Here is a 54,085-nt window from a genome sequence, read left to right on the forward strand (position 1 = left end):
AGGCCGCCATCGCCGGCTACCTGCGCTGGCGCAACCGCCACAGCCACCCCAAACGCCACTTCGCCGTCAACTCCAAGATCCGCCGACCGGATTACCTACCCAACGTTGCTTGATGCGGCACTAGTACGGCAACGGCAGTCAGGTGAGTGGGTAGCCACGTCGGTTTGTAGTGGCTGAGCGGTGTTTGGTGTTGTCGTCGGCGGTGCCGGCGGGCCCGGATGTGGTCGGCGGCGTCGGCGACACGCAACACCAGCCGTGCTCGCGGGAGCTCACCGCCAGCGAGACAGCCACCACAAGCACGCGTCGAACCGTTCCCGCCACTTCGCCAGCTTCAGATCCAGCCTCACGCCGTGGTGCCACATGAACAGCAGCAGGGTGGCGCCCGCGCCGATCAGGGTCAGCAGGCTCCCGGCCACGATGACCGGAGTGTGCTTGTCACCGGGGTCCAACTCCGCGCGCCGCTCTCCCGGCCACACCCGGATCTGCACCTCGCGTCCCGACTTGATCTCGCGCCCCTGATGGTGCTCGAAGGCCTCCGTCCTGGTCACCCCGTCGGGCCCGGTGTACCGGACATACGCGGTCGAGGCCTCCCGGGCGTCGGTCGAGACGACCCGCCCCGGGAAGAGCCCCGCCGACCGGTGCACGTCCGCGGCCATGGCGACGCCGGTCCACACCACGGCGAGCCCGCCGACCAGCACCACGAGGGGAAGCCACAGCAGGGCCGCCTCGGGCAGCCAGGACCTCGACGACGTCATGCCACCAGCACGCCGGGAAGGCCACGGCGGTTGCCTGGCGCGCCGGAAACGCTCGGCCTGTCTCGTCCGGGCCGGTTCCGGCCCGGTCGTCCGTCGGGACACCCGCTCATGCCGATGAGCGGCTGGCGGTCCACGTTCGCCCAATAAGCTCTCACCCATGACGTCGAGTGACGACACGCCAAGACTGCTCCAGCCGTTGCCCGACCGAACCGTCGACCGCTCAGCTGCGTACGAGGCCCTGCTGCGAAGCCTGCTCGATTTCGTCGGTGTCGAATCTCCGGCAGCCGACGAGCCCGGCGTCCAATCTAACTGGCGTCACCGAGCCCGCCGAGAGATCGGCAAGGCCGTCACGCGCCACGCTATGGAGGCGTCAGAAGCCGCTCCGGTGCCGGAGGAGTGGTTCGCACCCCTACTGCGGGCCGCAGTCCACGAACCGGACCCGAGCCTCAACCGGCAACTCGTCGAACCCCTCGTCGCCGCATACGGCCTCCGTCGTGTCCAACTCGCCCTCATCGCCTACCTTGACGCCGGCTCAGCTCCCGATGCCGCGGGCGCCGCGCGCGCCTGGTACTGGACACACCGTGCTCGCAGTTACCCACGCGGTTCCAACACCCCGGCACCGAGCAGCGTCACCACGCAGGAAGCGCTCAGCGAACTAAGCCGCCGATACCGTCACATCGCCCTACGCCGCTTCATCACTGAAGACGACCTTCACCTGCGTCGATGCATCCTGCCTGGCCTGCCGCTGGATCCGCGGCTGTATCCCGACACGATGCACGACCTGGTGACCCAGGCCGTGCAGATCGCCCGCACCTCTCCCGACGACTACCTCCGGCATCGAGTCGAGATCCAGGTCGCCCTCCGCTCCTGACACACCCGCGGCGCACAGCACGCCCGATACAACGCATTCTCATGCCGCGTTGAGCGCGCCCGGTCGATTACGATCGGGGCCGGCCGCGCCGATCGTGCAGATGGACGAGGTGACGGTGATCCTCTCCGTACCGCAGACCGAGTCCGTAGCCGGCTTGCGGTTGCGCCTATGGCGGCTGGACGGCCTGTCGGCGGCTGGCCACCTCGCTGCCCGACGAAGCCGAAGCTCGGCAGTGGCTGGACGAACAGGGCGCAGGCTGCCGAGTACGCCAGCGCCTGGACTGACGTTCTGGCGCGAGCGCGGGCACCCTCATGATCGAATTCTTCGGAGGGCGTCAGCCGCGGCCGCGCGCGTGACGTACTGTTGGGTGGGATTTTCGACGGGGAGGCGAGCGTGGCGGCAGACGAGGTTGCACGGCTGTGGGATGCGCACGTGCACGCACCCTTCCCCCTTGCTTTACGCGATGCTGAGATCGCCGGCATCGACATGGTCCTGCTCGATGCTTACACCGCGGGTTGCGTCAGTTCATGGTTGTCCAGCGGCGGTCGGCTCGACGCGTGGCGACGCACGGCAATCGCGTCCTGCTTGGCAGAGCTCAACACCGTGCTGCCGTTGCTCACCGATCCGACGCAGGCCGCGTACTACCGCCGGCTTCGCGATCTCGCTTGCTGTATCTGCGCTGAGTCGACCACTGCGAACGAATGTCCCTGAACCGCGCGGCCGGATGAACCAGGCGCTCGGTCCACAGGGACGGCAGGGACATCCGGATTCTCGGCGCCGATGATCACGCGCGGTTGTGGTTACCTGCCCGGCGCTGATGATGAGCTGGCGTGTCGTCGTCGGGCCAGCTCATATCCTCATCTTCCAACGTGGGGATCACCGGTGACAGAAAGTGGTCTGCGTGCTCGGTGACCGTGCCGCGGACCAGCCGGAAGACACGGAAGTCCAGCGTGTGCTCTGGGTCTTCGTCGTCGTGGACGTACAGCAGCCCGTACGACCCCGGGGCGAGCTGCCCGACCTTGGCGAACAAATCGACTACCGCTTCACCATGCTGCCCGCGGTGATTCGGGTTCCCACCGAGGTGGAGGTGGTACGTGCCATTCATCGGCCGAAGATCCATCAGTGCGTAGTCAGTGAACTCCTCAGCCAGAGCCTGGATCTCGCCGAGACGGAGTGGCGGTTCGTCGTCAAGCGCTTCAGCAGTCGGGCGAAGCGTTATCCACCCGTGGTACTCGAACATGGCAAGAGTTTAGGACGTCAGGCGGGCCCGCCTGCACATCGGCCGGACCCGATCCTGCCGCCCAGTGTCAAGTAGCCGCGAAAAGCGGTCGCCGAGCAAGTCGATAGCCTGCTTACGAGGAGTTCGCAGTCGCCGATGACGAGGCCTGGCTTTCCGTGTTCGGTATCCCCCGCAAGCCGAGGAAGCGTCCGGTGAGAAGTGGGTGCGGGAGGTGCGGATACCCGTCTCCGCGACCGAGGAACTCCACGTCTCCTGGGACGTGGTCGAGCGCAGTGTCCGCCTCCGGTGGAAACAGGCGTCAAGGATCATCGTCGACGTCTACCGCGAGCAAACGACCCGTCTCACGGTGGACAACCACAACAACGAGCCTCTCGTCCTGGTGGAGTACCACGCAGGAGGATGTAGCGGCCGGACAGTCGTACGAACCTGGCCGAATCTCACCGTGAAGGACACGTTCCTGCGGACGTGACCACCTGCTCCCGAACGTCCGCTCATGCCGATGTGCGGACGCCGACACCCGCCACCGGCACGGGAACGGCGCCTTGCGGTGGTCCTCGAAGAGCGTCTTGACTGCTGGCCGAGCCGGCGCCTGCTGACCTGCGGAGACGCGGCAGAGCGCAGCGGTATACACGTGAGGTATACACCTCCGGTATAGTGATCGCCGAGCCCGGACTCCGGGTCAAGGAGGGACAGGAACATGTCGGTTTCGCATACCCTGCTCGCGTTGCTCGAATCCGGTCCGCGGCATGGCTACGACCTGAAACGGGCCTACGACGAGCAGTTCGGCCAGGACCGCCCGCTTGCTTACGGCCAGGTCTATTCGACGTTGTCACGGCTGCTGCGCAACGGCATGGTCGAGGTGGCGGGCGTCGAGAGCGGCGAAGGACCGGACCGGAAGCGCTACACCATCACCGACGCGGGGGTCACGGACGTCGAGACGTGGCTGCGCACTCCGGAAAGCCCGCAGCCGTACCTGCAGAACACGCTCTACACGAAGGTGGTGCTGGCGCTGCTGTCCGGGCGCAGCGCCTCCGACGTGCTCGACGTCCAGCGCGGCGAGCACCTCAACGTGATGCGGGCGCTCACCAAACGCAAGAACGGGGGCGACCTCGCCGATCAGCTGATCTGCGATCACGCGCTCTTCCACCTCGAGGCGGACCTGCGGTGGCTGGAACTTACCGCCGCGCGCCTCGGCGAACTCGAGAAGGCGGTGCGCTGATGACCGGAACGCCATTGCTCGTCGGCAAGGGACTGTCCAAGTCGTTCGGGCCGACGCGGGCGCTCGACGGGGCGGCGCTGTCCGTCTCGGCGGGGGAGGTGCTCGCGATCATGGGCTCGTCCGGGTCGGGGAAGTCGACGTTGCTGCACTGCCTCGCCGGCATCCTCCGGCCGGACGCGGGCACCATCGACTACCGTGGCGCCGACCTCGCCGGGATGGACGACAAGGGACGCAGTGCGTTGCGGCGCACCGACTTCGGTTTCGTGTTCCAGTTCGGCCAGCTCGTGCCCGAGCTGTCCTGCCTCGAGAACGTCGCCCTCCCGCTGCGGCTGACCGGGAGCAGGCGGAAGGCCGCCGAGGCCAAGGCGACCGGCTGGCTCGCCCGGCTGGAGGTCGACGACCTGGCGCACCGGCGGCCCGGCGACGTGTCCGGCGGGCAGGCGCAGCGGGTCGCGGTGGCGCGGGCGCTGGTGACCGGGCCGAAGGTGGTCTTCGCCGACGAGCCGACCGGCGCGCTCGACTCGCTCAACGGCGAAAAGGTCATGCGGATGCTCACCGAGGCGGCACGGGAAACGCACGCCGCGGTGGTGCTGGTGACCCACGAGCCGCGCGTGGCGGCCTATTCGGATCGGGAGATCATGGTGGTCGACGGGCGCACGGTCGACCGGGAGCTGGTCGCATGATGCGGGATCTGGCGCTGGGACTCCGGCTGGCCGTCGGGGGCGGCCGGATGTCCGGCGCGGCGCTGCTGCGCCTCGCGATGACCGCGTTCGGGATCGCGCTCGCGGTCACCGTGCTGCTGTCCGCGGCCGCGGTGCAGCACCTGGTCGGCGCGCAGGCCGAGCGCAAGGCGGCGATCGCGCAGGTCACCCAGCCTCGCGCGGGCGTCGCCCCGCTGCTGGTCTACAACTGGTACGCCTCGGCCGGCGACGACTTCGCCAAGATCACCGCGGTCACGGCAACCGGAGCGAACTCGCCGGTGCCGCCGGGGCTCAGCAGGGTGCCCGCGCCGGGCGAGCTCGCCGTGTCGCCGGAGCTCGCCGCGAAGCTGGCCTCGCCGGGCGGCAGTTCGCTGAAAGCGCAGCTGCCGGGGCACGTGGTCGGCCTGATCTCGCGGGAAGGCGTCGCCGGCGCGGGCGACCTCAGCGCGTACTACGGGGTGCCGGCCGCGCAGATCGAGGCCGAGGCCGACGGCCGCAAGGTCTATGCGTTCGGCCTGCCCTACACCGGGCTCGGGCTGTCGGCGGCGATGCTGGCCGTCATCCTGCCGATCGCGGCGGTGTTGCTGCTGCCGTTGCTGATCTTCGTGACCACCGCGTCGCGGATGGGTGCGGCGCAACGGGAACGGCGGCTCGCCGCGCTGCGGCTGATCGGCCTGGACGCACGGCAGGTCAAACGGGTCGCGGCGGCCGAATCGCTGGTCGGGGCCGCACTCGGGCTCGCGGCCGGGATCGGGTTCTTCGCCGTGCTGCGCACGTTCGTCGCCGGCATCCTGCCGTTCGGCCTGCGGATATTCCCGGAGGACCTCGTTCCGTCCTGGCCGCTCGTCGCGGTGATCGTGCTGCTGGTACCCGGGCTGGCGGTCGGCTCGGCGCTGTTCGGGCTGCGCCGCACGATCGTGGAACCGCTCGGCGTGGTCCGCCAGGGCAAGCCGGTGCGCCGGCGGATGTGGTGGCGCTGGGTGCTCACCGCGATCGGTGTGCTGTTCCTGGCCGCGACCTTGGCTTTCGACCGCGGGAAAGGCAACACGGCCGTCGCGCTGGCGCTCTCGGTGGGCAGCGTGTTCCTGCTCGTGGGCGTCGCGGCCCTGCTTCCCTGGCTGGTCGAGCGGCTCGTCGAGCGCCTGCACGGCGGTCCGCCGTCGTGGCAGCTCGCGATCCGGCGGCTGCAGCTGGACAGCGGGACCGCCAGCCGCGTGGTGTCCGGCCTGGTCGTCGTGCTGGCCGGCACGATCCTGATCCAGGGCGTGATCACCTCGCTCGCGAGCGGTGACGACCGGCAGGCCACTCCGGACGGCGTGGCCGCCGTCCCGGTGCGGGTCGACACCACCGCCGCGCACGAGGCCGAGGTCGGCAGGCTGGTGTCGGCCGTGCCCGGGGTGACCGGCATGCACCCGGCCCGGTACCTGACGTTCCGGGCGGGAGAGGAGCGGGACTACGGCGTCGTCGGCGATTGCGTGGCGCTCAGGGCGCGGGCGAACATCGGCGCCTGCTCCGATGGCGACGTGTTCTCCCTCGTGCCGGCCCGGGGCGGCACGGCGCCGGCCGGCAAGCTGCAGCTGCAGGGCTACTCCCGCAGCGGGGAAGTGAACGGTCTGGAGTGGACGGTCCCGGCCGGAGTCAAGGTCGTGCAGGCGGCCGACGCGGCGGGCGACAGCCTGCTGGTCACGCCCGGCGCGCTCGGCGGCCTCGCCCTTCCGGACTCGTCGGTCGCGGTCTACGTGTCCGGTACCGGCGACGTGCAGGCGCTGACCGACGACGTCGCGAGGGCGATCAACCCGCTCGCGTGGAACGCCTCGGCAGGCAAGAGCGACTACCTCGACGATTTCCGCACCCGCGACCGGCAGATGGTGGAGAGCTTCCGCTCGGTGCTGATCACCGCGTCGCTGTTCGTGCTCGCGGTGGCCGCGATGAGCCTGCTGATGCTGTCGATCGAGCAGATCAGCGAACGGCGGCGGCCGCTCGCGGCACTGTCGGCGGCCGGCGTGCCGGTCGGGGTGCTGGCTCGCGGAGCGCTGTGGCAGACCGGGATCCCGGTGGTGGTCGGCGTGGCGCTGGCGGTCGCGGCGGGGCTGGGGCTGACCGCGCCGATACTGCGGCTCGCAGACCGGCCGATGATCATCGACCTCCCGGTGCTGCTCGCACTGGCGGGCGCCACGGTGGCGGCGGTCCTGCTGGTGACCGGTCTGACGATGCCGTTGCTGCGCCAAGTGACCCGATTGGACACGCTGCGCTCGGAATGAGCCGGCCGGCAGGAGCCTTCACGGCTCTCTTCGTGGCAGTGGGCCCACCGGTACCGGCACGGGCGCCGTCCGCGCCGGACGGTGCCGGTGGGCTTCCCCTGTCCGCGGCGTTCGACGAGCTGGGGCGCCGGGCGGACATCGAACGAAGGATCCATGACGAGGTCGACACCGTGTTTCCGGGACGTCCGGCGGTCGAGGAAGACCTCCCCGATCTGCCGGCATCTACGGGAGACAGACCCCGCGCCGGCCTGGGGGCCTACCGCGCGAGGAGCACGAGGCCGTCGAAGGCCGGGATCCGGACGAGGCCGCGCACCCGGCGCCCGTCGACGGTCACCATCCCCATCGGCGCCCGCACCCGCACGGCAACATTCGTGGGGTTGACTGCCGCCCACCCGCGGGTGAACCGCCGGGTCCACGCCCCGGACCGCTCGCGCACCGCCGCCGTCCGCGGCACGCCCAGCCGGAGGTCCTGGTACCGCGACCAGCCCGGCCGGCTGTAGTCCTCCGTCGACGAGGTCGCCCAGCACGTCCGCCGGCCCGCCAGCAACGCCGCGGCCGCGTACCCCACCCGTTGCTGCCCTTCTTCCGCGCTGCGGGTCATCAGCAGCTGCCACGGGCGGCCGGATGCCGCGCCCGCGCGCATTTCGCGCCACTCCGTGCCCTTGAACGTCACCAGTCCGTTGTCGGTGCGCAGCGCGAAGTTCTCCTCCATCCCGCCGCCGAACCGGCTGTGCCGGCGCCACCGCTGCGCCGCCAGGTGCGACTCGCTGATGTTGGGGACCAGGACCTTTCCCGCGCGCCGCAACGCCGGCCCCGCGGTCTTGAGCAGCGACTGCAGGCCCCGGCGCAGGAGCCGGTCCGTGCCGGCCTGGTCGGCGGTGTGAGCCAGTACGGCGTCGGAGTACCAGTGCAGCGTGTGGAAGTCGTTGTCGGCCAGCACCCCGTCCCAGCCCTCGGCGACAACTTCGGCGGTGACCGCCGCCGTCCAGGCGCGCTGATAGCCCGGGAACCACACCGCCATCTGCCAGTGCTGCGGGTAGTCCGCCCACTCGATGCGCCGGCCGGCGGTGTCGACCGCGAACCACTCGGGATGCGTGCGCTGCACCGCTTGGTACCCCAGGCCGGTCGGCAGCCGGTGGGCATCGACGCCGTCGTCCACCGTGCCGGGATAGTTACGGGTGCTGGACAGATCCTTGTACACCAGCACCTTGATCCGCGGGTTGAGCCGGTGCAGTTCCCGCAGCGCGGCGGTCTCCCAGGCGTTGAGCACGACGACCTCGTAGTGCCTGGCCGCGAACCGGACGTCCGCCGCCGTCGGCGGCGCCCCGATGCCGTACCACCACGAGCACACCCGCCCCGGCCTTGCCGTCGCACCGGCACTATCGGCTGGGCATACCCATGCCAGCAGCGTCGCCGCGATGACGAGGGCCACAAGGCCGCTCCGGCCCGCAAAACGCCCAGCAAAAGTCGACATACAGCCACCTCGCAGAGCGGTCGGACGACGGCCGAAGCCAGCCTAACCGCGACCGCGGCAAAGCTTCTGTCACCTTTCGAGTGATCGCGGCAGCCTGCCACCGCCGACTCCGCCCTCGCATGGTCGGCGAAACAATCTCCGGGCGTTGCCGGTGAATGGCTTGTCGGTTGCTGCCCACTGACCGGGAAGCGGCGTAGCCGTTCCGCCGAGAGGCGGCATTCCTCGCCTCGCATCGAATTCGTGCTGCCGCCCACTGCTCGACAAACGACGGACTATTGTTCTGGGTAGGACTCACCTGGGCTGGTTGTCATTGCCTCGTCGCCGCAGTGTCGTTCTTTCGCCGAATCGTAAAGGAGTTGCTTGGCCCTTGGGCTAAGCCGGTTATTGTCGTCGCGCTCATCGGTTTGCTCAGCGCGATAATGTCGAGGCCGATCGCCCGCCCGCTCGGTCCGACGCGGCGGGCGGCGAGCAGGACGTCCAGCCCGCCGCCAGAGCCGAGGTCGGGCACGTCTCGCCGGGCTGGAGCTCTGCGACGGCGAGCCGGTTGCACGGGCATCTCGTTGACAACCTAAGCTAATGACACTAGCTTAACTGGAAACATCGTTAGCTAGCGGAGGTCATCATGACCGAGTACCTGAGAATTGCCGGGAAGGCCATCGCCTACGACGTGAGCGGCGAGGGACCCCTGGTGGTGCTCGCGAACGGAATGGGTGACAGCCGCCACTCCTACCGGTTCATCTGCCCGGCGCTGGTAGCCGCCGGCTACCAGGTCGCCAACGTCGACGTCCGCGGCACCGGGGACTCCGATCCGGCGTGGGACGGCTACAGCCGCACTGACATCGCCGGTGACCTGATCGCCGTCGTGCGTCACCTCGGTGGTCCGGCCGTGATCATGGGCCAGTCGATCAGCGGCGGCGCCGCGACGATCGCCGCCGCCACGGCACCCGATCTGATCGCCGGGCTCATCGAATTGGCCCCGTTCACCCGGAAGCAGTCGGCCAGCTTGAGCGGGCTGGTCCGGGTGAAGCGGTACCGGGCCGGGTCCACCCAGCTGGGCCTGACCACGGCCCTGGGAAGCCTCTCGGCGTGGAAGAAGTACCTCGACCTGGCGTACCCGAGCAAACCCGCCGACTGGGACGCCGAACTGAGCCGGATCGAGACCAAGCTGAGCGAACCGGGCCGGATGGCGGCCCTGCAAGCCATGTGCAAGACCTCACCGGCCGACGCCGGCGCGCAGTTGCCCCACGTCCGGTGCCCCGTCTTGATCATTGAAGGCAGCCTCGATCCCGACTGGGCCGACCCCCGCGCCGAGGCCGAGAAGATCATCGCCGACCTGCCGGCCGGCCTCGGCGAGTTCGCCGTCATCGAGGGCGCCGGCCACTACCCGCACGCCCAGACCCCGGACGAGGTCCTCGCACTGGCCCTGCCCTTCCTCGCCAGGACCCTGACCCATGCCTAGGGCCGGCCTCGACGCGGCCTCGGTCACCGTGGCCGGCGCCGCCCTGGCCGACGAGGTCGGCTTCTCCGGGCTCAGCATGGGTCTGCTCGCCGAACGACTCGGGGTCAAGACGCCCTCTCTCTACAAGCACGTCACCAACCAGGCCGACCTCACCCATCGGATCGCCGTCCTGGCTCTGAACGAGTTCGCCGATGCCATCCGCGACGCTATTCAGGGTCGAAGCGGCCGGGACGCCCTGGTCGCCGGTGCGCACGCGATGCGAACGTACGTGCTGGACCATCCGGGCCGGTACGCGGCCGGCAACGTGGCGCGCGTCCACGGGCCGGACGACCCGCTCATCCCGGCCGTCCAGCGGGTGCTCGCCTCCTGGGCGGCCATGCTGCACGGATACCGGCTGGATCCGGACCAGGAGATCCACGCCCTGCGGATGCTCCGCAGCACCCTGCACGGATTCGCGACCTTGCAAGCCGGCGGTGGTTTCAAGATCGACGCCGATGTCGATGACAGCTTCACCTGGTTGCTCGACTTCATCGATCACGGCCTCATGATCCACCGGCACGATCCACCGCCCGCCCGCTGACGACCTCGGAGATGATCGCCCGCTGAAGAGAGAAAGATGCCCGCCTCGATCCCGTTCCTGCGCATATATGCATCCACGGGAGCCTCGCCCGACGGCCACCCTTACGACACAGCCGGCGATCCGTCGGCGTCCCCGAGCGCCGCTGTTCGTTCTGCTTGAACCGAAAATTGGACTTCGACCATGACCCACGGCACCATCCCCGCTCCCGGCCACGACGCCATCCGCGGCGGGCTTCGCTTCCTGGCCGAACTCATCGCCTGGGTCGCCGCCCCCGTGGCGTTGTGGCCACATTCGATCCCTGCGGCCATCGCAGCGGTCGTTCTCCTGATCGGTCCACCCGCCATCTTCGCAACCCCGGGCGACCGCCCAGGCGGCGACGGCCTGATCGCGGCCCCGGGCATTGTCACGATCCTTTCGGTCCTGGCGCACCTGGTCGCTGCCACAGCGGCCGCATGGGCGATCTGGCCATGGTGGGTCGCTCTCGTGGTCACAGCACTGTGCGTCGTGGTCGTCGGTACCGAACAATCCCGCTGGCGCTCCCTCATCAGGACAGGCCGCGGCCAGCGCGCCACCCAGCATTGAGGACGTGGCCACCGCGTCGGCGCCGGAAGCGAGACCAAGTCCAGATGTGGTCGGCGGCGTCGGTGACACGCAGTATGAGCTTGGTGAGCAGGCGCCGGATCTCCGGTGGCGTGAACTGATCATGCCCGGCTCGCCGGGACCGGTTCTCCCTTTACCGCAAGGGATCGAGACACTGCGAGCCAGGCATGGGCGAGCATCGACAGGGTGATGTGGGCATGCCATGCCCGCCACGACCGGACCTGATACTGATCGAGTCGGTTTCGTTGTCGGCCTGCTGGAAGCATTCTTCGATCCGCCGGCGGGTCCCGGCGGTCCAGGCCAGGTCCGGCAGTGTGGACCGGCGGGGTCCGTAGCTGCGCGAAGCGCAGCAGCTCTTCGGCGGGCGACGTGCGCGAAGTCGGGATCCTCTGCCCTTCGGGCGCGGTGCGGATCGTCGAGGACGGAACCGCACCGCGGGGCCGTCGTCACCCGGCGTCGGCGGCCCCCTTGATCGCCGGGTCGCCGGCGACCTCTTCCGGCGGCGTGCGCTTGCGGCGGGGGAGGAGCAGGGCGGGCGCCACGGCCAGGACGACGAACGCCGCCGTCCACCAGAAGGTCCCGGCGAACGCGAGGTCCGGCGCGCCCGGGTGCGCCGCGGTCTGGCGGGCCAGCAGCAGCGCGATCACCGAGGTGCCGAACGAGCCACCGATCTGGAGCAGGATCCGGGTGGTCCCGCTCGCGTCGGGGATCTGCGCGGGTTGCAGGCCTGCGAAGGCCGCCGCCAGGACGCCGATGCTGGCGGCGCTCACGCCCGCCCCGAACACCAGCAGGCAGGCGCCGATGACCACTAGGTTGGTGTGCGCGCCGAACTGCGTGAAGACGGCGACGGGCAACGTGGCCAGCACGACGCCGGCGAGCACCACGGGCCGCGGCCCGATCCGGTCGGTGAGACCGCCGACGGACCGCCGCGCCAGCAGCGCGCCGATGCCCTGGGGGACCAGCAGCAGCCCGGCCTGCAGCGCCGAAAGGCCCCGCACCTGCTGGAGGTAGAGCGGCACCAGCAGGGTGGCGCCGAACAAGGTCAGGCCGGACAGGAACATCAGCGCGGACGCAGCACCGAAGGACCGCACCGCGAGCGGCCTGATGTCGATGATCGGCTGACGGCTGGTGCGCAGCGCGTGCGTGACGAAGGCGGCCAGCAGCACCAGCCCGAGCACGAGCGGCACGGTCACGGCCGGCTCGAGGCTGTGCAGGGTGCTGAAGCGCGAGAGGGAGTAGAGGACCGCCGCGAGCCCGGGGGACAGCAGGACGAGCCCGAGCACGTCCAGGCGGACGTTGCTGCGCTGCCCGGTGTCGTCGAGGCCGGTGTCGTCGAGGCCGCGCCCGGCGAGGACCAGCCCGACCAGGCAGATCGGGATGTTGATCAGGAAGATCCACCGCCAGCTCGTGGTGCCGACGATCAGGCCGCCGAGCACCGGGCCGACGATGGGCGCGATGACGGCGGGCATGCTGACCGCCGCCATCAGCCTGCCCATCTGCCTGCCGCCCGCGGCCTGCACGACGAGGGTCTGCAGCACCGGGATCATCACGCCGCTGGCGACGCCCTGCAGGACGCGGAAGGCGATCAGGCTGCTGATGTCCCAGGCCGCGCCCGCGAGCGCGGAACTGACCAGGAACAGAGCCAGCGAAACCAGCCAGGCTCGCTTGCCGCCGATCCGGATGACGGCCCAGCCCGCGAGCGGGATCGCCATGCCCATGGCGAGCAGGTAACCGGTGGTGATCCACTGGACGGTGGACACCGTCGTCGTCAGGTCGTGCGCCAGCGTGTTCAGCGCGACGTTGACGATGGTCGTGTCCAGCAGGGGCGCCATCGCGCCGATCATGAGGATCGCGATCAGCTTCCGCAGCGCGGGGTCGAGCCGATCGGGTTTGTTCTTCGTCATGTGGTGGCGGAACTCCCTTTTGGCGGGCGGGAACGCCCCCTCGCGCCGCCCTGCTGGACAGACCTTCGGCGGGTTACGGCATGAGCGACTCGGCGAACTGCTCGAGCACGCCGGCGATCTGCGCCCCGCGCAGGATGTTGGTGTAGTCCGTGTAGTGCACGATCTTGCCGCGGCGGACCCGGATGATCCCGACCGAAGACGGCAGGACGAACGGGTCGCCGCCGGCGACGACCTTGCCCTCGATGGTGAACTGCGCGGTCGCCAGCTCGTGGTCGGCACCCGGGTAGACCTGCACCGAGACCTTTTGGAACTCGAGCAGGTTCTTCACCGGGTGCTCGGCGCCGAGCACCTTGCTGATGGTTTCGAAGCCCTCCAGCCGCGACGGCTGCCCCTCGAGGACGAACGGCGTCTCGTAGACGGCGTCTTCGGCGAACTGGGCGATGAACCGGCTGTCGTCGCCGGTCTCCATGGCCTCGCGCAGCACCTCGATCACTTCGCAGGTGGTCGCCACGGTCTTCTCACTTGCCTCGGTCACGAAACTCTCCTGAATGGCTGAGCCGCCGGTGGTAGTCTGCAATTAACTGGAAGATGTCCTCCGGTTGGTACGATATGGAGAAGTCTCTCCGGATGTCAACCCGGCCGGGTGAGGTGGTGTGCTCATGGGCAAGGTGGCAGCGGACCCGAAGCGGGCCGACGCGCGGCGCAACCGCGCGCGCCTGCTGGAGGCCGCGGCGGATCTGCTCGCCGCGCAAGGTGTCGCGGTGTCTTTCGACGAGATCGCGCGGCGGGCCGGCGTCGGGGTGGGCACGGTGTACCGGCACTTCCCGGCCCGGGAGGAGCTGTTCCGCACGGTCGTCGACTCCGGCCTGCGGCAGCTGGCCGAGGAGGCCAACGCGCTGGCCGGCGCCGAGGACGCCGGCGACGCGTTCTTCCGGTTCTTCTACCTGATGGTCGACCAGACGGTGATCAACAAGGCGTTGTGCGAGGCGTTCGACCCCCAAGGCGCGGCGGAGCTGCTGCCCGACCGCGACGCCGACCGGTCGTTCGAGGCCGCGCTGGGCGCGCTGCTGGCCCGGGCCAAGGCGGCCGGCCGGGTGCGCGCCGACCTGGACGTGGCCGAGGTCCGCATGCTGGTGGTCGCTTCGGTGATGGTGGCCCGCAGCCAGCACGGCTTCTCCTGGCGGATGGTCGCGCTGATCGCCGGCGCGTTGCGCCCGGACGACGGCCGGGCCCCGGTGCCGGCGCCCGATGTCACGAAACTGACGGTGCTGCCGGCCGGACGTCACGAAACTCGACCGGTGGCCGAGCCGCGTAACGAAACGGCGGAACCGGCCGGCGGCCCCCGGTGCACGGTGTGCGGGACGCCCATCGAGGCCGGCGGTACCGGGCGACCGGCCCGGTACTGCGGGGCCACCTGCCGCCAGCGCGCCCACCGCAGCCGGGCGAAGACGGGTTGACCGCCGGGGTGCCGGTGCGGCCGGGGTGCGTGCGGCTGTTACCACACGGGCGACGTGGCGAGACGCGACACCGACGGCTACATCACCTACGTCAGCCGCACCGACGACGTGTTCAAAGCGAGCGACTACAAGATCAGCCCACGAACCGTCGAAAGAGGCAAGCTGTCGAACCACTACTGCTGCGTTGGGAACCGGTACACGTCGGCCAAGGTCAGGTAGTCCTGGAAGTGCCGGTCCCACCGGGTCGGGTGGTGCCTGCCGCGGGGGAGCGCATCACTGTGAGGGTCGCGGGACCGACTCGCAGGATTCCGTCATCGAGAGGGGCGCAGCGCACGCCGCCGTGTCCGCGGAGAGCGCGGAATGCGCCGGGCGCCAGCGCCACGTCCATCCAGGCGCACGGGTAGGCCGGGCGGTAGGCCTGGAACCGGACCTCGCCCGTCCCGGAGTCGAGGCCGAAGACGGCTCCGGTCCCGCTACGCGGTGCGGCCAGCTCGTCGACGGGAAACCCGCGCACGACGATGTTGCGTCGCGGCAGGTGCGGGCCCGGCACCGCGGTGAGGCCGAGGTCCTGCGCCAGAACGTCGAGTGATTCGGCGGCGAAGAGGGTGACAGCGGCTCGGCGGTGGGCTGGCTGGTTGAAGTACCGATCACCGACGAGCCCGAGCCCGGCGCGCACGGTCACCTCGTCGCGCTCGACGGGTTCCGGGCCGGGCCGCGGGCCGTCCGCGGGACGGCCTTCGAAGGCGTGTGCGGAGGAGACCAGCAGCGCCACGATCTGTACCGGGGCCGAGATCGTGTCGGGCCGGGTCGGCATGGGTTCTCCTCGATCGGGCCGGCGCGCGAACTCCGAGTTCGCGCGCCGGCGTCCTCACTGGCCTTCGGTGTCGCTGGTGAACAGGATGCGGTAGTTGCCGTAGCCCGCGTCTTCCAGGTCGTCGAGGTGGATGAACCGCAGCGACGCGGAGTTGATGCAGTAGCGCATTCCGCCCTTGTCGAGCGGGCCGTCGTCGAAGACGTGGCCGAGGTGGCTGTCCCCGTGCAGTGAGCGGACCTCTGCCCGGATCATGCCGTGGCTGAAGTCTTCCCGCTCGACGACGTTCGACTTGACGATCGGCTTGGTGAAGCTCGGCCACCCGGACCGGCTGTCGTACTTGTCGACCGAGGCGAACAGCGGCTCGCCGGACACGACGTCGACGTAGATGCCCGGCTCGTGGTTGTCCCAGTACGCGTTCGCGAACGGACGTTCCGTGCCGTCCTGCTGGGTCACGCGGTACTGCTCTGGATCCAGCTGGGACACGGCTTCCGGACTCTTGTGGTACTTGGCCTGCTGAGGCACAGCTCTCCCTTCCCCGCCTTGCGGCGCGAAGCTGGGGCACCAGGTGAAACGCACCTGGACGTGCAGATGTGCAGACGCGCGGCGTACCCGCGCTATTCCGCTGGGCGGCCGGTCGACGCGGGCGCGTTCTTCTTTCTTAAGGTTTGAGAGCAGGGCCACACTTGTAGCAGCCGTCTGACCGCAGGCCGGCTCGCTCGGCGGGTAGCTCCGCAGTCAAGCCGCGCGGCTCAGTGAGCATCAAGCAACTCCCGGAGTGGCGGCGGGAATACGCAGACCAGGGCGAAATCGGCCCCTCGGCATCGACTGTCCGCAACGGTAGGCGGGGAAACCGGGACCACCGTGGTACCGCGGGAGCTGATCCGGGACGCCGTGTAGTACCGCGGTACGACGCCGGGCGCTCAGACGTCGCGGCGGGTGACGCACGCCGCCGCGGCCGTGATCGTGACGGTCAGGTAGGTCAGGCAGACCAGTGCCGCGAAGCTCGCCGACGGCCATTCGGGGTCGTGGAAGGTGGTCCAGGTCAGGCCTTCCGCGGCGACGCCGGGTGCCCAGCGGGAGAGGGCGGTGGAGCCGTCGGCGGAGACGGCCTTGAGCAGCGTGACGGCGAGGAACAGCAGCCCGGCGGTGAGAGCGGTCGCTCCGGCCGTGTGCCGGACAATCATGCCGATCGCGGCACCGAGCAGGGCGACGGTGAAGACGTAGAACCCTTGACCCAGAACGGCGCGCAGGACGTTCGGGTCGCCGAGGCCGACGTCGAGATGCTTGCCGGCCAGGGCGGCCTGCCCGGCGCCGAAGGTGAGGAAGGCGAGCAGTTCCCCGGCCGCGAACGCGATTGCGCCGATGACGAACAGCTTGGCGGCCACGACCCGGCCGCGCCGAGGGGTGGCGGCGAAGGTGGCGCGGATCGTGCCCGTGCCGTATTCCGCGGTGACGGCGAGGACACCGAGCAGGCCGAAGGCGAACTGGGCCAGCTGGAAGCCGGTGAAGGTCCCGAACACGGGGTCGAACTCCGCGCGTGCCCGTGGTCCCCAGGTGTCCCAGCCGCGGACCGCGGAGCGCGCTTGGAACACGGCGAGCGACAGCGTCGCGGCGGCGGCGACGGCCAGGAGCAAGGGCGTCGAGCGCAGTGAGCGGAGTTTCGTCCACTCGGCGGCCACCGGGCCGCGGCCGGGCGGGAACGGGCTCATCGGGCGTCCTCTCGCGGGGCTTGGGTGCGGTATTGCCGCTCGGGATCGGTGATCCGGCGGAAGACGTCCTCGAGCGAGGGGGCGCGCGGAGTCAGTTCGAGCAGCGGGATGCGGTGTGCGGCGGCGATGGCGGCGATGTCGCCCGGGGTGAGCCCGGCGACGGCGAGGCCGTGGTCCGCCTCGGCGGTGACGGTGGCCCCGCGGCCGGTGAGCAACGACGCGAGCGGCGTGTCCACCGCCGTCCGGACGAGCACGTCACCGCCCCCGGACCGGACCAGTTCGGCCATGCCGGAGTCCGACAGCAGCCGGCCCCGGCCGAGGATCAGGACGTGGTCGGCGGTCAGCTGGAGTTCGCTGATCAGGTGGCTGGAGATCAGCACGGTGCGGCCTTCGGCGGCCAGCGACCGGACGAGACCGCGGATCCAGTGCACGCCGTCGGGGTCGAGGCCGTTGACGGGTTCGTCGAAGATGAGGATCCCGGGGTCGCCGAGCAGTGCCGCGGCGATGCCCAGCCGTTGTTTCATCCCGAGTGAGAAGCTCTTCACCCGCCGGTGCCCGACGTCGGCGAGCCCGGTGATCCGGAGCACTTCGCCGACGCGGCCGGCGGGGATGTCGTTGGTCTGGGCGAGCCAGCGGAGGTGGTCTCGCGCGCGGCGGCCGCCGTGGACGGCGGTGGCGTCGAGCAGGGCGCCGACCTGCCGCAGTGGCCGGTCGAGCGTCCGGTACGGCCGGCCGTCGACCAGGACCCGGCCGCCGGTCGGCGCGTCCAGGCCGAGGATCAGCCGGATGGTGGTCGACTTGCCGGCTCCGTTGGGCCCGAGGAACCCGGTCACGCGGCCGGGTCGGACGCGGAAGGTCAGGTGGTCGACGGCTTTACGCCGGCCGTAGCTCTTGGTCAGTTCGTCGGCTTCGATCATCGGTCCTCCTGGTTCGTGCTGCCGGTCCACCGTGCCCGGCCGGCGCAGGTCCGGTCATCGCCGCGCGGGCGTGGGCCACGCGGGGTATGCCCGGCGGCATAGGCCAGGTGACCGATGCGCACCCGCCGGCCGCCTGGCTACGGTCGGGCGATGACCACCGACGTGCGCCCTCCGCTGTTCACGCGGCTGAGGGCGGGGTACTGGATCGCCTTCGACGGCATCGCCGCCGTCGTCGTCGCGGCTGTGTGGTCCGCCCCGCTGGTGACCGGCAGTGGAGACGGGCCGCCGGACGCGCGGTTCCACGCCGCGGCGGGGTTGCTCGGGGCGACGGCCTTGGCCGGTCCGCTGGCCGTGCGGCGGTGGCGGCCACTGTGGGCGTTCGCACTCGCATTACCGGCCTTCGGGCTGTCGCTGGCGACCTCGGTCGTGCCGGTGGTCCCGCTCGCGTCGGTGCCGATGGCCGCGGTGGCGTATTCCCTGGCGGCCCGGGGACCGCGCCGGGTCGCGTACGCCGCGCTCGGAGCGGTCGTGGTGCTGGTGTCGCTGGCGACGAGTGTCTGGAATGGACAGTGGGCTTGGCCCGGCGTCACGGTGCTGCTGCCCGGTGCGGTGGTGGTCCTCGGCTGGTCAAGCGGCGTCATGGTCGCCCAGCGCCGGGCGTACGCCGATGCCCTGCGCCGGGACTTCGACAACCGGGTGCACCGCGCCGTGACCGGCGAGCGGCTGCAGATCGCCCGGGAACTGCATGACGTCGTCGCGCACAGCATGAGCGTGATCACGATCCAGGCGGACATGGGACGGCTCGTGCTCGACCGCAAGCCCGCCGTCGCCGGCGCGGCGCTCGGCGTCATCGAAACCACCGGCCGGGCGGCCCTGACCGAACTGCGCCGGATGCTGGGCGTGCTCCGCGAGGACGACCGCGACCGCGGCGCACTGGCCCCGGCTCCTGGGCTGGCCGGGCTGGACGGCCTCGTCGCCCGGATCGCGGCGGCCGGGGTCGAGGTGGAGGTCGTGGTTCGCGGCACGCCGCGGGCGCTGGCGGCGGGTGTCGATCTGTCCGCCTACCGGATCGTGCAGGAGGCGCTGACCAACGTCGTCAAGCACGCGGGCGTCCCAGGCTGCCGGCTGACGATCGGGTACGAGGACGACGCCGTGCTCCTCGTGATCAGCGACTGCGGCCGCGGCGGTCCGCCGGAGCCGGGCGGGCACGGGCTGGTCGGCATGCGCGAACGTGCCCTGCTCTGCGAAGGCGAGTTCGACGCGGGCCCGGTGCCGGGCGGCGGATTCGCGGTCACCGCCCGGCTGCCGGACCGGGACGGTCGATGATCCGGGTGCTCATTGCCGACGACCAGGCGCTCGTGCGGGCCGGGTTCCGCGAGATCGTCGGCTCGGCCGACGATCTCGCGGTGGCCGGGGAAGCCGCGACGGGCGCCGAGGCGGTCCGGCTGGCGACCCGGTCGCGGCCGGACGTCGTGGTGATGGACATCCGGATGCCGGAGATGGACGGCATCGAGGCGACCCGCAGGATCACCGCCACGGTGCCGGGCAGCCGGGTGCTGGTGCTCACGACGTTCGACCTCGACGAGTACGTGTTCGCGGCGCTGCGAGCCGGCGCCGCTGGATTCCTGCTCAAGGACACGCCGTCGGCGGCCCTGCTTGAAGCGATCCGCACGGTCGCGGGAGGCGACGCGTTGCTCGCGCCGGGTGTGACGCGCCGGTTGATCGCCGAGTTCGTCACGCGTTCCGAACCGCCGCTTCGGTCACGGGCCGGGCTGCCGGCCGCGATCACGGCACGGGAGGGCGAGGTGCTCGTCCTGGTCGCCGAAGGGTTGTCGAACGCGGAGATCGGGCAGCGGCTGCACATCACCGCCGGAACCGCCAAGACCCACGTCGCCCACCTGCTGCTCAAGCTCGCCGCCCGCGACCGCGTGCAGCTGGTGATCACGGCCTACCAAGCCGGTCTGGTCACGCCTTGACCCGTTCAGGATGCCGACGGCCCGGCCCCGGCCACCGACCGGACGCCGCTACCGGCGACCACCGCTGCCGGCCCGCCAGTCCTCGATCGCCGCGGCCCATTCCTTGTTGTGGGTGGACTCCATGAACTCCTTGCGGTCGATCAACAGGTACAGCTCACCCACGGGCGTGTTCGTGCCGAGGATGAGTGGTTTGCCCGAGTCCGTCAAACCGCCGAGGAACCGCCCGTACAGGTCGGTGTACTCGCGCCGCAGGCTCGTCACTTCACCAGGCTGCAGCACCAGCGCGCCTTCGTCCTATCCGGACAGCACCAGCGAACCGCCGGTCAACTCGATCGTCCCCCGCCTGCGGAACAGCGCCTTCTGACTGACCACGCCCGCTGCCTTGTCAGCGACCTTGTTGGTGTGCAGCTCCGCGGCACTGGCTCCCAGGTAAGTCCCCCGCTTCGGTTCCATGCCGTGAAGCCTCGTGCACGGTCGGGTCCGGCCGCACCGGCCGAAGGGCGACGGTCGCAGCTACTTTGGTCGATGTTTCGCGATGCGGCCCGAACCACCTGGTGGTCAGGAGATTTCGAAGGCCTGACCGTAGACGTGCCAGCGCAGGGGAGTGGCGAGGTCGAAGTTGCCTTGCCGGAGCCAGACGCGTTGGGCGGTGTCGATGCGGCTGGTGTCGTCGTGGGCCGCTTCTTTCTTCATTTCGATGACCCGTTCGTCGAGGAACGCGTCGAGGTAGGCGGTCTCGTCGCCGCCTTGGGCCGGCGTGCCGGTGCGCGCGATCGCGCGTGATCGGATCGATTGCAGCCCCTCGTAACCGTGCACGACTGCGGCGTCGTAGTAGGCGAACTGGCCCAATGCGCGCAGACCATCCTGTTCGGCCAGGGAGACGGCGGGGTTGAAGTAGCTTCGGTCTCTTTCGTCTTCCTGCACGTCGCGGAAGGTCTGGTCGCTGGCGGCCTGGCGCCAGGCGTCGGGGAAGCCGGGATCAAGGCCCTCGTGGGAGTCTGTGCCGTCGACGGCGCGCAAGGCAGGCAGGTAAGGCGCGAGGACGTTGCCGGGCGACCGTTCGGTGTAGCGCTGGACGACTTCGAGCATGTCGTGTGTGCCTGAGGTGAAGCCGATGATGCCGGCGGTGTAGCCGCGGCCGTCGTGGATGTCTTCGATGTAGCCGAACTGCGCGCGCCAGTCGAGCGAGGAGTTTTCGGCGCTCGAGACGATCTGCATGGCGTGGTCCTTCTGGACCGGGTCGTCGAGGCTGGTACCGGCGAAGGCCGGTGAGGCGACGGCACTCATCAGCGCCGCGGCCACCGCGATGACGGCGTAACGGGATGACCTTTTCATGAAGCCCTCCGAGGTCGGCGTTGCCCGGGAGTTCAGCAGTGGTCGCGCTCATTTGTCAAGAGTCTTTACGAAGCTTGACCGGTCAGCTGTCCGGCGGTGGTAGCCGCTTGCCGTTGGCGTCGACCTGTCGCTGCGGGACGTGCGGCATTCTTCTCGAAGAACTGCTGTCCGCGGACACCGTCGCTGCTTGTCCAAATTGGACAACCTTTCGGCGGCGACCTGTTCCCGGGCGCGAGGCTCGTGCTGACGCTTGGGATCGCGCGCTGCGCGTCGATGTCGCCAGGACGAGGAATTCGAGGCTCAGCCGCACCCGAGCTTGAGGACCTCGTCGAACGCGGCACGTGACTCGCTGACGAGGTCGGCGGCGGTGCGGGCACGGCGTCGGGCCGTTTCGTAGCAGGCGAGCGTGATCTGCGCGGCGAACACGGCGATGGTTTGCGAGGTGCCGCGGCTTCTCAGCATCTCGCTGAGGTTCGACGCGAGCTGCTGGGTCTTGAGGGCGTCACGTGCGCGCAGCTCGAGGTGCTTTTCGACCAGATCGGCGTGGCGGTCGTAGGCGTCCGGGTCTTCCGCTACCTGGGCGCACAGACTCAGGACGGTCGGGCGCAGCTGTTCAATGGCCTCCCGGCAGTCGTGTGCGGCGCCGACGGTGTCGTCCGCGCTCGCCTGGGCGATCGTGTCGAGCAGCGCTTGCTCCTTGGCGAAGACGACCTCGGTCTTGTCGCCGAAATAGCGGAAGAAAGTCGTGCGGCCGACCTCGGCGCGCGCGGCGATGTCGCTCACGGACACCGCGTCGTACCCATGCAGTGCGAAGAGCTCGTCGGCGGCGTCGATGATGCGCTGCTGCGCGCGCAGCTGCTTGCGCTGGATGAGGGAGTCGGGTGTCCGTTCGGGTGTCACCGAACCATCATAGGCTCTCGCGGATCTCAGGCTCATCTGGAACCGAGTCTACTATGGTACTGAGTACCACTCAGGGAGATGATGCAGTCTCCGCCGGGAAAGGACGCGATCGTGACCGAAGACAACTCTGTCGCTGCTGTACTTCCTCATGGTGTGCCGTTCCTGACGGGGAGGGACACGGCCCCGGCGTACTGGGCCTTCGGTGCTCTCTGGGTCGTCTTGGCGGACTCCGGGCAGACGGGGGGAGCGTTCTCGGTGATGGAGCAGTGGATGCCGTCGGATGGCGGCCCGCCGCCGCACGTTCACCCGATCGACGAATGGTTCAACGTCCTCGAAGGCGCCATCGAATTCCGCGTCGAAGACGAGCCGCCGATGCGGGCGACGGCGGGGGATTCGGTGTGGATTCCGCGTGGAACGGTGCACAGCTTCACCACGCAGAGCGCTGCGCACGTGTTGAACGGCTACACGCCGGGTGGCTTCGAGCAGGTCATCATGGGGCTGGGCACTCCTGCGGGGCGCCGCGAACTGCCGCCGGCGGATCTCGGGTTCGAGCCTCGCGCCGCGGCGCAGTTGATGGACAACTTCTGGTCGGCGAGCGCCGAAACGGGCTGGGCCAAGAAGTGGACCCAGTGAGCGAGTAGAGGCCATGTCCGGCAACGTCTGACGCGCCACCCGAACGACCTCTGACGTGCCTCGCCGCTCATCGCTACGCTGGAGAGGCGACTGGACTTCTCCCCGTCAGCTCTCGAGCACCAGCTCGGGAGCCCCGGGGAAACCCGGGGTCGATGGTCCACGAGAGTGGGCCACAACCACGGAGAAGTCCATGGCACATCGGAAGTCCCACCGGGAGAAGAAGACGACGAGGATGCGGGTCGCGGCAGGAGTCAGCCCGTTCGTCATCGCCCTGACGCTGGTCGAGCAGGTCGTGAACCTGATCCACCAGCTGAAGGATCTCTGGTGATGGGTCCTCGGACCCCCCTTGCCGGGGGCCTCAACGCTCCGATGTGCCACCGCTCCGACCTCAGTTCCCCGGGATCTCCATGGTCCGGGGCGTAGGCGTCGGCGAGATTGCCGGCGGGGACATCATTGCGCTGCGGCGGTGCGCGGCGGCAACGTCGTCCAGCCGACCATCCGTACGCCAGTCACCCCGTACCGCGGTTCGGTGTTGCCGTCCCGATGATCAGCGGGTGCACCACCGACGGCATCCCCCGCCACCGCGCTGTGCTCATGTCCTCGATTTCGAACCGCTGCTTGAGCAGCGCGACGGTGTCGCGGTCGCACCGGCAGCCCTGCGCGAACGCCGCCCACGGCCCCGCCAGCCGCGTCTGCCTGCGCGCCAGCTTCGGGTCCTCGGCGCGCACGTGCTCGCAGAACAGCAGCCGCCCGCCGGGGCGCAACACCCGCGTCAGCTCGGCCAGCGCACGGTCGACGTCGGGCACCGTGCAGAGGACCAGCGTCGACACGACCGTGTCGACGCTGGCGTCCGCCATCGGCAACGCGTCGGCCGGGGCCTGCACCAGCCGCATCCCCATGCGGCCCGCCACGCGTTTTTCGAGTCGCCGGTACATCGCCGGGACGGGCTCGGTCAGCACGACCTCCGCCGCCGCGGGGTAGTGCACGACGTTGAGCCCGGTTCCCGCCCCGATCTCGACCACCCGGCCGTGCGCACGCCGGAGCAGTTCCCCGCGCCGGCCCGCCAGGCCGAGCCGCTCCCCGCGGCGCAGGAACCGTTCGTACAGTGCCGCCCCGAGCCGATCCCGGAGCCCGTCCCGTGACCCCACGCTGTCCCCTCCGGACATCGCTCCTCCTCCACATCGCCGATGCGACGCAGCACATCACCCCCGGCCGCCCGCCGCATCACCCGCCCGTGCCATTCGGTTGACTGGCCGAAATGGGCCACCTGGGTCCGGGCAACGGCCTACGCTCGGGGAATGCCGGGACAAGACCAGGTCGTGCGGTTCACGGCTGGGCCGAACGATCGCACCTTCGCCTGGGCGGCCTTCGGCGCCGGACCGCCGCTGGTCGTCGGCGGCTGGTGGTGCGGGCACCTCGAACTGGACTGGCAGAACCCGTTGTTCCGCCGGTTCGCCGGCCTGCTCGGCGACCGGTTCACCCTCGTCCGCTACGACCGGCCCGGCGTCGGCCTGTCCGACGCCGGGCCGCTGGTCACTTCGCTCGCCGGAGAAGTCGCCACGTTGAGCGCCGTCGTCGACGCGGTGGGGGAGAAGGTGAGCCTGTTCGGCGGTTCGTCCGGGGGGTGCGCCGCGATGGCGTACGCGGCGGCCCACCCCGACCGCGTGGAGCGGCTCGTCCTCTACGGCAGCTACGCCCGCGGCGCCGAAATCGCGACGGCCGAAGCCCGCGATTCCCTGCTGGCGGTCCTCGGACGGCACTGGGGCGTGGGGTCCCGGGTGCTCGCCGACCTGTTCCTGCCGACCGCGACCCCGGCGGAACGCGACGAGTTCGTCCGCTTCCAGCGCGCGAGCCTCACCGCGGAGGAAGCGGCGCGTTCGCTCGCGGCGGTGTACGCGTTCGACGTCCGGGACCAGCTGGGCGCGATCGAGGTGCCGACGCTCGTCCTGCACCGCCGCGAAGACCGCGCGATCCCGTTCGCGCTGGGCCGGGACGTCGCCGCCCGCATCCCGGGCGCGGGCTTCGTCCCGCTCGACGGCACCGACCACCTGCCCTGGCGCGGCGACGTGACCGGGCTCGTCCACGCCGTGCGGGAGTTCCTCGGCGCCGGCCGGCCCGCCCGCCAGGCCGGTTTGCCGCACCCCGAGCTCTCCGAACGCGAACTCGACGTGCTGCGCTTGGTCGCGGAAGGGCTGAGTGACAGGGAGATCGCGCGCCGGCTCGGGATCAGCGCCCACACCGCGCACCGCCACGTGTCGAACATCCGCGGCAAGCTCGGCGTGTCGTCGCGAGCGGCGGCCGCCGCCCATGCCGCCACCGCCGGGCTGCTCTGACTCGGTCCGGGGGCGAACGGCGCACGAGCACTCCGCCGAAGCTCATCCGCAATCGGCCGGGCGATCGGCTGGCTACCGGGTGACCGGCGACCTGTCGATCACGAGCACGACCAAGCCGGTCACCCCGGACATCGCCGTCTCGGCGGTCAGGCGCTCCGGCTGACACCGACCCGGTCCAGGTAGTCCCGCACGGCAGTCCCGCTCGCGCCGGGTGCGCGCAGCGCGAGGTAGCCATCGGGCCGCACCAGGACAAGGGTGTCTTCGGTGACGCCGTACGCGGTCCGCGCGTGCCCCTCGACGTCCACCAGATCGGCACCGCTGCCCGGCGCGCCGACCGCCACCGGCTTGATGAGTCCACGGTGGGCGGTACCGACGTCCCGCAGTGGACCGGCGCAGGACTCGCCGAAGCCGAGCAGGGTGAACTGCGGGCCGCGGAAGGCGTCGAACAGCCGCCGTGGCGTACCGGAGCTGTCCACGCAGGGCGCGTCGGGCGCACGATCACCGGCGCGCGGTCCGTTCCCGGCGTCGCCGCCGACGGACAGCGAGCCGGCCCGGTAGCCGAGGCCGAGCTGCCGGCCGTCCGGGGGCGCGCCGTCCGCGATGTCCGTGCTGCCACCGTTGACGAGCCGCTCCGCGACCCTGCGCAGGCCCTCGGCACTCACGCCGAGCGTCCACGAGGCGACCGGGAGCCGCTCCTCCTCGTAGCTGTCCAGCAGCGACTGCCGCGCGCCGGAACACACCATGGCGAGCTTCCAGCCGAGGTTGTACGCGTCCTGGATGCCGGTGTTCATGCCGAGGCCGCCGGCCGGCGGATGCACGTGCGCCGCGTCGCCGGCCAGCACCACCCGGCCCACCCGGAACCGGTCGGCCATCCGCACGTTCACCCGGTACGTGGACAGCCAGCTTGCCTTCGAGAGCCGGATGTCGTGCTCGCCGGCGAGATCGTCCACGATCCGCCGGAAGTACGGCAGCGAGGGTTCGGGGAGGCTGCCCTCCGCGCCGAAGCCGCTGAACGGTACGGTCTGCAGTTGCCAGGACCGCTCGTGGCGGAACGGGCACAGGGCCAGGAATCCGCGCCGGCGGACGGTCCACTGGTACCAGGCGTCCGGTTCGAGCCCGTCGAGCTCGACGTCCCCGAGCAGCATGGCCTGCGCCCCGCTCTCGCCCTCGAACCGCACGCCGAGTGCCTTGCGCACGGTGCTGCGGCCGCCGTCGCAGCCGACCAGGTAGCGCGCCGCCACCCGCTCGCCGGTATCCAGCACCGCATGCACACCGTTCGCGGACTGGCTGAACCCGGCGAGGCCTGCGGCCAGTTCCACCCGCACGCCGTGCTCGGCGAGCCGCGCGCGCAGGATCCGCTCGATCCGCCACTGCGGGATCAGCAGCCCGCCGTCGTAGGGCCGATCCGGTGTGGGTGCCCGCTGGGCGTGCGGGTCGGCCTCGGCCACCAGTTCGCCGTCGAGGTACCGCCGGTGTGGCAGGTGCCGGAACCCGTAGTGCAGCACCTCGTGGGCGACACCGAGGTCGTCCAGCACCTCCTGGGTGCGTGCGGTGAGCCCCTTGCCGCGCGAACCGGGGAAGTGCTCGCCGGCTCGGTCGACGATGCGCACGTCGACGCCCCGGCGGGCCAGCTCGATGGCCAGCGTGAGCCCGGTGGGTCCGGCGCCCGCGATCAGGACGTCGGTCACCGGTCCCCGTCCTGACGCACTGCCGGCGCGGTATGCATGCTCGCCATCACACCCTCCCTGATCCCGTGCTGTCACCGAGGCGATCGGCGGTGACGCTAGCCGGTTCCCGGGCCGGGTGTCCTCGTGCCGGAGGTGGAGATCGGGGGTGGATACCGGCCGGGGAAATCTCCACCGCGGTCTCCTACCGCGAACCGACGACACACCCGGGCGGTGTTCGTAGCGTCGTCATCGACGGATATGCCGTCGCGATAGTGACCATCGAAGGAGCACCACCCATGTTGATCGGATCCCTGCTGACTGCCACTGGCCTGTTGTCCGGTGTGCCGATCGCGGTGTGGCTGCCCGTGGCTGTCCTCGCCGTGGTGGGCGTGGTGGCTCTCAAGATGCGGCGGCGCCGACGGCGTTGACCACCGCGATGGTTTCCCACCCTGCTCGAGTTGGTCAGTGACATCGTTGCCCTACGGCGGATGCGGATATGGAGCGACGACGGTGGTGGTGACGGGGCACTGGGGGCCACGGCGGTGGTGGCCGGTGCGGCTGGGTGCAAGCCTGGCCGGACTCGGCGGCATCGTCTACGGCATCAACGCCCGTACACCGGGATGGGGTCTTCACGGTCAGGCACTGGCCGTGCTGGTCTGCGTCGTGGTCGCATGCCTGAGCTGGCTGGTCAGGGCCGTCACCGTATATCTCGGCAACCAGCACCGCACCCTCACCACGACCGCCCCCAGCGGGGCGCTGGTGACCGCGGGTGGCCTGCTCATGAGCATCGCCCCCATGCCCCCGGCGCTGGCCCTGGCCGCTATGGGCGCGTTCACCGCAGCCGTAGAGCTGACCCCCGCACTGGCCACGACCCTGACCGCCGCCGGCGTCCTCGTCGCGGCCGTCGGCACCGCGACGATCAACCACCAATGGGTGGCCTTCGCCGGCTACTCCGGCGGACTCGTGGCGATCACCCTCGCGGGAGCCAACCGCCGCCAGTACAAGCAACGTCTCGTCCAGGCCGAGCAGCTGCTCACCCAAACCCGCATCGCCGCCGCCGCCGACACGCGGGCCGCCGCACTGGACGAACGCACCCGCATCGCCCGCGACATCCACGACGTGCTCGCGCACTCCCTCGGCGCAGTGGCCGTGCAACTCGACGCCGCCGACGCACTCCTCGAGGCCGGCACCGACACACCGCGAGCCCGACACCACGTCCAACGCGCCCGACACCTGACCGTGGACGGTCTCACCGAAGCCCGCCGTGCCATCAGCGCGCTGCGCAACGACGCCCCACCGCTCGGCGACCAACTCTCCGCGTTGGTCGCCGAGCACCACAACGACGCCGCCACGCTCACCATCTTCGGCGAGCCTCGCCCGCTACCCGCGAACGTCGCCCTCACCATCTACCGCACCGCGCAGGAAGGCCTCAGCAACGCGCGCAAACACGCCCCCGGCGAGCCGGTGACCCTGCACGTGCACTACCACCACGACAACGTCGCAGTCACCATCATCAACCCCACCAGCACCACCGCCGACGGGAGCACACTCGGCGCCACCGGGGGCAGTTACGGGCTACCCGGGCTGGCCGAGCGTGCCACCCTGCTCGGGGGCACCCTCATCGCAGGACAAGAGGCAACCAACTGGAGCCTGCGGTTGTGGCTGCCAACATGACCATTCCTGACCACCCGACGCTGCGCGTCGTCGTCGCCGACGACCAGGCCGCCGTCCGCGAGGGTCTCGTCACCCTGCTCGACCTCCTCCCCGACATCGCCGTGGTCGGCGCCGCCGCCGACGGCGACCACGCCCTCACCCTCGTCGGACAACACGCCCCCGACGTGGTGCTCATGGACCTGCGCATGCCCGGCGTCGACGGCATCGAAGCCACCCGGCGCATCCATGAGCACCACCCCGCCACGAAAATCGTCGTGCTGACCACCTACAGCGACGACACTTCCATCCTCGACGCCCTGCGCGCCGGCGCACTGGGCTACCTCACCAAGGACGCCGGCCGCGACCACATCGCCCAAGCCATCCGCACCGCCGCCGCCGGGCAAGCCGTCCTCGATCCCACCGTCCACGCCCGCCTGCTCGCCGCGACCGCACACCCGCCGGCCCGCCAGGACACGCCACCGTCAACACCACCGGCCGGGCTCACCACCCGCGAAACCGAAGTCCTCACCCAACTCGCCGCCGGACACTCCAACGCCGAAATCGCCCGGCAGCTCTTCGTCAGCGAAACGACCATCAAAACCCACATCAACCACATCTACGCCAAAATCGGCGCCGCCGACCGCGCCCAAGCCGTGCGCTACGCCTACCAGCACCACCTCACCCGGCCATAACCCATCAGGCACGTCCCGTGCGTCCGAACACCAGCCTCAGTTTCTTCGAGTGAGCCGCGGAAACCTGCAGTCCACAAAGGACTAAAAGCATCGCCCGGATCAACCGGCCGGTCCGCGCACCCGCGGCCCGCTGCCCGGCCGGGTGATCCGGGTTGGGCCGTTCGTGCCCTCCGAAGTGGCCACAGCGAGCGGCGTGAACGGTCTGTGAGAGCTTCGGTCAGCCAATGAGGTCTGGCGCCGACCCGTCCGGGTTGTGCGTGGCCGGTGCTGTTCCCTTGCCTCCCGCCGACCTGCCACGATCCGAACAGGTCGTCTTCTGCCGATCCGGATCGACGAGGTCCTGGCCGGATGCCGAGACAGTTCCCGAACGCTCCGGAGGTTGCCATGAGCTTGCAGCGCGTGATCACCGATGACCGCGACCTGCAGATAGCCCCGCTGTTCGCCCAGCGGATCGACGAGGACGTCGTCCCCAAAGGACGGCTCGCCGAAAACCCGATGCCCGCGGGTGTCGCGGCCGGCATCGTGCGGTCCCGGCTCCTGCTCGACGGGCGGGCGGCACTGAACCTGGCCACGTTCTGCACCACCGCCGCCGAGCCGGAACTGGAGCAGATCTACGCCGAGACAGCGTCGATCAACCTCATGAACCGCGAGGAGTACCCCGCGAGCTCCCACATCGAGCAGGAGTGCATCAACGCGCTCGCGGACCTGTGGCACGACGACGACGGCTCGTTCGTCGGCTGCTCCACGAGCGGGAGCTCCGAGGCGGCCATGCTCGCCGGCCTCGCGATGCTGCGCCGCTGGCGGGAACGAGGCGGTACCGGGCGGCCCAACATGGTGTTCGGCACCCACGTCCACGTCTGCTGGCCGAAGTTCTGCAACTTCTGGGACGTCGAAGCGCGGATGGTGCCGCTCGCGCCGGGCCGCACGACCCTGGACCCGGCGCTGACCGCGGACGCGGTCGACGAGAACACGATCGGCGTGGTCGCGGTGCTGGGCAGCACGCAGGACGGGCGCTACGACCCGGTGGCCGGCATCGCGGCCGCCCTCGACGGTGTGGCCGCCCGCCGGGGCATCGACGTCCCGCTGCACGTCGACGCCGCGAGCGGCGGTTTCGTCGCGCCGTTCCTCGACGTCGACTTCGCCTGGGACTTCGCGCTGCCCCGGGTGGTGTCGATCAACGCGTCCGGCCACAAGTTCGGCCTGGTCTACCCCGGCTCGGGCTGGTGCCTGTGGCGCGACCCCGAATACCTGCCGAAGTCGCTGATCTTCGACTGCAACGTGCTCGGCGGCCACCACCCGACGTTCACGCTGAACTTCTCCCGGCCGGCTTCCGGCGTGATTGCCCAGTACTACCAGTTCCTGCGCAACGGGCTCGCCGGCTACCAGCTGATCGCGCAGCGGTGCCAGGAGGTCGCGCGGCAGGTCGCGGCGGGCATCCGGGCCATCGCCCCTTACGAGGTCCTCGCCGACGGCGAGGACCTGCCGGTGGTGGCGTTCCGCCTGCGCGACCCGGAAGAGGTGGGCTTCACCGTGTACCACCTGTCCGAAGCGCTCAAGGGTGACGGCTGGCACGTGCCCGCCTACAGCCTGCCGCCGGACCTGGAGCACGTGGACGTGATCCGTGTGGTGTGCCGGCAGGGCTTCACCCTCGACCTCGCGGAGCGGTTCCTCGAAAGCCTCCTCAAGCACACCGAACGGCTGGCGAGCCACCCGTTCCCCCTGCCCGAGGTGGCGACCGCGCTGACGTTCCAGGATTGACGCGGTGGTCGCCGTCGCCGAACTCGAGGCCGATCCGTACCCGGTGTACGCACGGCTGCGCCGGAGTGAGCCGGTGAGCCGGTTACCCGAGCTCGGCCAGTGGCTGGTGACCGGCTGGGACGATGTCCACCGGGTCCTCACCGACGTGGCGCGGTTCACGACCGAGCAGCCGGGCTCGCCGATGCTCGAGGTGTGCGGCGGAACTCCGTTGCTGCTGCGGGAAGGCGAGTCCCACCGGGACGTGCGAGAGGCGGTGCAGTCCGGCCTCGGCGCCGAGCGGGTTTCCGCCTTCGTCGACGAGGTCGCCCGGCCGGTCGCGTGCCGGGTCGCCGGCGAACTGTTCCCCGCCGGGCGGGCCGATCTCGCCGCGGGCTACTTCGAACCGGTCGCGGTGAGGGCCGTGTCCACATTGCTCGGACTCGGCCCGGGCAGCGGCGCGGAAACGCTGCGACGCTGGGGCAATCTGCTGACCGGGGTGGCGAACGACTTCGGCCGCGACCCGGCGGCACGGGCGGCCGCGACCGCGGATCTGGCCGCCGACACCGCCTTGACCGCCGTCGTCCGGCAGCTTCGCGCCGAGCCGGACGGGTCGGTGCTCTCCGGCCTGCTGCACGCCCACCGGGCGCCCGGCGACCCGCGGCCCGACGCCGACGTGGTGCCGGTGCTCAAGCACCTTGCGCTCAGCGTCGTCGAGCCGGGGTGGCTCGCGGGCTGGACGCTCGCGGCGTTGTGGTCGGCGCCCGCCCAGCTCGCCGAGGTCCGCGCCGATCACGCGCTGCTCGGCGGGGCGGTGGCCGAGGCGCTGCGGTGGAGTGGTCCGGTCGGCGTGCTGGGCAGGCGCACGAGGTGTGCCACGACGCTGGGCGGCCACGAGATCCCGGCGGGTAGCATGATCGCGGCCGCCGTCGCCTCGGCCAACCGCGACGAGGCGGTGTTCACCGAACCGGACCGGTTCGACGTGCGTCGCGAGGTCCGCAGCCACCTCGGCTTCGGGACCGGACTGCACCACTGCCCGGCGTTCCTGCTGGTTGCCGCTCTGGCCCGCACCGCGCTGGAGGTCCTGTTCGAGCGCCTGCCCGGCGTACGCCCGGCCCCCGGCTGGCAAGCGGCACCCCACGGCTGGAAACTGCGGCTGCCGGGGCCGCTCGACGCGGTGTGGGAGGCGAGGCCTGGTCCGGTGCCGTGAGATCGCAGTGGTGGGAACAGCCGCAGCTCCCGGCGGAGCGGCTCAACGAGTCCGTCGCACCCGACCCGGTCGGGGCTTTCGAGACGTCGGCCGCTGGTCGAAGATTTCGCTACCCTCCCGTGACGCGCGGCCTCACGCAATGACTTCTCCAATGACTCCTCCAATGACTTCTCGGGGTCACGGGTTCCCCGACGCAGGGGACGTGGGAGAACGGCGGCGCAGGTGTGACTGCGCGAGGTGCGGCGGCACGTAGCCCACGTCGATGGGACCCAGGTCGGTGCCGGGCGAAACGACCTCGTCGATGCGGTCGAGGAGATCGTCCCCGACCGGTGTGCCGGCTCCCCTGAGCAGGTCCTCCAGCTGTTCTTCGGTGCGTGGCCCGATGATCGCCGAGCTGACCGCCGGGTGGGCCGTGACGAAGGCCAGGGCGAGGTGCCGCAGGGGAAGGCCGGCCTGGTCGGCGAGGGAGGTGAGGGTGGCGACGGCGTCGAGCTTGCGGGGGTCGGTCATGTGCTTCGGCGCCCAGTGCAGGCGGCCGGCCGAGGCGGTTTCCGTGCGGTAGCGGCCGGTGAGCAGGCCCATCGACAACGGGCTCCAGACCAGCACACCGAGTCCGTGGCGTTGGCACACCGGGAGGATCTCGGCTTCGGCGCCGCGGTTGAGGATCGAGTAGTGCAGCTGCTCGGACCGGAACCGGGCCAGCCCACGGCGTTCGGCCACCCAGTGGGCTTCGACGATCTCCGAGGCCGGCAGGTTGGAGTGCCCGAAGGCGCGGATCTTGCCCGCGCGCAGCAGGTCGGTCAGCGCACTCAGCGGCTCCTCGATGTCGGTGTCCGGCTCGGGGTGGTGGAGCTGGTAGAGATCGATGTGGTCGACACCGAGGCGGCGCAGGGACCCCTCGACGGCGGCGGTGATCCAGCGGCGGGAATTGCCGCCCCGGTTCGGGCCGGAGCCCATCCGGCCGTTGCCCTTGGTGGCGAGGACGACGTCGTCGTGGCGGCCGCGCAGGGCTTTTCCGAGGATGCGCTCGCTTTCGCCGTCGCCGCCGTAGACATCGGCGGTGTCGATGGTGGTGATGCCGTGGTCGAGGGCGCGGTGGACGATGCGGACGCAGGCGTCGGTGTCGGGGTTGCCGTACGGCCCGAACATCATGGTGCCGAGGGTGAACGTGCTGACCTGGATGCCGGTGCGGCCCAGGGAACGGGTTTGCAAAGTGGTCTCCGGACGTCGGGAGCGGTGGATCAGCCCTGGTGTTCGGTTGGTGCGGCCGAAGGATTCCGGCGCCGCGAACCACGATCGCAGCAGTAACGGTCAGGGAACGTCCGCTACTGCTTCCGCCATCCGCGGTTTGAATCGGAGACAGCGGTCGAGTTTGCCCGGCTGCAGGGCGGGGGAGTGGGCAAGCGGCCGCCGGCCGCCGTCCTCGCGCACGCCGGCGGCAGGCCGGGCGGTTTTCCTCCACCGTGCACCTCGCCGCGACCCGGCGCTACCGGACGGGACGTTTTCCAGGTCGGCGTGCTTCACCCGTTCGGCATACGCCCGATATTCGGTCGCGGTGGGAACATGGCGCCAGGACTACTGGGGCAGGGGATCTGATGACGAAGGAACGAAAAGCCGTGCGATGGTTGGCGGCCGCGGGCCTGGGTGCCGCGCTGACCGTCTCTGTTCCCGCCCAGGCGGCCACGGTGCGTCCGGCCGACGCCGTCGTGCCACACCTCAGTTGCAGCAGTGGCGGGCTTATCTTCCTGTGTTCGGTGAGTCCGACCGGTGGTACCGCACCGTATGTCGAGTCCTGGAACGGCGGTTCGTTCGCAACCCAGACGTTTTTCGGCGGACGGTGCTTCACCTACACCTTGGTCGTGACAGTCGCGGTCCGCGACAGCATCGGAAACACCGGCTCAACCCAGCAGACCCTCATCTGCAACTTTCTCTGAGCCGAACCGGCCGCAAGGCTGCGAAAGGCGCTGCACCGAGGAGGTTCACCGTGGCCGGGGCGGCATGTCGCGCCGGCCATCGTGCGCATGCGCCCCGGGCCGGACCCGCCCCATGCCCGCCCGTTCCCCGGTTCATATCCGGCCGGCCGCAACGCGTGGGTGCGTTTCCCGTCGGCCGGTTGAGCAGCTCGGCAGGAACGGAACTCGACCGCCCCTTGCGGATGATCTACGGATCTGCGCGCCGAAAGGCGATCGATCATCGAATTCGCGAAGTGGTGGCGTGCGTCGAGGCACCTCGACCGCGACGCTGGACCGGCGGGCCAGACCGAGTCGTGATCTCTTCCGCCGAACCGAGTACTGTTCGGGCACCAAACGGACTCGAGGAAGTGGAGCGATGTCGGAACGACCGCCCGCACAGCATCGGGAAGAACGCGAGTCAGTCGGCCGGGCGGTAATCGGGGTGCTGATCACGGCGGTCGTCGTCGCCGGGATCTGGACCGGCGTTTCCCTGTCGGTTTCCGGTGGTCAGGGGATCGTCGTCGCCGTGGCGGGCGCGTTCACCGGGATCGTCGCCTGCGTCGCCGTCTTCTTCGCGCTGCGCCGGAACGACCAGGTCGCGCACGCCGAAGCGCAGGCACGGGCCGCGCTCGAGGAGGCCGGGCGGGCGCGGGAATCGGCCCGGGCCGGCGGTGGGGAACTGGCCCGGCTGCTCGACCACACGGTGCCCGACGTGGTCCGCCGGGTCCGGGGCGGCGCACCCGCGGACGGCGTACTCGCCGAAGTCCCGCGGCCCGCCGACGAACTGCACCAGCGCATCCTGCGGGTCCTGGTCGACGAGATCGCCGTCGGCGAGCGCCGCCGGGCCGCCGCCACGGCCGCCTGCGCGAACGCCGCCGGACGGCTGCAGGCGCTGGCCACCAGCACGCTGGGAGACCTGCGCGAAATGGAGAACAAGGCTTCCGACGCGATGCTCGGGGACCTCCTCAAGGTGGACCACAGCACCGCGCAGGCGGGCCGGCTCGCCGACAGCATCGCCGTGCTGACCGGCGCGCGGTCGGGCCGCCGCTGGACGAAGCCGATCCGGATGGAAAGCATCCTGCGTGGTGCGCTCGGCCGGATCGGGGCGTACCAGCGGGTCCGGGTGCACTCCGCGAGCGGGGTCGCCGTCGTCGGGTACGCCGCCGAAGACGTCATGCACGCGCTCGCCGAGCTCATGGACAACGCGACGAAGTTCTCGGCGCCGTCGGAGGAAGTCCACGTCTACGTCGAGGACCTGCACAACGGCGCGGTGATCACCATCGAGGACGGCGGCCTGGGGATGAAGGCTCAGGCCCTCGTCCGCGCCGAACGCGCGGTGTCCCTCGACCAGCCGCTCGACCTGACCTCGATGTCGGGGACGCGGCTCGGGCTCGCCGTCGTGGGCTGCCTGGCGCGCAAGCACCAGCTGCACGTCTTCTTCCGGCCGTCCTCCCGGGGCGGGATCGGCGTGGTCATGCGCATTCCGACGCAATTGATCACGCAGCCGCGGCCGGAGCCGTTGCCCGAGGCGGAAGAGCTGGCCGTGGACGTCGCGTGGCCCGGGGCCGCCGACACGAGCCACGAGATCGCCGGCGACCTGACCGAGCCGTCCGAGCTGCCGAAGCGCTCGCGCGGGCAGACGCTGACCGCCGCGTCGCGCCGGCCGCCGTCGCCCACGCCGAGCACCGCCCGGGCCGACCGGGACACCGGATCCCGGTTCGGCGCCTTCCAGCAGCGGCGCAGCAGTGGCGCCGCTCCGTCGCGCCACGCCGCGTCCCCGGGGGACACCGGCGAAGACGCCTGACCGTCGCTGCGCCCCGCCCACCCGCACCCCGCCAGATTGGAGCGAGGGGACCCGCCACCCCGGGCCCCGGAGTCGATGACTGATTCGGACAAGAGCCTCGAATGGCTTCTCGAAAACCTCGTCGCCAACACGGCCGGCGCCTGTCACGCCCTCGTGCTGTCCCGGGACGGCCTGAAGCTCTGCCACACCCAGGGCCTGACCGTCGACCGCGCCGACCAGCTGGCCGCGATCGCCGCCGGCGTCCAGGCGCTGGCGCACGGTGCCTCGGTCGAGTTCGGCGACGGCACCGGTGGCGTGCGGAACTCGATGACCGAATTCCACGGCGGCATCCTCTTCATCGTGGAGGCCGGGGTCGGCTCGCACCTGGCGGTGATCGCCACCGAAGACGCCGACGTCGGCCTGATCGGGCACAACATGGACGAGCTGGTGGAGCAGATCGGGTCGGTCTTCACCGCCCCGCCGCGCTTCGCGGCGGCCGACACCCCGGCTTCGTGACGCGCTCGGCGCTCGAGGGAGAAGACCCGGACCGGCTCTACACGGTCACGGGCGGGCGCAGCAGCGCGGACGACATCGACCTCGATCTCGTGACGCTGATCGTCAGCGAGTCGGACCCGTCGCCGGGCATGCAGTCCGAGCACGTCCGCATCCTCGGACTGGCCGCGAGACCGACGTCGGTCGTGGAGCTGTCGTCCGACCTGAAGCTGCCGGTGAGCGTGGTCAAGATCCTGCTCGCGGACCTGCTGGCCACGGGCAAGGTGTCCGCCCGCCATCCGTCGTCGGCCCAGGCCGCGGGACGGACCTCCGACTCGGAATTCCTCAAGAAGGTGCTCGTTGGACTCCGCAATCTCTGAACAACACGAACGGCTGCCCCTGGCCGACACCGCGGCCGACGGCCTGAAGATCGTCATCGTCGGCGGCTTCGGCGTCGGCAAGACGACCATGGTCCGGTCGGTCAGCGAGATCCGGCCGCTGAGCACCGAAGAGACGATGACCCAGGCCGGGATCGGCGTCGACCACACCCGCGGGGTGCAGGCCAAGACGACGACCACGGTGGCGTTCGACTTCGGCCGGATCAGCCTCGACGAACAGCTGGTGCTCTACCTGTTCGGCGCGCCCGGCCAGGAACGGTTCTGGTTCCTCTGGGACAGCCTCTTCGCCGGCACCCTCGGCGCCGTCGTGCTGGTGGACGCCCGGCGGCTGGCCGATTCGTGGTACGCGATCGACCGGCTCGAACACCACGGGACGCCGTTCATCGTGGCGCGCAACAACTTCGGCCCGCCGAAGCACAGCCTCGACGACGTCCGCGCGGCGCTCGACCTGGACGGCGAGGTGCCGCTCGTCGACTGCGACGCCCGCGACCGGGACTCGGCCAAGCAGGTGCTGATCTCGCTCGTCGACCACCTCTACACGCTGTCCAAAGTCCGGGAGGGCGCATCGTGACCGGTTACCAGACCAGCACCCCGGCGGCGGAGGCGATTCCCGCCGCGGACCGGGTCCGGTTGTACGGACCCGAGTTCCAGAAGGATCCCGCCGCGCTGTACTCCCGGATCCGGCGGCAGTACGGCGGGGTCGTCCCGGTGCTGCTCGACGGCGACATCCCCGCGTGGCTGCTGACCGGCTACCGCGAGATCCACCAGGTGTGCCAGGACTCGCAGCTGTTCGCCCGGGACACCCGCCGGTGGAACCAGTGGGCGAACGTCCCCGAAGACTGGCCGCTGCTGCCCTACGTCATGCACAACCCGTCGGTGATGTTCACCGAGGCCGGGGAGCACCGGCGGCGGGCCGGCGCGATCGGCGACGCCCTCTCCGCGGTCGACCAGTTCGACCTCGGCGCGCACTGCGAGCGGATCGCGGACCGGCTGATCGACGGGTTCGCGGGCACCGGCGAAGCCGACCTGATTTCCCGGTTCGCCCAGCAGGCGCCGCTACTGGCGGTCGCGAAGATGTACGGCATGCCCGACTCGGAGGCGCCCGCGCTGGTCCGGGACGTCGCCCTGTCCCTGGACGTCGGCCCCGAGGCGCTGCCGGCGTACGTGCGGGTGCAGGAGGCGATGGCACGGCTGGTGGCAGTCAAGCGCCAGCAGCCGGGCGCGGACGTGCCCACGGCCATGATGCAGCACCCGGCGGGCCTGACCGACGACGAGGTCGTCCAGGACCTGCTCGTGGTGACCGCCGCGGCGCAGCAGCCGACGGCGAACTGGATCGGCAACACCATCCGGCTGATGCTCACCGACAGCCGGTTCGCGATGACGCTCGCCGGGGGCCGGGGCAGTGTCGGCCAAGCACTCAACGAGGTGCTGTGGCACGACACGCCCACGCAGAACTTCATCGGCCGCTTCGCCACGCGCGACACCGTGCTCAGCGGCGTCCGCGTCCGCCAGGGCGACCTGGTGGTGCTCGGGCTGGCCGCCGGGAACGCCGACCCGCACGCTCGTCCCGACGCGGCGGCCGGCGCACTGGGCAACCACGCGCACATGTCCTTCGGCCACGGCGAGCACGGCTGCCCGTACCCGGCACCGGAGGTGGCCGAAGTCATCGCCCGCACCACCGTCGAGGTCCTGCTGGACCGCTTGCCGGACCTCGAGCTCGCCGTTCCCGCCGAGGACCTGGTGTGGCGGCCGTCGGTGTGGATGCGGGGGCTGGAGAGCCTGCCCGTGGTCTTCACCCCGGTCCACGTGTCCGGACCGGGGACGTGGTGACCGCTTCGGCGGCTACGCCGGGGTGAACCTCACCCGCAGCGACGCGGGTCCCCGGGTGAACACGCCCTGTTCGCCCGGCACCGTTGCCTCGGCGAGCCGCAGGTCCGGCATGGCGTCGAGCAGCTGGTTGACGCCGACCTCGATCTCGGTCTTCGCCAGCAGCGCGCCGACGCAGAAGTGCCGGCCCAGCGCGAAGGACAGGTGGCTCGCCGCCGCGGAGAACGCGGTCTCGGTCGGCAGGTCGGTGCGGAAGATGTCGAAGGCGCCGGGGTTCGCGAACCGTCGCGGGTCCCGGTTCGCGGCCCCGATCAGGCACGTGACCGTGCTGCCGGCGGGGATCGTCTCCCCGCCGATCTCGACGTCCTCCGCCGGCTGCCGCATGATCATGTGCACCGGCGGGGTGTGCCGCAGGGTTTCGGCGAACGCCTTCGGGATCAGGCTGCGGTCCGCGCGCACGGCGTCGAGCTGCTCGGGGTGGTCCAGCAGGTTCCGGAACAAGCCGGCGATCGCCTTGTCGGTCGTTTCGCCACCGGCGGCGAGCAGCAGGCTGCAGAAGGCCTTGATGTCCTCGTCGCTCATGCTGGTGCCGTCGACCTCGGCCGCGCAGAGCGCCGAAAGCAGGTCGTCGCCGGGATTTTCGCGGCGGTCCCGGATGATCGGGATCATGTACGCGGCGAGCTCGTCGTGGGTCCGCAGGCCCGCCGCGGTGATGTCCGGGTCCTGGCTGAGGTTGCCGAGGAAGGCGATGATCGCGCTGTACCACCGCTGGAACCGGGCGTGGTCGCTCTGGTCGAGGCCGAGCATGTCGACGATGACGTTGATCGGGAAGTGCCGGGCGTAGTCGGTGACGAGGTCGGCCGCCCCCCGGCCGCGGAAGACGTCGATGAGCTGGGCGGAATTCCGTTCGATCACCGGCAGGAACTTCTGCTCCAGCTCGTGGCCCCGGAACGCCGGCGCCACGAGCGCGCGGCGGACCGCGTGCTCCCGGCCGCTCATCTGGAGGATCGTCCGGCCGTGCACCGGTTCCAGCTGCCAGCCGTAGTTGTCGGTGGTGAACATGCTTTCCTTGAAGGCGCGGGAGACGTCGTCGTAGCGCGAAATGATGTAACTCTGCATGCCTTCGTGCCAGAACACCGGCGAGTGCTCGAGCATGACGTCGTATGCGGTATACGGATCGGCGGCGAACTCCGGAGACAGGAGGTCCGGTGCGTGCCCTGCTGAAGTCACAAGATTCCTTTGCCTCGACGGTCGGGCCGCCAGGCTAGCCGGGATGGTCGTCATGGCGAAAGAGTTCGTGGCGTCGCCACCGCGCATGCACGTGAGGTTGCGTGAGCAGGAGCACGAGCGACGCCGGTGTGATCCCAGCCCCCCGGTCACTCGGTGCCGCCTGGCCCGCCCGCTTGCTGACATCGTTGAGGGCATGGGGAACCGGATTCCCGTGCTCGTCGGAATGGATCCACCTGAGCGTTCGGCCGCGATCGAGGTGCTGCGATTCGCGCGTTGCCGGTTGTGGACTTGCGCGAAGTGGGTGTGATGTTTCCCAGGTGGCGTAAGCGCTTTCTTGAGTGGTACTCGTCGTCCGCGTCCTGCAGGGGCTCGGCTGGCTGGTCGGGTTCGCCCTGCCGGACGAGCGGGACTTCGTCAAGCGGGTGATCGCGGTCGGCGGCCGACCGTACCCGGGAGCGCGCTGTCGTGGGATCGAGCTGACGAGTGTCACTCGATCCGGTACGTAGCGAGGCGCTGATCACGGTGATGGTGATACTGGACTGGTGGACGGGGATGCGGAGCTGGTCCGAGTTGCGGCGCTTCGTGCGCTGGACCTGCTGGACACCCCGAGAGAGGAACGGTTCGACCGCATCACCCGGCTGGCTCAGCACACTTTCGGTGTGCCGATCGCGCTGGTTTCCCTGGTGGAGCTGGACCGGCAGTGGTTCAAGTCATGCGTCGGGCTCGACGACCGGGAAACCCCGCGCAGCGCGTCGTTCTGTGCGCGGGCCATCGAGCGCGACGATCTGCTGGAGATTCCGGACGCTCGCCTTGATCCGCGTTTCGCCGACAATCCGATGGTGACCGGCCCGCCCCACATCCGGTTCTATGCCGGGCAGCCGGTGGGTACGCCGTCCGGGCACAAGATCGGGACGCTGTGCGTGATCGACCGGCAGCCGCGGCAGCTGACCTCGGCCGAGCGCGACCGGCTGCGTGACCTGGCGCACTGGGTGGAGCTGGAGGTCGCCGTCGTGCAGGCCCGGCGGGAGGCACGCAACGCCCGCGAAGTGCGGGAGGAGCTCGTGTCGCTGGTCAGCCACGAGCTGCGGACGCCGTTGACGTCCATTCACGGGTCGCTGGAGCTGGTCGCTTCCGGCCGGTTCGGTGAACTCGGCGAGCGCGCCGCCCGGCTGGTGGCGATCGCGGCGAAGAACACCGACCGGCTGATCCGGCTGTCGAACGAGGTGCTCGACTTGACCCGGTTGCAGGGCGGCGGTTTGCGCCTGCGGTTGTCCGACGTGGACATCGCGGAGGTACTGGAGGGCGCGGTGGACAGTGTCGAAGGTGCGGCGGAGCGGGTAGGCGTGCGTATCGAGCGCGCGGGCGGCGCGGGGCTGGTCCGCGGTGACGCCGACCGGCTGGTCCAGGTGTTCACGAACCTGCTCGCCAACGCGGCGGCGGTGGCCCCGGAGGGCACGACTGTCACGGTCGCCGCTCGTCGCGACGACGCGTGGGTCGAGGTGTCGGTCCGCGACCGCGGACCGGGCATCCCTCCGGAGGAAGAAGAGCGCATCTTCGAACCGTTCGCCCAGGCGGGCCTGGCCACCGGGGGAGCCGGCCTGGGCCTGGCGATCACCCGCGGGATCGTGCACGCCCACGGCGGCACGGTCCGCGCCGGCGCGGCCGACGGCGGCGGCAGCGTTTTCACGGTGCGGCTGCCCGCAACGGGCCCGCAGGAGGAGCGCACGTGGTGGTGACCCGGGCCGAAGGCGCGGCGATCGGGGTGACTGCGGCTCAGGCGTCCCAGCGCAGCAGCCTCGCCAGTGTGAGCCCGATGCTCAGCGGGTCGAACGGTTTCGCGAGCACGGCGAGCGCCCCCAGGTCCAGCAGGCCGGCCGTGTCCGCTGCCGCGGTCAGGAGGACCACCGGCAGCGCCGCGTTGGCTGCCTCGAGTTCGCGGAGGGTGCGGCGGCCGTCGTAGCCCGGCATCTCCACGTCGAGCACGACCGCGTCCACTCCGCCGTGCCCGCAGCGGCGCACCGCTTCCCGGCCATCGGACGCGGTTTCGATCCGCCAGTCCGGGACCACGCTCAGCGCCAGGCCCAGCACCTCCCGCACGTCCGGGTCGTCGTCCACCACCAGCACCGTGCGCGTCACCGGGCGCCCCGGTCGATCCGGTAGCCGATGCCGCGCACCGTCGCGATGAACCCCGGTGCGCCTGCCGCGGCGAGCTTGCGGCGCAGGTTTGACAGGTGTACGTCGACGGCGTGGTCGTCGGCCCGCCAGCTCTCACCCCATGCCCGGCGGCGCAGCGCGTCGCGGCTGCTCACCGCGCGGACGTTCTCGGTGAGCGCGTCGAGCAGGTCGAACTCGATCCGGGTCAGCTCGACGTGCTCGCCGCCCACCGTCACGTCGCGGGCTTCGACGTCGATGCGCACCGGCCCGACGACGCGGCCCGAAGCCGGTTCCGGAGTGCCGCGAGACCGCGGGCGGCGCAGCATCGCCTGGATCCGGGCGACCAGCTCGCGCGGGGAGAACGGCTTGGTCAGGTAGTCGTCGGCGCCGCTGGCCAGCCCGACGAGCTTGTCGACCTCGTCGGACTTCGCGGTCAGCATGACGACGTAGGCTTGGGAGAAGCTGCGCAGCCGGCGGCACACTTCGAGGCCGTCCGGGCCGGGGATGTTCAGGTCGAGCACGACCACGTCCGGGTCCCACGCCTGTAGTTCGGCCAGCGCGTGGTCGCCGTCGGCTGCGGTGCGCACGTCGAAGCAGGCGTCGTCCAGGGCGAGCACGACGACCTCCCGGATGCTGTCGGTGTCCTCCACCACCAGGACCTTGGCCATGATCGCCATTGTGACCGGCGGCGGACAGGTCGGCAGCCTCACCGCCGGTCCCACAACGCCCGCTTCGCCGCGACGAGCAGGCACAGCCCGGCGAACACGATCACCCCGGCGCGCACCCCGCCGTACTGGCCGAGCAGCGCCACCCGCCCGATCCACGGCACGTGCCCGACCACGACGGGCACCGTCGAGGACGTGATGCGCAGGCGCTGCGGGTCGGCCGTGGCGTTGTTGTCGCCCTTCGTCCGCACCAGCGGCTCGGCTCGAGTTCGATCGACCTCGACGATGCGGTGGGCGTACCGCTCGCCGGGCGCGTCCGGGCGCGGCAGTACGACGACGTCGCCGGCGAGTACCGACCGGGCATCCACCTGACGGGTGATGAGCAGGTCCCCGGGGGCGAAGCCGGGTTCCATGCTCGGCGACAGCACCGGCGCGAACCCGATCCGCAGCACGAAGACCGCCACGGCCCCGGCGACGGCGAGTACTGCCACCACGCCGAGCAGTACTCCTGGGAGCCGGCGCGGCGAGCGGCGTGGGCGGTGCCGTCCGGGAGCGGGCGCGGTGGTGACCATGGGTGGGCTCCTACGAGTTGGAAGTCGTGGCTGTGCGGATCTGCGCGCGGGAGACCGAGACCGAGACGGTCGCGGTGGTGAGCCCGGGGAGCCCGGTCTGGACGAGCCGCAGGCTCAGCTGCTCGCCCACCGCGAGTGGACGAGCAGCGGCAGTGGCGCCCGCCGTCGAATCGGTGAGCGCGACGACCGTGCCGGCGCACTTGTCGGCCACCCAGGTGCCGCCCACACAGGCGTCGAGCCGGACGCTGGTGGCCACGCCGCTCTCGGTGACCGTGTAGGTCTCACCGGTCAGCGCCACGGTGCCGGTGTTGCGCACCGACGCGTAACGCGGTGTCGCGTCGAGCAGTCCCCAGGAAACACTGAGCGGTTTGCCGGTCTGAAGCGCGCCCCAGCCGTCGGCCAGCACGGCCGACCACGTAACCGTGGTCGCGGTGATCGCGGTGCCGGCCGTGGCGAGACCGGCCGCGCCGGCCGTGACGGGCACCGCGGCCAGCGCGGCGGCCGTCGCGGTGACGGCGGCCGCCCGGAGGGACCAGGACCGGCGCACGGCTCAGGAGTTGGTGGTCGTGGCCGAGCGCTGGGTCTCGGCGAAGGTGTAGGTCAGGTTCGCGGTCAGGCCCTGGATCGTCGCCGCGGGCAGGGTGCCGTTGACCGTGCTCTCGTTCTGATCCGGCAGCTGCACGGAGACCTGCAGGTGCGCGACCGAACTCGCGGCCACCGCGCCGGCGATCAGGGACTGGGCGCTGCTCAGGCCGCTCAGCGCGGTCGGCTGCAGCAGTGTCGAGGCGGTGCCGCTGCCGCAGGCGCCGGTCGAGGTGTTCCAGGCAGCCGGGCACTGCCTGACGGTGACCCGCAGAGCCTTGGTCGAGGCACCGTCGGTGACGAGCGCGCCCGAGCCGGTGGCAGCGACCTGCATGGTCAGCGCCTGGGCGTCGAGGCTGCCACCGCTGGTCAGGTCGACGTAGCGGTTGACCACGTCCCCGGGAGCCAGGTTGCCGACCGCCTGGTCGAATCCGGCACCGTTGGCCGCCAGGGTCAGCTTGAGGGTGCCGCTGCTGATCGTCTCGGGTGTCACGTTCGCGGCGGTCGCCGTCAGCGTCGCCCAGACGCCGGCACCCATGGCGACGAGAACGGACCCGCCGACGGCGGCGAGGGCAACGGGACGCCAGGCGGAACGGCGGCGAGTGGGAAGGGCGTGGTTGGCCATGGAAGTCCTTGTCCAGCGGGCACCACCCGGCGTGGTGCGCTGAAGTCATGGTCGGACCCGGACCTCTGGCCGCCCTCCGCCGTTCCTCAAGACCGCCTCAAGATTCCCGCGCCGTGCCGTCACTCACTCTCCGCACCCCCGGGCGGCCACTCTGACCACTTGGTGTTCGCCGCCGGATGCCGTCGTCCGGAACGCAGGCTCGCACCCTTACGCTGCTTTCACTGCCTAAGCCGGCGCTTGGGTCCCGGACGAGATTTTCCCTGCTGTTCTGCCCCGGATGCCGATCTCAGCATCCCGTGCGGAGGTATTCGTTCAGGGTCCAGCCGGCCCTGCCGTCGGCGGTGCGGACGTAAGACCAGAAACCGGAGTCCTGGTGGTGGTCCAGGGTGACCACGTCGCCGCGGCGGAGCTGGCCGATCGTGTGGCCGTGGCCTCCGGGCTGGTCGCGCAAGGTGGCCGACTCCGCGCACTCGGACCTGGTCACCGACGCCGACGAGTCGGGGGTGGGCCGCAGCAACACGTAGAGGCCGGCCGCCGCCAGCACCACCAGCAGAGTGATGCCGGCCGCGATCCACCGGCGGCGGGGCGTTCCGGCACTCGCGACGCGGCGGCCTTCGGCAGCGTCGTTGAGCGCGGCGGCAAAGGCGGGTACGTCGGCGTAACGCTGGGCGGGGTCCTTGGCCATGGCTCGCCGGACGACTGCGTCGAACGCTGCTGGGGCACCGTACCGACTCGGCGCAGGCGGTGGCTCGGTGGCGACGGCCAGCGCGAGTTCGGTCAGCGTCCGTTGCGGGTACGGGCGGCGACCGGTGAGGGCCGCGTAGAGCAGGCCGCCCAGCGCGTAGACGTCGGACCGGGGCGTTGCCTGTTCTCCGCGCCACTGCTCGGGGGCCATGTAGGTGACCGTGCCGGCCATTTCGGCCGGTTCGTCGGCGGTCAGGTCGAGGCTGTGCAGCCACTCGTCTTGGGCGAGTGAGCCGGTTCCGAGGGTGGCGTCGACCGTGGCGACGGCGGCGGCGAGACCGAAGTCGGTGACGTGGGCGCGCAGCCCGTCGGGCGGCCCGGTGAGCAGGACGTTCGCCGGTTTGAGGTCGCAGTGGACGATCCCGGCGGCGTGCAGCGCCGCGACCGCGTCCGCCACCTGCCGGACCACCGCGACGGCCGTCGCGGGGTCGAGTGGCCCGTCGTCGAGCCGGCGCTGCAGGTCGGGGCCGTCGATCCGGTCCATGGCCAGCCAGGCGCCGGTTTCCGATTCGACGTCGAGGATGCGCACCACGCCGGGGTGGTCGATCGCGCGGGCGCGGTCCGCTTCCTCCCGCAGGCGTGTGCCGTGGCCGGGCTGTGCCGTCAGTTCCGGGCGCAGCACCTTGAGGGCGACGTCGTGGCCGTCCGCCAGCCGCGTGGCCGCGTACACCACTCCGGTGCCGCCTCGGCCGAGTTCGGGACCGAGCCGGTAGCCGGTGATCACGGGGTGCGGCGATGCGGGCACGGGGAAAGGTTATCCGTTCGGCACGGTTTCGTCCGTGCGTTCGCCGTTCGCCTTCCTGACCAGCTGCGCGAGCGCGGGCAGGACGTCGGCGAGCCGGGTTCGGAAGGTGGCCGGGGCGCTGTCGCCGGCCAGCGCGGCGAGCACGGCGCGGGCGAGGCGGCCGTCGTCGTCGGCCAGGGTCGCTTCGACCGCCGGCGCCAGTTCCTGCACCGCGGCGACGGCCTGGGCGAGCAGCTGCGGCCGCGGCCGGTCTTCCAGCAGCAGCGCGAGCAGCCGCAGTGCGCGCCGGGCGAGCCGGGCGGCGAGCTCGGGCCCGAGCGGAGCGGCCGCGCCGTCGTCGCGCCGGGCGCGCAGCCGGTCGATCCACGGCTCGATGGCCGCGCCCTCCCAGATCGGCCCGGACGACAGCTCGGCGGTCGGTTCCGGGATGTCGTGACTGCGGCGGCGGCGCCACACGGTCACGAGCTGGCGGCTGAGGCCGAGCGCGTCCGCGATCTCGGCCAGGCCGTAGTACGCCCGCCGCGGCACTGGATCCTGCTGCATCACGAGATCAATGTAGTCCGAGAAGGCGTCACTTGCTATTTGCGATGACACGGCCTACCGTCGAGAGTGTCATTCAAGATAACGCGGAGGGATTGTTAAGATGACACAGCGAAGGATTCTCGGCGGCGTGGCCGTCGCCGTGTCGGCGCTCGGCCTCGCGGTCGCGGCGCCGGCCGCGTCGGCCGAGGCGATCACCGAGCCGGTGACCGTGCACTGCGACGTCGCGCACTACTACGCCAACTACGACCAGGCCAACGACAAGTTCTACGGCGAGCAGGCCGACTCCGTCCCGCGCGGCGGCACCATGAACCGCCGCATCAAGAGCCCGTTCGAAGGCCAGCGCGGCGTCGTGGTCTTCCACGTCGACCAGTGGTACTTCACCACCCGCGCCTGCCTGGACTGACCGGAAGGAACTCCTCATGAACCGCAGGATCAAGATCGCGGCCGCGGTGCTGGCGACCGGGCTGGCCACCGCGCTGAGCACCGCACCGGCCGCGCAGGCCAGCGAAGACGTCCTCTACGTCTGCCACGCCCAGGACACCTACGTCCGCGCCCAGCCGGTCGGGGAGATCGTCGGCACGATCTTCCACAGCCAGACCTTCCACCGGCTCGAGCCGACCACGCCCGGTGGCTGGATCAAGGGGTACGCCCCGGCCGTGCTCGACGGGCCGGCCGCGCAGCAGCACGGCCGCATCGACGGGTACGTCGACCACGACTACGTCTGCACGGGACCGCAGGACTGATGCGCGCCGCAGTCCTCACCACCGCGCTCGCCGCCGCGCTGGTCACCGCGGCCACGCCCGCGTCGGCGGCGGACGACGAGACCCACTACACCACCTCGGCGACCCTGACCCAGGCGTCCTGCACCATCTACGAGAACTACCCCAAGACCGGCGTGCCCGACCGCCACTGGGTCAAGGACCGCACCACCGCCGACGGCACCCCCTATCACCTCGGGGTGCGCTACACCGTCAACGATTACGCGCTCGTGTTGGACTACTCCCGGTCCGACGCGGCCATCCACTGGGGATTCACGCCCTCGAGCTGCCTGGACCCGGGCTACGCCGAGGACACCCACGGCGCCCGCATCCCGGAGCTGCACGGCCTGGACAGCCACGACGCCGTGGTGCCCATCCCGTTCCAGCCGGCGCACGACGGCGACTCCGTGGCCACGATTCACGCCACCAGTTCCGGTTCCCTGCGCAGCGCTCCGCAGTCGTTCGTGATCGGCAACGTCCGCGACGGCGACGAATTCCGCATCACCACGGCCCACTGCGGAACGCACGCCCCATCCGCCTGGATCCTCGGCTACGCCCCGAGTTCCGGACGGTGGGGCTACCTCGAGGCGATGCACCTGTCCGCCTGCACCTGACCGCTCGGCCCGTGCCGGCAGAAGCTTGACCGGCACGGGCCGCTTGGCACGCCCACGCCCAACTGTCAAGGCCGGATCACCCGTCTGCCGGCCAGGACCGGGTGGCTAGGGTTTCCGCCCGGCCGCCCGGCGCAGTCCGGCCTTGAGCTTGCGCCCGACGAACAACGCCGGCCACGCCGCCGCGATCCCGGCACCGAGCGGGAGCCCGCTCTGCCACGCCGGCGCACCGAGCGCCACCGGCTGCGCCGACTCCTGCGGGTTGTGGTCGGTGATGCCACCCCAGCGACTCGGCGGCAGGACGATGATCCGCGCCTTGCCGATGATGTTGTCCACCGGGACCGCGCCGTTCACGCCGCCACCACCCTGGAACCGGGAGTCCTCGGAATTGTTGCGGTTGTCGCCCATGACCCACACCGTCCCGGCCGGGACCTTGACCGGCGCGAAGGGCTTCTCCGCCTGGTCGGACGCGTCTTCCCAGTGGACGTACGGCTCGTCGAGCGCCTTGCCGTCCACCACCACGCGGTTCTCGTCGCAGCACCGGACGGTCTGGCCCCCCACGGCGATCACCCGCTTGACGAAGTCCCGCTCGTCCGGCGGAGCGAATCCCACCAGCGAGCCGAGACCACGCAGGGCATGGACGACGACGTTGCTCGACTCCTGCGGCGGGATCTCGTTGTTCACCCACGCCGGCGGGCCCTTGAACACGATCACGTCGCCCGGGGAGGGCTCGGTGAAGTCGTAGGTGACCCGGTCGACCAGGATCCGGTCTCCGGTGCACCCGGGACATCCGTGCAGGGTGGCCTCCATGGAGCCCGAAGGGATCATGAAGACCTTCGCGAGGAATGTCTGGATCAGGATCGTGAGCACCAGGGCGATCACGAGCAGGATCGGCAGTTCCTTCCAGAACGACCGTTTCTTGGCGGGCTTGGCTCGCCGCCGGGATCCCCCGCGCTCCTCGGAGCGGGACAGCCGGGGCTTGTCCTCCTCGGAGCGGTCGGGGTCATCCTCGGGAGCGTTCCGGGAAACGGGTTCCGCCACGTCCCCAGGCTACCGGTAACCGGGTGGTGACAGAGTTGGCCGGAGCCGTCTCGCCGTTCCCTTCACAGATCGACGGCTGCTCGTCCAGCTTCTACATCGACGCGCCCGGCTGGTTTTGGTGCTATCGCAGGCCGCCATGTCGTCGTGTGTCAGCTAGTGGGGTCCGCCCCTGGTCCGGTCGCGGCGTAACGGGCGGCGATGGTGCGGACGGCCTCGTCGACCACCTGCGCGACGCGTTCGGCGCTCACCTCCCAGCCCGGCACCAGGAGCGCCGGCCAGAAGACGTAGTTGGCGATCATGCCCAGGAACTGGGTGGCGGCGAGGTTCACGTCCTGCTCGTCAACAACGCGGGCGTGCAGAAGCCTGGGCGGCACGGCGCACTACGCGCCGTACGTCGCCAGCAGGTGGGCCGTACGAGGCCTCACCCGAACGGCCGCAGTCGAATCGGCCGCGACCACATCCGGGTGAACACCATCCATCCCGGCGTGATCTCGACGCCGTTCATCCACGAACCGGCAGCCGGCGCGGTTGCGGCCATCGCCGAGTTCTACTCACCCGAGCCGTTCGCCATTCCCCGGCTCGGGGAGCCGGCCGACGTCACCCGGCTTCTCCTGTTCCTCAGCTCATCGTGCCCGGTGCGGCCGTCAGGGCGGGTCCGCGTAACCCAGCAGCGACTCGTAGCGCTGGCCCTCGCAGTCGGCCTGGGTGGTGACGAAGTGGTGGTTGCCGGTGTAACAGCGGTAGAGCGGGACCTGGCCGGTGGTGGTCTGCTGGGGATAGGCATAGCCCTGCAAGCCCAGGACAAGGGTGTTCTCGCAGCCGCTCTCCGGAGAGACGAAGTAGTCTTTAGTGCCGTTCTTGCAACCGTACAATGGTTTCGTCGCTGTCGCTGTGGGTGCTTCGACCAGCCGCCCGAGGGTGCTCTCGACGTGGAACGAGCCGGTGTCGACCCAGCCGGTGGTGACCTCGTGGACTTTCAGGCCGGTGCTGTAGTAGCGCACGAGCGGCCTGGTCGTCGGGCTCGCTGTCCACAGTGACCAGACGATGTCCCACTTGGAGGTGTCCGCGCCGGTCGCCGCCTGTGCGGGTGAGGCGTCTGCGGCCGGACGAGGCACCGAGGTGGAGGCGTACACCTCGATCTGCGGGTAGGCGGGCACGTTCACCGTGCCGTTGGGGTCACGCAGCAAGCCGGGGATGAAGTTCGACTCGTAGCCGGTCAGGTTCGTGTCTACTGTGGTCAGTTCTTGCCAGGTGCCGGTGAACAGGGCGGCGTTGCCGATGCGGTAGAGCGTGTACCCGTACTGGCCGCGCTCCACCACACCGCCGGTCGTGGCTGGTGTCCGTACTGGCTTGTTGTAGACCGCGTACCACTGGTTCGCCGTTCGGTCGTAGGCGATGTCGCCCCACGTGCTGTTCGGGGGCAAGCCGTTGGCGCTGAGCTGTGCGGCCGCAGCGAAGTGCACGCCGTCGGTGGACTTCACCAGGTAGTGACCGGCCTCGTTCTCGTAGAACAGCCAGATGCCCGAACCGCCGTCGGAGTTGTACGGCGCCGGTTCGGCGATGCCGTATCCGCCGTCGCCGGTCGGCGAGACGATCGGGTTCGGGTACTTCTTCCACGTAGTTCCGTCGGTGGAGAACGCCACCCCGACGTGGTTGTTGATGCCCGGCGGGGTGTTCGTCCCCACGTAGTACATGGCGTAGCTGTAGGCGATCCCGTCGCCGAGAGGGTTGCGGAACGTTCCCTGCACGACCGCGGCATTGCACGTGTAGAGCGAGTCCCAGGCGCCCGGCGTCTCGGCGAGGACCGTGCGGGGGCCGTCCTTCGCCCCGGTGGACAGGTCGATCGACTCGTACTGGATGGTGTCACTGTTTTGCGACGGGTTCTGCGGGTTCTGGCCTTTGCCGCACCACCAGAACTTCTGCACGTTGCCGCTCTGGATGACGCTCGGAGAGTAATCGTAGACGCCCGACCTGCCGACCACCGGTGCGCCGACTGTCACTGCTGCCCCCGCGTCGGCCGGTACGGCGACGGCCGCGGCAAGCGCGATCACGAGCAGGGCAATGCGCCGCAATCGACCGGTCACTGACCGCACCTTCCGCCAGAGCGCGTCCTTCGCAGGCTCGCGCGACCCCTCGGCGACCGTAACCGACGCGGCGGTATCCGCTTGACCGCCAACAGAGTGACGGAAAAAACGTTGCTACACGCCGACATCCCGCCGATCGCCGCCGCCCGGCTGGACGACCCCGAGCCCGACCACACCCTCCGCTTGCTCGGCGTCCGCGGCGTCGGCGGCGTCGAGCGCGGCGCCGCGACGGCCGGCCGGAGCGAACATCTTCCGGTGAGGTTTTGTGTGGAACTCTTTCGTTCCGGTGGCGCATCGTGGTAATGCCTGAGTCGGACTGATTCTGCCACGGGAACCAGGGGGACGAATGACGTTCACGGACCGGCCGCCGGGAGATTCCCCGGCCGCGGAACCCGTTCCCGGCGAGTGGTCGCCGGCGCTGGACACGGTGATCACGACGGCGGTGGTGACGGCCGCCGTCGTGCCGTTCGTCCAGACGCTGGTCAAGAAGGCCGCCGAGGATTCCTACGACGCGGTGCGGTCACTGCTCAAGCGCGCGTTCCGCGACGCTCGGGGCAAGAAGGGCGCCGCCGCAGACCCGGCCAAGCAGCTGCTGATCGTCAAGGGCGACGACCCCGGCGTCCAGGCGGTCCTGTACGCCAAGCCGGACATGCCCGACTCGGCGATCGCGGCCCTCGCCGAGCTGGATCTCGACGCGATCACGCGCACGGGCCGGACGCCGGACAAGCTCCAGATCTTCTGGAACGAGTCCTCGAACCAGTGGCAAATCGACTCGAAGTAGCGGACTGGAGTCACCATGATGGTAGGCGCCATTTCCGTCGAGTGCTTCCACTGCGTCGACTTCCGCGTGGTGAACAGCACGAAGGCGACCGGCGAGTACCTGAAGTCCGTCGCGGGGACGATTTGCCCGTTGTGCGGCACCCGCACGGAGACGTTCATGCTGGTCGTCGACTCCGAGGACTACCGGAAGATCGGCGACGGCGTCGGAACGTGGAACCGCGGCGAAGAGCCGGCGGCGGGGTTCAGCGGGTTCACCGACCGAGCGGACTCGGGTCCTCGCGGTACCTCGGCGGCCGCGGAGCGGCTCCGGGGGCAGCTCCGCGAGCAGGCCGATCGGCGCAGGAAGGCGACGTGCCAGGCGATCACGGACTTCGCCGCGGCCGGGGTGGCCCTGTCCGTGGGCCGGGAAGCGAAAGCGGCCGGGCAGCTCGCCGAGGCGCGGCGAGCGTTCGAGGCGTGCGCGGGCACCGGCAAGCCGGAGGCTTTCGCGGCCGGCTTCCACCTCGGCGAGCTGGCCGAGGCGGACCGGGACCTCGCCGCCGCTGCCCGGTGGTACCGGCTGGCGGCCGGCACGGCCGACGCGTCACTGCGGGCCGCGGCGACGCTCTACCTCGGTACGGTCCTGCGGACGAGCGGTGACCTGGACGGGGCGACGGCGGCTTTCCAGCGCTGTGTCGACTGCGGCGTCGCCCCGATGCAGGGTATGGCTGCCTTCCGGCTCGGTGCCGCGCGGCACGACCGGAACGACCGCGAAGGCGCACGCGAAGCCTACGAGTTCACGCTGGACCTCGACGACGAGCTGAGTTCGCCGGACGCGGCGATGAACCTCGGCGCGTTGGAGGAGGAGAACGGGGACTGGAACCGGGCCAGGTCGCTTTGGGAATACGCCCACGAGCGCGGTCAGGCGGAGACGAGCCTGCTGGCGGCGTTCAACCTCGGGCGGTACTGGCAACACCAGGGGAACAACCGGAAGGCGCGGAAGTTCTTCAAGGTCGCGGTCCGGTCGGAGGATCCGAGCGTGGCGGCCCGCGCCAAGGCCTACCTGAGCCCCGGTGGCCGATGACTTCGCCGATCGAACGGGAGTACCGCGCGCTGCTGGAGAGCCGGGGGCTGGGCCACCTGCTCGAGCCGCCGGATCCCGCATCCGTCCGGGAGTTCGCCGAAGGGCTCAGCGAGGCCGAACGGGAGTTCCTGGCGATCGACGTCGAGGAACTGCGTCGCGACGGCTACCGCATCCCCGCCCGGCACCGGTTCGGAGAGGAGGACGCCAGGATCCGGAAGACGCTGGCGGCAAGCGGCTTCGACCTCCCCGGTCCGGTGTACGTTGGTGAATACCCGCACCACGAATTCAACGCACACGCCACGGCGGCCGGAAGTGGCACGCTGATCCTGGTCAACACCGGCCTCGTGACGCTGCTCGACCGGGCGGGCATCGCCATCGGTGCCTCCACCCGCCCGTTCACCAGGCGGGAAGGCGGGGAGATCAGCATCGCCGACGTCACGACGGAAGAGCAGCAACGGCACGAGTCCGCCGTCACGATGCTCGCCAAGTCGGTCGTCACGTACCTGTCGGCCAACGAGGTCCCGCTCCCGGCGCGGCCCCGCATGCCGTTCGGTAACCAGGAGTTCCTCGGCTACTTGATCGTGAGCGCTGCGAAGTACTTCGTCGTCGCTCACGAGTTCGGCCATCTGCTGGCCGGTCACGTGCACGAGGCCGCCGAGCCCCGGGTGATCGCGGGCTGGAGCGCGGGAAGCCTGCACCGCGAGTACGAGGCGGACGAGCTGGCGATGCTGCTGTTGCTGCGCGGGCTGGACGAGTCGGCCCCCTTCCACGAGAAGGCGCTGACGGTCGCCGGCCCGTTCGTGTTCCTTGCGCTCGACCACCTCGTCGACCGCGTCCAGCAGGAGCTGTACGAGCTGCCCGAGGGGATGACGACACGAACGCACCCGCCATCGGACAAGCGGGGAGCGGCGCTGCGCGCGGTCGTCACGGAGCTGGCCGACCCGAATCTCCTCCAGTTCGCGGACGGCTACGTGAGCTGGCTGTCGGCCCAGGAGGACAAGATCGTCGCCACCGCCCGCAGGCTCCTGGACCACCCGTAGCCGGTGGTCTTGGTGAGGCCATCGCGTCGACGGGCTGACCGGCTGTGGATCACTCAAGCCGACCTCGTTCTGACGACGGTCTCGTCCTCGTGCGCCACGCCGGCATGGGCGTGCGTCCTGCCGAAGGTCGACCAGCGGCATGACCGGTGTGGCACGGTTGTAGGTCCTTGTTGCGTGTACTGCCTGTCCTCGGGATCGACCTGTCACCCACTGGCCCTCGAGCGGGCCGGCCTCCGTATCGGATAGTCTCGCGCCGTGCATCGCAGCCGGCTGTTCGGGATTTTCATCGACACGCCTGCCGC

General features: G+C 70.5%; 63 protein-coding genes and 1 pseudogene (1 of these 64 cut by a window edge). 36 read left to right on the forward strand and 28 right to left on the reverse strand.

The features are described 5' to 3' along the window. Positions 1 to 269: 269 nt before the first annotated feature. Positions 270 to 755 (reverse strand): hypothetical protein, encoded by a 486-nt coding sequence (locus ACLJOU_RS45080; protein ID WP_410575439.1) that lies wholly within the window; start codon positions 753 to 755, stop codon positions 270 to 272. Between the two features lie 157 nt (positions 756 to 912). Between ACLJOU_RS45080 and ACLJOU_RS45085 the strand changes: the two genes are divergently transcribed. Both ACLJOU_RS45085 and ACLJOU_RS45090 read left to right on the forward strand, forming a co-directional pair. Further along, positions 913 to 1,626, forward strand: a complete 714-nt coding sequence (locus tag ACLJOU_RS45085; RefSeq protein WP_410575440.1) for a hypothetical protein — start codon at positions 913 to 915, stop codon at positions 1,624 to 1,626. A gap of 393 nt (positions 1,627 to 2,019) precedes the next feature. Continuing rightward, entirely contained in the window at positions 2,020 to 2,337 is a 318-nt protein-coding gene (locus ACLJOU_RS45090; RefSeq protein WP_410575441.1) for a hypothetical protein, read from the forward strand. A 73-nt stretch (positions 2,338 to 2,410) separates the two neighbouring features. Here ACLJOU_RS45090 and ACLJOU_RS45095 read toward each other — a convergent pair whose 3' ends face one another. Next, positions 2,411 to 2,866 (reverse strand): Imm7 family immunity protein, encoded by a 456-nt coding sequence (locus tag ACLJOU_RS45095; RefSeq protein WP_410575442.1) that lies wholly within the window; start codon positions 2,864 to 2,866, stop codon positions 2,411 to 2,413. Positions 2,867 to 3,077: 211 nt separating this feature from the next. Here ACLJOU_RS45095 and ACLJOU_RS45100 point away from each other — a divergent pair, with 211 nt between their 5' ends. From ACLJOU_RS45100 to ACLJOU_RS45115, 4 genes are all read left to right on the forward strand, one after another. Beyond that, positions 3,078 to 3,335: a hypothetical protein gene (locus ACLJOU_RS45100; protein ID WP_410575443.1), complete on the forward strand. Its 258-nt coding sequence runs from the start codon at positions 3,078 to 3,080 to the stop codon at positions 3,333 to 3,335. Between the two features lie 228 nt (positions 3,336 to 3,563). Continuing rightward, positions 3,564 to 4,085 carry a PadR family transcriptional regulator gene (locus ACLJOU_RS45105; protein ID WP_410575444.1) on the forward strand — a complete coding sequence of 174 codons (522 nt, stop codon included), beginning with the start codon at positions 3,564 to 3,566 and terminating at the stop codon, positions 4,083 to 4,085. After that, complete coding sequence (locus ACLJOU_RS45110) at positions 4,085 to 4,768, forward strand: ABC transporter ATP-binding protein (protein WP_410575445.1); 684 nt, start codon at positions 4,085 to 4,087, stop codon at positions 4,766 to 4,768. Before ACLJOU_RS45105 ends, ACLJOU_RS45110 begins: the two co-directional genes overlap by 1 nt. Then, a complete protein-coding gene (locus ACLJOU_RS45115; protein WP_410575446.1) occupies positions 4,765 to 7,047 on the forward strand; it encodes an FtsX-like permease family protein in 2,283 nt (760 codons plus the stop codon). The genes ACLJOU_RS45110 and ACLJOU_RS45115 overlap by 4 nt, the downstream gene beginning before the upstream one ends. A 256-nt stretch (positions 7,048 to 7,303) precedes the next feature. Here ACLJOU_RS45115 and ACLJOU_RS45120 read toward each other — a convergent pair whose 3' ends face one another. Next, positions 7,304 to 8,398 (reverse strand): putative glycoside hydrolase, encoded by a 1,095-nt coding sequence (locus tag ACLJOU_RS45120; RefSeq protein WP_410575447.1) that lies wholly within the window; start codon positions 8,396 to 8,398, stop codon positions 7,304 to 7,306. Positions 8,399 to 9,143: 745 nt separating this feature from the next. Between ACLJOU_RS45120 and ACLJOU_RS45125 the strand changes: the two genes are divergently transcribed. From ACLJOU_RS45125 to ACLJOU_RS45135, 3 genes are all read left to right on the forward strand, one after another. Next, entirely contained in the window at positions 9,144 to 9,980 is an 837-nt protein-coding gene (locus ACLJOU_RS45125; RefSeq protein WP_410575448.1) for an alpha/beta fold hydrolase, read from the forward strand. A gap of 28 nt (positions 9,981 to 10,008) precedes the next feature. After that, entirely contained in the window at positions 10,009 to 10,560 is a 552-nt protein-coding gene (locus tag ACLJOU_RS45130; protein ID WP_410575449.1) for a WHG domain-containing protein, read from the forward strand. 180 nt (positions 10,561 to 10,740) lie between these two features. Beyond that, positions 10,741 to 11,142: a hypothetical protein gene (locus ACLJOU_RS45135; RefSeq protein WP_410575450.1), complete on the forward strand. Its 402-nt coding sequence runs from the start codon at positions 10,741 to 10,743 to the stop codon at positions 11,140 to 11,142. 464 nt (positions 11,143 to 11,606) lie between these two features. Here the strand turns inward: ACLJOU_RS45135 and ACLJOU_RS45140 are convergent, their stop codons facing one another. Continuing rightward, positions 11,607 to 13,064: an MDR family MFS transporter gene (locus tag ACLJOU_RS45140; protein WP_410575451.1), complete on the reverse strand. Its 1,458-nt coding sequence runs from the start codon at positions 13,062 to 13,064 to the stop codon at positions 11,607 to 11,609. A gap of 73 nt (positions 13,065 to 13,137) precedes the next feature. Next, the gene (locus ACLJOU_RS45145; RefSeq protein WP_410575452.1) at positions 13,138 to 13,599 is read right to left on the reverse strand and encodes a nuclear transport factor 2 family protein; all 462 of its coding nucleotides are present in this window, start codon (positions 13,597 to 13,599) and stop codon (positions 13,138 to 13,140) included. 124 nt (positions 13,600 to 13,723) lie between these two features. On the opposite strand from ACLJOU_RS45145, the gene ACLJOU_RS45150 reads away from it, so the two are divergent. Further along, on the forward strand, positions 13,724 to 14,521 hold the full coding sequence (locus tag ACLJOU_RS45150) for a TetR/AcrR family transcriptional regulator (RefSeq protein WP_410575453.1): 798 nt from the start codon (positions 13,724 to 13,726) through the stop codon (positions 14,519 to 14,521). Between the two features lie 54 nt (positions 14,522 to 14,575). Beyond that, on the forward strand, positions 14,576 to 14,740 hold the full coding sequence (locus ACLJOU_RS45155) for a hypothetical protein (protein ID WP_410575454.1): 165 nt from the start codon (positions 14,576 to 14,578) through the stop codon (positions 14,738 to 14,740). Here the strand turns inward: ACLJOU_RS45155 and ACLJOU_RS45160 are convergent. The 4 genes from ACLJOU_RS45160 to ACLJOU_RS45175 form a co-directional block, all read right to left on the reverse strand. Next, the gene (locus ACLJOU_RS45160; protein ID WP_410575455.1) at positions 14,733 to 15,335 is read right to left on the reverse strand and encodes an MOSC domain-containing protein; all 603 of its coding nucleotides are present in this window, start codon (positions 15,333 to 15,335) and stop codon (positions 14,733 to 14,735) included. The two genes, ACLJOU_RS45155 and ACLJOU_RS45160, sit on opposite strands and share 8 nt — an antisense overlap. 54 nt (positions 15,336 to 15,389) lie before the next feature. After that, complete coding sequence (gene msrB, locus ACLJOU_RS45165) at positions 15,390 to 15,857, reverse strand: peptide-methionine (R)-S-oxide reductase MsrB (RefSeq protein ID WP_410575456.1); 468 nt, start codon at positions 15,855 to 15,857, stop codon at positions 15,390 to 15,392. A gap of 398 nt (positions 15,858 to 16,255) precedes the next feature. Then, positions 16,256 to 17,044, reverse strand: a complete 789-nt coding sequence (locus ACLJOU_RS45170) for an ABC transporter permease subunit (RefSeq protein WP_410575457.1) — start codon at positions 17,042 to 17,044, stop codon at positions 16,256 to 16,258. Further along, a complete protein-coding gene (locus ACLJOU_RS45175; protein WP_410575458.1) occupies positions 17,041 to 17,961 on the reverse strand; it encodes an ATP-binding cassette domain-containing protein in 921 nt (306 codons plus the stop codon). The genes ACLJOU_RS45170 and ACLJOU_RS45175 overlap by 4 nt, the downstream gene beginning before the upstream one ends. Positions 17,962 to 18,111: 150 nt before the next feature. On the opposite strand from ACLJOU_RS45175, the gene ACLJOU_RS45180 reads away from it, so the two are divergent. Continuing rightward, a complete protein-coding gene (locus ACLJOU_RS45180; protein WP_410575459.1) occupies positions 18,112 to 19,287 on the forward strand; it encodes a sensor histidine kinase in 1,176 nt (391 codons plus the stop codon). Next, positions 19,284 to 19,937: a response regulator gene (locus ACLJOU_RS45185; protein ID WP_410575460.1), complete on the forward strand. Its 654-nt coding sequence runs from the start codon at positions 19,284 to 19,286 to the stop codon at positions 19,935 to 19,937. Before ACLJOU_RS45180 ends, ACLJOU_RS45185 begins: the two co-directional genes overlap by 4 nt. 48 nt (positions 19,938 to 19,985) lie before the next feature. Here ACLJOU_RS45185 and ACLJOU_RS45190 read toward each other — a convergent pair whose 3' ends face one another. The 4 genes from ACLJOU_RS45190 to ACLJOU_RS45205 all read right to left on the reverse strand — a co-directional run bounded on the left by ACLJOU_RS45190 (position 19,986) and on the right by ACLJOU_RS45205 (position 22,172). Further along, positions 19,986 to 20,198 carry a hypothetical protein gene (locus ACLJOU_RS45190; RefSeq protein WP_410575461.1) on the reverse strand — a complete coding sequence of 71 codons (213 nt, stop codon included), beginning with the start codon at positions 20,196 to 20,198 and terminating at the stop codon, positions 19,986 to 19,988. A 33-nt stretch (positions 20,199 to 20,231) separates the two neighbouring features. Continuing rightward, positions 20,232 to 20,390 carry a hypothetical protein gene (locus tag ACLJOU_RS45195; RefSeq protein WP_410575462.1) on the reverse strand — a complete coding sequence of 53 codons (159 nt, stop codon included), beginning with the start codon at positions 20,388 to 20,390 and terminating at the stop codon, positions 20,232 to 20,234. A 105-nt stretch (positions 20,391 to 20,495) separates the two neighbouring features. Continuing rightward, a complete protein-coding gene (locus ACLJOU_RS45200) occupies positions 20,496 to 21,272 on the reverse strand; it encodes a chitosanase (protein ID WP_410575463.1) in 777 nt (258 codons plus the stop codon). Positions 21,273 to 21,572: 300 nt separating this feature from the next. Further along, the gene (locus tag ACLJOU_RS45205) at positions 21,573 to 22,172 is read right to left on the reverse strand and encodes a TetR/AcrR family transcriptional regulator (protein WP_410575464.1); all 600 of its coding nucleotides are present in this window, start codon (positions 22,170 to 22,172) and stop codon (positions 21,573 to 21,575) included. Between the two features lie 111 nt (positions 22,173 to 22,283). On the opposite strand from ACLJOU_RS45205, the gene ACLJOU_RS45210 reads away from it, so the two are divergent. Further along, positions 22,284 to 22,805 (forward strand): cupin domain-containing protein, encoded by a 522-nt coding sequence (locus ACLJOU_RS45210; protein WP_410575465.1) that lies wholly within the window; start codon positions 22,284 to 22,286, stop codon positions 22,803 to 22,805. A gap of 190 nt (positions 22,806 to 22,995) precedes the next feature. Further along, complete coding sequence (locus ACLJOU_RS45215; protein WP_410575466.1) at positions 22,996 to 23,133, forward strand: hypothetical protein; 138 nt, start codon at positions 22,996 to 22,998, stop codon at positions 23,131 to 23,133. 181 nt (positions 23,134 to 23,314) lie between these two features. Here the strand turns inward: ACLJOU_RS45215 and ACLJOU_RS45220 are convergent, their stop codons facing one another. Then, positions 23,315 to 23,971 carry a class I SAM-dependent methyltransferase gene (locus tag ACLJOU_RS45220; protein ID WP_410575467.1) on the reverse strand — a complete coding sequence of 219 codons (657 nt, stop codon included), beginning with the start codon at positions 23,969 to 23,971 and terminating at the stop codon, positions 23,315 to 23,317. Between the two features lie 132 nt (positions 23,972 to 24,103). Here ACLJOU_RS45220 and ACLJOU_RS45225 point away from each other — a divergent pair, with 132 nt between their 5' ends. After that, positions 24,104 to 25,138, forward strand: coding sequence for an alpha/beta fold hydrolase (locus ACLJOU_RS45225; protein WP_410575468.1), 1,035 nt, complete (start codon positions 24,104 to 24,106; stop codon positions 25,136 to 25,138). Between the two features lie 146 nt (positions 25,139 to 25,284). Here ACLJOU_RS45225 and ACLJOU_RS45230 read toward each other — a convergent pair whose 3' ends face one another. After that, a complete protein-coding gene (locus ACLJOU_RS45230) occupies positions 25,285 to 26,826 on the reverse strand; it encodes an FAD-dependent oxidoreductase (protein ID WP_410575469.1) in 1,542 nt (513 codons plus the stop codon). Between the two features lie 275 nt (positions 26,827 to 27,101). Here ACLJOU_RS45230 and ACLJOU_RS45235 point away from each other — a divergent pair, with 275 nt between their 5' ends. From ACLJOU_RS45235 to ACLJOU_RS45255, 5 genes are all read left to right on the forward strand, one after another. Continuing rightward, positions 27,102 to 27,233 (forward strand): hypothetical protein, encoded by a 132-nt coding sequence (locus ACLJOU_RS45235; RefSeq protein ID WP_410575470.1) that lies wholly within the window; start codon positions 27,102 to 27,104, stop codon positions 27,231 to 27,233. A 124-nt stretch (positions 27,234 to 27,357) separates the two neighbouring features. Then, the gene (locus ACLJOU_RS45240; RefSeq protein ID WP_410575471.1) at positions 27,358 to 28,479 is read left to right on the forward strand and encodes a sensor histidine kinase; all 1,122 of its coding nucleotides are present in this window, start codon (positions 27,358 to 27,360) and stop codon (positions 28,477 to 28,479) included. After that, the gene (locus tag ACLJOU_RS45245) at positions 28,476 to 29,150 is read left to right on the forward strand and encodes a response regulator (RefSeq protein WP_410575472.1); all 675 of its coding nucleotides are present in this window, start codon (positions 28,476 to 28,478) and stop codon (positions 29,148 to 29,150) included. The genes ACLJOU_RS45240 and ACLJOU_RS45245 overlap by 4 nt, the downstream gene beginning before the upstream one ends. Before the next feature lie 384 nt (positions 29,151 to 29,534). After that, positions 29,535 to 30,908: a glutamate decarboxylase gene (locus tag ACLJOU_RS45250; RefSeq protein WP_410575473.1), complete on the forward strand. Its 1,374-nt coding sequence runs from the start codon at positions 29,535 to 29,537 to the stop codon at positions 30,906 to 30,908. Positions 30,909 to 30,912: 4 nt separating this feature from the next. Then, a complete protein-coding gene (locus tag ACLJOU_RS45255; RefSeq protein WP_410575474.1) occupies positions 30,913 to 32,094 on the forward strand; it encodes a cytochrome P450 in 1,182 nt (393 codons plus the stop codon). Between the two features lie 177 nt (positions 32,095 to 32,271). Here ACLJOU_RS45255 and ACLJOU_RS45260 read toward each other — a convergent pair whose 3' ends face one another. Further along, a complete protein-coding gene (locus ACLJOU_RS45260; RefSeq protein ID WP_410575475.1) occupies positions 32,272 to 33,306 on the reverse strand; it encodes an aldo/keto reductase in 1,035 nt (344 codons plus the stop codon). A gap of 383 nt (positions 33,307 to 33,689) precedes the next feature. Here ACLJOU_RS45260 and ACLJOU_RS45265 point away from each other — a divergent pair, with 383 nt between their 5' ends. From ACLJOU_RS45265 to ACLJOU_RS45290, 6 genes are all read left to right on the forward strand, one after another. Then, positions 33,690 to 34,028 carry a hypothetical protein gene (locus ACLJOU_RS45265; protein WP_410575476.1) on the forward strand — a complete coding sequence of 113 codons (339 nt, stop codon included), beginning with the start codon at positions 33,690 to 33,692 and terminating at the stop codon, positions 34,026 to 34,028. Positions 34,029 to 34,488: 460 nt separating this feature from the next. After that, complete coding sequence (locus tag ACLJOU_RS45270; RefSeq protein WP_410575477.1) at positions 34,489 to 35,850, forward strand: sensor histidine kinase; 1,362 nt, start codon at positions 34,489 to 34,491, stop codon at positions 35,848 to 35,850. Positions 35,851 to 35,925: 75 nt separating this feature from the next. Beyond that, positions 35,926 to 36,345 (forward strand): roadblock/LC7 domain-containing protein, encoded by a 420-nt coding sequence (locus ACLJOU_RS45275; RefSeq protein WP_410575478.1) that lies wholly within the window; start codon positions 35,926 to 35,928, stop codon positions 36,343 to 36,345. Next, positions 36,342 to 36,701 (forward strand): DUF742 domain-containing protein, encoded by a 360-nt coding sequence (locus tag ACLJOU_RS45280; protein WP_410575479.1) that lies wholly within the window; start codon positions 36,342 to 36,344, stop codon positions 36,699 to 36,701. Before ACLJOU_RS45275 ends, ACLJOU_RS45280 begins: the two co-directional genes overlap by 4 nt. Further along, a complete protein-coding gene (locus tag ACLJOU_RS45285) occupies positions 36,682 to 37,290 on the forward strand; it encodes a GTP-binding protein (protein WP_410575480.1) in 609 nt (202 codons plus the stop codon). Before ACLJOU_RS45280 ends, ACLJOU_RS45285 begins: the two co-directional genes overlap by 20 nt. After that, positions 37,287 to 38,549: a cytochrome P450 gene (locus tag ACLJOU_RS45290; protein ID WP_410575481.1), complete on the forward strand. Its 1,263-nt coding sequence runs from the start codon at positions 37,287 to 37,289 to the stop codon at positions 38,547 to 38,549. Before ACLJOU_RS45285 ends, ACLJOU_RS45290 begins: the two co-directional genes overlap by 4 nt. Before the next feature lie 12 nt (positions 38,550 to 38,561). On the opposite strand, the gene ACLJOU_RS45295 is transcribed toward ACLJOU_RS45290, so the two are convergent. Beyond that, positions 38,562 to 39,776, reverse strand: a complete 1,215-nt coding sequence (locus ACLJOU_RS45295) for a cytochrome P450 (RefSeq protein WP_410575482.1) — start codon at positions 39,774 to 39,776, stop codon at positions 38,562 to 38,564. Positions 39,777 to 40,126: 350 nt separating this feature from the next. On the opposite strand from ACLJOU_RS45295, the pseudogene ACLJOU_RS45300 reads away from it, so the two are divergent. Together ACLJOU_RS45300 and ACLJOU_RS45305 are read left to right on the forward strand one after the other, a co-directional pair. After that, a pseudogene (locus ACLJOU_RS45300) lies at positions 40,127 to 40,219 on the forward strand (signal peptidase I); the annotation flags it as partial. Between the two features lie 99 nt (positions 40,220 to 40,318). Then, positions 40,319 to 41,512, forward strand: a complete 1,194-nt coding sequence (locus ACLJOU_RS45305) for an ATP-binding protein (RefSeq protein WP_410575483.1) — start codon at positions 40,319 to 40,321, stop codon at positions 41,510 to 41,512. A gap of 37 nt (positions 41,513 to 41,549) precedes the next feature. On the opposite strand, the gene ACLJOU_RS45310 is transcribed toward ACLJOU_RS45305, so the two are convergent. The 7 genes from ACLJOU_RS45310 to ACLJOU_RS45340 all read right to left on the reverse strand — a co-directional run bounded on the left by ACLJOU_RS45310 (position 41,550) and on the right by ACLJOU_RS45340 (position 46,406). Then, the gene (locus ACLJOU_RS45310) at positions 41,550 to 41,912 is read right to left on the reverse strand and encodes a response regulator (RefSeq protein WP_410575484.1); all 363 of its coding nucleotides are present in this window, start codon (positions 41,910 to 41,912) and stop codon (positions 41,550 to 41,552) included. Next, on the reverse strand, positions 41,909 to 42,598 hold the full coding sequence (locus tag ACLJOU_RS45315) for a response regulator transcription factor (RefSeq protein WP_410575485.1): 690 nt from the start codon (positions 42,596 to 42,598) through the stop codon (positions 41,909 to 41,911). Before ACLJOU_RS45315 ends, ACLJOU_RS45310 begins: the two co-directional genes overlap by 4 nt. Positions 42,599 to 42,636: 38 nt before the next feature. After that, a complete protein-coding gene (locus ACLJOU_RS45320) occupies positions 42,637 to 43,167 on the reverse strand; it encodes a signal peptidase I (protein WP_410575486.1) in 531 nt (176 codons plus the stop codon). A gap of 10 nt (positions 43,168 to 43,177) precedes the next feature. Further along, positions 43,178 to 43,714, reverse strand: a complete 537-nt coding sequence (locus ACLJOU_RS45325) for a hypothetical protein (protein WP_410575487.1) — start codon at positions 43,712 to 43,714, stop codon at positions 43,178 to 43,180. Positions 43,715 to 43,717: 3 nt separating this feature from the next. Beyond that, a complete protein-coding gene (locus ACLJOU_RS45330; protein WP_410575488.1) occupies positions 43,718 to 44,374 on the reverse strand; it encodes a TasA family protein in 657 nt (218 codons plus the stop codon). A gap of 286 nt (positions 44,375 to 44,660) precedes the next feature. After that, positions 44,661 to 45,863 (reverse strand): protein kinase domain-containing protein, encoded by a 1,203-nt coding sequence (locus tag ACLJOU_RS45335; RefSeq protein WP_410575489.1) that lies wholly within the window; start codon positions 45,861 to 45,863, stop codon positions 44,661 to 44,663. A 9-nt stretch (positions 45,864 to 45,872) separates the two neighbouring features. Then, complete coding sequence (locus tag ACLJOU_RS45340) at positions 45,873 to 46,406, reverse strand: helix-turn-helix transcriptional regulator (RefSeq protein WP_410575490.1); 534 nt, start codon at positions 46,404 to 46,406, stop codon at positions 45,873 to 45,875. 100 nt (positions 46,407 to 46,506) lie between these two features. Between ACLJOU_RS45340 and ACLJOU_RS45345 the strand changes: the two genes are divergently transcribed. The 3 genes from ACLJOU_RS45345 to ACLJOU_RS45355 are packed head-to-tail and all read left to right on the forward strand — an operon-like array spanning position 46,507 to position 47,778. Then, positions 46,507 to 46,809: a hypothetical protein gene (locus tag ACLJOU_RS45345; protein WP_410575491.1), complete on the forward strand. Its 303-nt coding sequence runs from the start codon at positions 46,507 to 46,509 to the stop codon at positions 46,807 to 46,809. 16 nt (positions 46,810 to 46,825) lie between these two features. Continuing rightward, positions 46,826 to 47,149, forward strand: a complete 324-nt coding sequence (locus ACLJOU_RS45350; RefSeq protein WP_410575492.1) for a hypothetical protein — start codon at positions 46,826 to 46,828, stop codon at positions 47,147 to 47,149. After that, positions 47,149 to 47,778 (forward strand): hypothetical protein, encoded by a 630-nt coding sequence (locus ACLJOU_RS45355; protein WP_410575493.1) that lies wholly within the window; start codon positions 47,149 to 47,151, stop codon positions 47,776 to 47,778. Before ACLJOU_RS45350 ends, ACLJOU_RS45355 begins: the two co-directional genes overlap by 1 nt. Before the next feature lie 105 nt (positions 47,779 to 47,883). On the opposite strand, the gene lepB is transcribed toward ACLJOU_RS45355, so the two are convergent. From lepB to ACLJOU_RS45375, 4 genes are all read right to left on the reverse strand, one after another. Continuing rightward, on the reverse strand, positions 47,884 to 48,816 hold the full coding sequence (lepB, locus tag ACLJOU_RS45360) for a signal peptidase I (RefSeq protein WP_410575494.1): 933 nt from the start codon (positions 48,814 to 48,816) through the stop codon (positions 47,884 to 47,886). Positions 48,817 to 48,965: 149 nt separating this feature from the next. Next, positions 48,966 to 49,190 (reverse strand): TetR/AcrR family transcriptional regulator C-terminal domain-containing protein, encoded by a 225-nt coding sequence (locus ACLJOU_RS45365; RefSeq protein WP_410575495.1) that lies wholly within the window; start codon positions 49,188 to 49,190, stop codon positions 48,966 to 48,968. Positions 49,191 to 49,460: 270 nt separating this feature from the next. Continuing rightward, positions 49,461 to 50,900, reverse strand: coding sequence for a hypothetical protein (locus ACLJOU_RS45370; RefSeq protein WP_410575496.1), 1,440 nt, complete (start codon positions 50,898 to 50,900; stop codon positions 49,461 to 49,463). A gap of 114 nt (positions 50,901 to 51,014) precedes the next feature. Beyond that, entirely contained in the window at positions 51,015 to 51,149 is a 135-nt protein-coding gene (locus ACLJOU_RS45375; protein WP_410575497.1) for a hypothetical protein, read from the reverse strand. A 97-nt stretch (positions 51,150 to 51,246) separates the two neighbouring features. On the opposite strand from ACLJOU_RS45375, the gene ACLJOU_RS45380 reads away from it, so the two are divergent. The 4 genes from ACLJOU_RS45380 to ACLJOU_RS45395 form a co-directional block, all read left to right on the forward strand. Further along, positions 51,247 to 51,681 carry a hypothetical protein gene (locus ACLJOU_RS45380; protein WP_410575498.1) on the forward strand — a complete coding sequence of 145 codons (435 nt, stop codon included), beginning with the start codon at positions 51,247 to 51,249 and terminating at the stop codon, positions 51,679 to 51,681. Positions 51,682 to 51,696: 15 nt separating this feature from the next. Further along, positions 51,697 to 52,743 (forward strand): tetratricopeptide repeat protein, encoded by a 1,047-nt coding sequence (locus tag ACLJOU_RS45385; protein WP_410575499.1) that lies wholly within the window; start codon positions 51,697 to 51,699, stop codon positions 52,741 to 52,743. Beyond that, positions 52,740 to 53,783, forward strand: coding sequence for a hypothetical protein (locus tag ACLJOU_RS45390; protein ID WP_410575500.1), 1,044 nt, complete (start codon positions 52,740 to 52,742; stop codon positions 53,781 to 53,783). Before ACLJOU_RS45385 ends, ACLJOU_RS45390 begins: the two co-directional genes overlap by 4 nt. A gap of 255 nt (positions 53,784 to 54,038) precedes the next feature. Beyond that, positions 54,039 to 54,085: the start of a VOC family protein gene (locus tag ACLJOU_RS45395; RefSeq protein ID WP_410575501.1), read on the forward strand. The gene runs 334 nt beyond the window's last position; 47 of the gene's 381 nt are visible here — the first part of the coding sequence; its start codon is at positions 54,039 to 54,041; the stop codon falls past the right edge of the window.

Source organism: Amycolatopsis sp. cmx-4-61 (genome assembly GCF_046548775.1).
Lineage (GTDB): Bacteria > Actinomycetota > Actinomycetes > Mycobacteriales > Pseudonocardiaceae > Amycolatopsis.

Excerpts from the sequence above, each read along its gene's own strand:
- ACLJOU_RS45115 (WP_410575446.1), top strand. The coding sequence starts at position 4,765 with ATGATGCGGGATCTGGCGCTGGGACTCCGGCTGGCCGTCGGGGGCGGC.
- ACLJOU_RS45355 (WP_410575493.1), top strand. The coding sequence starts at position 47,149 with ATGCGCGCCGCAGTCCTCACCACCGCGCTCGCCGCCGCGCTGGTCACC.
- ACLJOU_RS45245 (WP_410575472.1), top strand. The coding sequence starts at position 28,476 with ATGACCATTCCTGACCACCCGACGCTGCGCGTCGTCGTCGCCGACGAC.
- ACLJOU_RS45275 (WP_410575478.1), top strand. The coding sequence starts at position 35,926 with ATGACTGATTCGGACAAGAGCCTCGAATGGCTTCTCGAAAACCTCGTC.
- ACLJOU_RS45185 (WP_410575460.1), top strand. The coding sequence starts at position 19,284 with ATGATCCGGGTGCTCATTGCCGACGACCAGGCGCTCGTGCGGGCCGGG.
- ACLJOU_RS45110 (WP_410575445.1), top strand. The coding sequence starts at position 4,085 with ATGACCGGAACGCCATTGCTCGTCGGCAAGGGACTGTCCAAGTCGTTC.
- ACLJOU_RS45095 (WP_410575442.1), bottom strand. The coding sequence starts at position 2,866 with ATGTTCGAGTACCACGGGTGGATAACGCTTCGCCCGACTGCTGAAGCG.
- ACLJOU_RS45320 (WP_410575486.1), bottom strand. The coding sequence starts at position 43,167 with ATGGTCACCACCGCGCCCGCTCCCGGACGGCACCGCCCACGCCGCTCG.
- ACLJOU_RS45345 (WP_410575491.1), top strand. The coding sequence starts at position 46,507 with ATGACACAGCGAAGGATTCTCGGCGGCGTGGCCGTCGCCGTGTCGGCG.
- ACLJOU_RS45390 (WP_410575500.1), top strand. The coding sequence starts at position 52,740 with ATGACTTCGCCGATCGAACGGGAGTACCGCGCGCTGCTGGAGAGCCGG.
- ACLJOU_RS45140 (WP_410575451.1), bottom strand. The coding sequence starts at position 13,064 with ATGACGAAGAACAAACCCGATCGGCTCGACCCCGCGCTGCGGAAGCTG.
- ACLJOU_RS45150 (WP_410575453.1), top strand. The coding sequence starts at position 13,724 with ATGGGCAAGGTGGCAGCGGACCCGAAGCGGGCCGACGCGCGGCGCAAC.
- ACLJOU_RS45105 (WP_410575444.1), top strand. The coding sequence starts at position 3,564 with ATGTCGGTTTCGCATACCCTGCTCGCGTTGCTCGAATCCGGTCCGCGG.
- ACLJOU_RS45180 (WP_410575459.1), top strand. The coding sequence starts at position 18,112 with ATGACCACCGACGTGCGCCCTCCGCTGTTCACGCGGCTGAGGGCGGGG.
- ACLJOU_RS45160 (WP_410575455.1), bottom strand. The coding sequence starts at position 15,335 with ATGCCGACCCGGCCCGACACGATCTCGGCCCCGGTACAGATCGTGGCG.
- ACLJOU_RS45085 (WP_410575440.1), top strand. The coding sequence starts at position 913 with ATGACGTCGAGTGACGACACGCCAAGACTGCTCCAGCCGTTGCCCGAC.
- ACLJOU_RS45175 (WP_410575458.1), bottom strand. The coding sequence starts at position 17,961 with ATGATCGAAGCCGACGAACTGACCAAGAGCTACGGCCGGCGTAAAGCC.
- ACLJOU_RS45220 (WP_410575467.1), bottom strand. The coding sequence starts at position 23,971 with ATGTCCGGAGGGGACAGCGTGGGGTCACGGGACGGGCTCCGGGATCGG.
- ACLJOU_RS45385 (WP_410575499.1), top strand. The coding sequence starts at position 51,697 with ATGATGGTAGGCGCCATTTCCGTCGAGTGCTTCCACTGCGTCGACTTC.
- ACLJOU_RS45135 (WP_410575450.1), top strand. The coding sequence starts at position 10,741 with ATGACCCACGGCACCATCCCCGCTCCCGGCCACGACGCCATCCGCGGC.
- ACLJOU_RS45380 (WP_410575498.1), top strand. The coding sequence starts at position 51,247 with ATGACGTTCACGGACCGGCCGCCGGGAGATTCCCCGGCCGCGGAACCC.
- ACLJOU_RS45350 (WP_410575492.1), top strand. The coding sequence starts at position 46,826 with ATGAACCGCAGGATCAAGATCGCGGCCGCGGTGCTGGCGACCGGGCTG.
- ACLJOU_RS45125 (WP_410575448.1), top strand. The coding sequence starts at position 9,144 with ATGACCGAGTACCTGAGAATTGCCGGGAAGGCCATCGCCTACGACGTG.
- ACLJOU_RS45225 (WP_410575468.1), top strand. The coding sequence starts at position 24,104 with ATGCCGGGACAAGACCAGGTCGTGCGGTTCACGGCTGGGCCGAACGAT.
- ACLJOU_RS45330 (WP_410575488.1), bottom strand. The coding sequence starts at position 44,374 with ATGGCCAACCACGCCCTTCCCACTCGCCGCCGTTCCGCCTGGCGTCCC.
- ACLJOU_RS45340 (WP_410575490.1), bottom strand. The coding sequence starts at position 46,406 with ATGCAGCAGGATCCAGTGCCGCGGCGGGCGTACTACGGCCTGGCCGAG.
- ACLJOU_RS45375 (WP_410575497.1), bottom strand. The coding sequence starts at position 51,149 with ATGTTCGCTCCGGCCGGCCGTCGCGGCGCCGCGCTCGACGCCGCCGAC.
- ACLJOU_RS45235 (WP_410575470.1), top strand. The coding sequence starts at position 27,102 with ATGTTGATCGGATCCCTGCTGACTGCCACTGGCCTGTTGTCCGGTGTG.
- ACLJOU_RS45200 (WP_410575463.1), bottom strand. The coding sequence starts at position 21,272 with ATGAAAAGGTCATCCCGTTACGCCGTCATCGCGGTGGCCGCGGCGCTG.
- ACLJOU_RS45315 (WP_410575485.1), bottom strand. The coding sequence starts at position 42,598 with ATGGCCAAGGTCCTGGTGGTGGAGGACACCGACAGCATCCGGGAGGTC.
- ACLJOU_RS45080 (WP_410575439.1), bottom strand. The coding sequence starts at position 755 with ATGACGTCGTCGAGGTCCTGGCTGCCCGAGGCGGCCCTGCTGTGGCTT.
- ACLJOU_RS45170 (WP_410575457.1), bottom strand. The coding sequence starts at position 17,044 with ATGAGCCCGTTCCCGCCCGGCCGCGGCCCGGTGGCCGCCGAGTGGACG.
- ACLJOU_RS45250 (WP_410575473.1), top strand. The coding sequence starts at position 29,535 with ATGAGCTTGCAGCGCGTGATCACCGATGACCGCGACCTGCAGATAGCC.
- ACLJOU_RS45265 (WP_410575476.1), top strand. The coding sequence starts at position 33,690 with ATGACGAAGGAACGAAAAGCCGTGCGATGGTTGGCGGCCGCGGGCCTG.
- ACLJOU_RS45215 (WP_410575466.1), top strand. The coding sequence starts at position 22,996 with ATGGCACATCGGAAGTCCCACCGGGAGAAGAAGACGACGAGGATGCGG.
- ACLJOU_RS45195 (WP_410575462.1), bottom strand. The coding sequence starts at position 20,390 with ATGGAACCGAAGCGGGGGACTTACCTGGGAGCCAGTGCCGCGGAGCTG.